Source organism: Virgisporangium ochraceum (assembly GCF_016863655.1).
Classification (GTDB): Bacteria; Actinomycetota; Actinomycetes; order Mycobacteriales; family Micromonosporaceae; genus Virgisporangium; species Virgisporangium ochraceum.
In genome coordinates, this window is sequence record NZ_BOPH01000027.1 from 56,582 (window position 1) to 106,771 (window position 50,190).

43 protein-coding genes (1 of these 43 running past the window's edge) are annotated in these 50,190 nt (G+C 73.4%); 19 read left to right on the top strand and 24 right to left on the bottom strand.

What is annotated here, in order from left to right; translation table 11 throughout:
• The 3 genes in view from Voc01_RS12375 to Voc01_RS12385 are tightly spaced (at most 47 nt apart) and all read right to left on the bottom strand, a layout consistent with a single transcriptional unit that may run on beyond the window.
• Nucleotides 1–330 carry the 5' portion of a hypothetical protein gene (locus tag Voc01_RS12375; protein ID WP_203927511.1) on the bottom strand. The gene continues 57 nt to the left of window position 1, outside the view, so only the first 330 of its 387 coding nucleotides appear in the window; the start codon lies at nucleotides 328–330; the stop codon falls past the left edge of the window.
• A complete protein-coding gene (locus Voc01_RS12380) occupies nucleotides 323–757 on the bottom strand; it encodes an uL11 family ribosomal protein (RefSeq protein ID WP_203927512.1) in 435 nt (144 codons plus the stop codon). The genes Voc01_RS12375 and Voc01_RS12380 overlap by 8 nt, the downstream gene beginning before the upstream one ends.
• Before the next feature lie 47 nt (nucleotides 758–804).
• Nucleotides 805–1,506: an IclR family transcriptional regulator gene (locus Voc01_RS12385; protein WP_203927513.1), complete on the bottom strand. Its 702-nt coding sequence runs from the start codon at nucleotides 1,504–1,506 to the stop codon at nucleotides 805–807.
• A 75-nt stretch (nucleotides 1,507–1,581) separates the two neighbouring features.
• Between Voc01_RS12385 and Voc01_RS12390 the strand changes: the two genes are divergently transcribed.
• Nucleotides 1,582–2,541: an MBL fold metallo-hydrolase gene (locus Voc01_RS12390; protein ID WP_203927514.1), complete on the top strand. Its 960-nt coding sequence runs from the start codon at nucleotides 1,582–1,584 to the stop codon at nucleotides 2,539–2,541.
• Between the two features lie 6 nt (nucleotides 2,542–2,547).
• Entirely contained in the window at nucleotides 2,548–4,026 is a 1,479-nt protein-coding gene (locus Voc01_RS12395; RefSeq protein ID WP_203927515.1) for an FAD-dependent monooxygenase, read from the top strand.
• A gap of 341 nt (nucleotides 4,027–4,367) precedes the next feature.
• Here the strand turns inward: Voc01_RS12395 and Voc01_RS12400 are convergent, their stop codons facing one another.
• The 3 genes from Voc01_RS12400 to Voc01_RS12410 form a co-directional block, all read right to left on the bottom strand.
• Complete coding sequence (locus Voc01_RS12400; RefSeq protein WP_239160133.1) at nucleotides 4,368–5,438, bottom strand: LacI family DNA-binding transcriptional regulator; 1,071 nt, start codon at nucleotides 5,436–5,438, stop codon at nucleotides 4,368–4,370.
• Nucleotides 5,435–8,296, bottom strand: a complete 2,862-nt coding sequence (locus Voc01_RS12405) for a glycoside hydrolase family 3 protein (protein WP_203927516.1) — start codon at nucleotides 8,294–8,296, stop codon at nucleotides 5,435–5,437. Before Voc01_RS12405 ends, Voc01_RS12400 begins: the two co-directional genes overlap by 4 nt.
• A gap of 250 nt (nucleotides 8,297–8,546) precedes the next feature.
• The gene (locus tag Voc01_RS12410; protein ID WP_203927517.1) at nucleotides 8,547–9,794 is read right to left on the bottom strand and encodes an ROK family transcriptional regulator; all 1,248 of its coding nucleotides are present in this window, start codon (nucleotides 9,792–9,794) and stop codon (nucleotides 8,547–8,549) included.
• Between the two features lie 200 nt (nucleotides 9,795–9,994).
• Here Voc01_RS12410 and Voc01_RS12415 point away from each other — a divergent pair, with 200 nt between their 5' ends.
• From Voc01_RS12415 to Voc01_RS12425, 3 genes are read left to right on the top strand one after another with little or no spacing between them, the layout of a single operon-like run.
• Nucleotides 9,995–11,674: an extracellular solute-binding protein gene (locus tag Voc01_RS12415; RefSeq protein WP_239160134.1), complete on the top strand. Its 1,680-nt coding sequence runs from the start codon at nucleotides 9,995–9,997 to the stop codon at nucleotides 11,672–11,674.
• Entirely contained in the window at nucleotides 11,671–12,711 is a 1,041-nt protein-coding gene (locus tag Voc01_RS12420) for an ABC transporter permease (RefSeq protein WP_203927518.1), read from the top strand. Before Voc01_RS12415 ends, Voc01_RS12420 begins: the two co-directional genes overlap by 4 nt.
• On the top strand, nucleotides 12,708–13,634 hold the full coding sequence (locus tag Voc01_RS12425) for a carbohydrate ABC transporter permease (RefSeq protein ID WP_203927519.1): 927 nt from the start codon (nucleotides 12,708–12,710) through the stop codon (nucleotides 13,632–13,634). The genes Voc01_RS12420 and Voc01_RS12425 overlap by 4 nt, the downstream gene beginning before the upstream one ends.
• Before the next feature lie 23 nt (nucleotides 13,635–13,657).
• On the opposite strand, the gene Voc01_RS12430 is transcribed toward Voc01_RS12425, so the two are convergent.
• Genes Voc01_RS12430 through Voc01_RS12440 form a run of 3 tightly spaced genes read right to left on the bottom strand, consistent with a single transcriptional unit; the run spans nucleotide 13,658 to nucleotide 19,657 of the window.
• Nucleotides 13,658–15,958 carry a TIM-barrel domain-containing protein gene (locus Voc01_RS12430; protein ID WP_203927520.1) on the bottom strand — a complete coding sequence of 767 codons (2,301 nt, stop codon included), beginning with the start codon at nucleotides 15,956–15,958 and terminating at the stop codon, nucleotides 13,658–13,660.
• Nucleotides 15,959–15,982: 24 nt separating this feature from the next.
• Nucleotides 15,983–18,271, bottom strand: a complete 2,289-nt coding sequence (locus Voc01_RS12435) for a glycosyl hydrolase family 95 catalytic domain-containing protein (RefSeq protein ID WP_203927521.1) — start codon at nucleotides 18,269–18,271, stop codon at nucleotides 15,983–15,985.
• Between the two features lie 48 nt (nucleotides 18,272–18,319).
• On the bottom strand, nucleotides 18,320–19,657 hold the full coding sequence (locus Voc01_RS12440; RefSeq protein ID WP_203927522.1) for an Hsp70 family protein: 1,338 nt from the start codon (nucleotides 19,655–19,657) through the stop codon (nucleotides 18,320–18,322).
• A gap of 59 nt (nucleotides 19,658–19,716) precedes the next feature.
• On the opposite strand from Voc01_RS12440, the gene Voc01_RS12445 reads away from it, so the two are divergent.
• Nucleotides 19,717–20,646 (top strand): MBL fold metallo-hydrolase, encoded by a 930-nt coding sequence (locus Voc01_RS12445; protein ID WP_203927523.1) that lies wholly within the window; start codon nucleotides 19,717–19,719, stop codon nucleotides 20,644–20,646.
• Here Voc01_RS12445 and Voc01_RS12450 read toward each other — a convergent pair.
• Together Voc01_RS12450 and fusA are read right to left on the bottom strand one after the other, a co-directional pair.
• Nucleotides 20,643–20,846, bottom strand: a complete 204-nt coding sequence (locus Voc01_RS12450; protein WP_203927524.1) for a hypothetical protein — start codon at nucleotides 20,844–20,846, stop codon at nucleotides 20,643–20,645. The two genes, Voc01_RS12445 and Voc01_RS12450, sit on opposite strands and share 4 nt — an antisense overlap.
• Before the next feature lie 350 nt (nucleotides 20,847–21,196).
• A complete protein-coding gene (gene fusA, locus Voc01_RS12455) occupies nucleotides 21,197–23,176 on the bottom strand; it encodes an elongation factor G (protein ID WP_239160135.1) in 1,980 nt (659 codons plus the stop codon).
• 321 nt (nucleotides 23,177–23,497) lie between these two features.
• On the opposite strand from fusA, the gene Voc01_RS12460 reads away from it, so the two are divergent.
• Together Voc01_RS12460 and Voc01_RS12465 are read left to right on the top strand one after the other, a co-directional pair.
• Complete coding sequence (locus tag Voc01_RS12460; RefSeq protein ID WP_203927525.1) at nucleotides 23,498–24,481, top strand: hypothetical protein; 984 nt, start codon at nucleotides 23,498–23,500, stop codon at nucleotides 24,479–24,481.
• Between the two features lie 3 nt (nucleotides 24,482–24,484).
• Nucleotides 24,485–25,243 carry an esterase/lipase family protein gene (locus Voc01_RS12465; RefSeq protein WP_239160136.1) on the top strand — a complete coding sequence of 253 codons (759 nt, stop codon included), beginning with the start codon at nucleotides 24,485–24,487 and terminating at the stop codon, nucleotides 25,241–25,243.
• Nucleotides 25,244–25,264: 21 nt separating this feature from the next.
• Here Voc01_RS12465 and Voc01_RS12470 read toward each other — a convergent pair whose 3' ends face one another.
• Genes Voc01_RS12470 through Voc01_RS12490 form a run of 5 tightly spaced genes read right to left on the bottom strand, consistent with a single transcriptional unit; the run spans nucleotide 25,265 to nucleotide 29,579 of the window.
• On the bottom strand, nucleotides 25,265–26,104 hold the full coding sequence (locus Voc01_RS12470; RefSeq protein WP_203927526.1) for an ABC transporter permease: 840 nt from the start codon (nucleotides 26,102–26,104) through the stop codon (nucleotides 25,265–25,267).
• Nucleotides 26,101–27,009 (bottom strand): ABC transporter ATP-binding protein, encoded by a 909-nt coding sequence (locus Voc01_RS12475; protein WP_203927527.1) that lies wholly within the window; start codon nucleotides 27,007–27,009, stop codon nucleotides 26,101–26,103. The genes Voc01_RS12470 and Voc01_RS12475 overlap by 4 nt, the downstream gene beginning before the upstream one ends.
• The gene (locus Voc01_RS12480; RefSeq protein WP_203927528.1) at nucleotides 27,006–28,211 is read right to left on the bottom strand and encodes a hypothetical protein; all 1,206 of its coding nucleotides are present in this window, start codon (nucleotides 28,209–28,211) and stop codon (nucleotides 27,006–27,008) included. The genes Voc01_RS12475 and Voc01_RS12480 overlap by 4 nt, the downstream gene beginning before the upstream one ends.
• A 40-nt stretch (nucleotides 28,212–28,251) precedes the next feature.
• Complete coding sequence (locus Voc01_RS12485; protein ID WP_203927529.1) at nucleotides 28,252–29,121, bottom strand: TIGR03619 family F420-dependent LLM class oxidoreductase; 870 nt, start codon at nucleotides 29,119–29,121, stop codon at nucleotides 28,252–28,254.
• Nucleotides 29,118–29,579, bottom strand: a complete 462-nt coding sequence (locus tag Voc01_RS12490; RefSeq protein WP_203927530.1) for a nucleoside deaminase — start codon at nucleotides 29,577–29,579, stop codon at nucleotides 29,118–29,120. The genes Voc01_RS12485 and Voc01_RS12490 overlap by 4 nt, the downstream gene beginning before the upstream one ends.
• 82 nt (nucleotides 29,580–29,661) lie before the next feature.
• Here Voc01_RS12490 and Voc01_RS12495 point away from each other — a divergent pair, with 82 nt between their 5' ends.
• Nucleotides 29,662–31,770, top strand: coding sequence for an MMPL family transporter (locus Voc01_RS12495; RefSeq protein WP_203927531.1), 2,109 nt, complete (start codon nucleotides 29,662–29,664; stop codon nucleotides 31,768–31,770).
• On the opposite strand, the gene Voc01_RS12500 is transcribed toward Voc01_RS12495, so the two are convergent.
• The gene (locus Voc01_RS12500; RefSeq protein WP_203927532.1) at nucleotides 31,752–32,132 is read right to left on the bottom strand and encodes a hypothetical protein; all 381 of its coding nucleotides are present in this window, start codon (nucleotides 32,130–32,132) and stop codon (nucleotides 31,752–31,754) included. The genes Voc01_RS12495 and Voc01_RS12500 overlap by 19 nt on opposite strands.
• Nucleotides 32,133–32,226: 94 nt before the next feature.
• Here Voc01_RS12500 and Voc01_RS12505 point away from each other — a divergent pair, with 94 nt between their 5' ends.
• The 3 genes from Voc01_RS12505 to Voc01_RS12515 are packed head-to-tail and all read left to right on the top strand — an operon-like array spanning nucleotide 32,227 to nucleotide 34,894.
• A complete protein-coding gene (locus tag Voc01_RS12505; RefSeq protein WP_203927533.1) occupies nucleotides 32,227–32,454 on the top strand; it encodes a hypothetical protein in 228 nt (75 codons plus the stop codon).
• Nucleotides 32,367–33,413, top strand: a complete 1,047-nt coding sequence (locus tag Voc01_RS12510; protein ID WP_203927534.1) for an MFS transporter — start codon at nucleotides 32,367–32,369, stop codon at nucleotides 33,411–33,413. Before Voc01_RS12505 ends, Voc01_RS12510 begins: the two co-directional genes overlap by 88 nt.
• On the top strand, nucleotides 33,410–34,894 hold the full coding sequence (locus Voc01_RS12515; protein ID WP_203927535.1) for a M20/M25/M40 family metallo-hydrolase: 1,485 nt from the start codon (nucleotides 33,410–33,412) through the stop codon (nucleotides 34,892–34,894). The genes Voc01_RS12510 and Voc01_RS12515 overlap by 4 nt, the downstream gene beginning before the upstream one ends.
• Here Voc01_RS12515 and Voc01_RS12520 read toward each other — a convergent pair.
• Nucleotides 34,839–36,755: a hypothetical protein gene (locus tag Voc01_RS12520; RefSeq protein ID WP_203927536.1), complete on the bottom strand. Its 1,917-nt coding sequence runs from the start codon at nucleotides 36,753–36,755 to the stop codon at nucleotides 34,839–34,841. The two genes, Voc01_RS12515 and Voc01_RS12520, sit on opposite strands and share 56 nt — an antisense overlap.
• A gap of 58 nt (nucleotides 36,756–36,813) precedes the next feature.
• On the opposite strand from Voc01_RS12520, the gene Voc01_RS12525 reads away from it, so the two are divergent.
• Nucleotides 36,814–38,010 (top strand): cytochrome P450, encoded by a 1,197-nt coding sequence (locus Voc01_RS12525; protein ID WP_203927555.1) that lies wholly within the window; start codon nucleotides 36,814–36,816, stop codon nucleotides 38,008–38,010.
• Here the strand turns inward: Voc01_RS12525 and Voc01_RS12530 are convergent.
• Both Voc01_RS12530 and Voc01_RS12535 read right to left on the bottom strand, forming a co-directional pair.
• Nucleotides 38,000–40,453 (bottom strand): glucosidase family protein, encoded by a 2,454-nt coding sequence (locus tag Voc01_RS12530; protein WP_203927537.1) that lies wholly within the window; start codon nucleotides 40,451–40,453, stop codon nucleotides 38,000–38,002. The two genes, Voc01_RS12525 and Voc01_RS12530, sit on opposite strands and share 11 nt — an antisense overlap.
• A gap of 125 nt (nucleotides 40,454–40,578) precedes the next feature.
• The gene (locus Voc01_RS12535) at nucleotides 40,579–40,989 is read right to left on the bottom strand and encodes a PPOX class F420-dependent oxidoreductase (RefSeq protein ID WP_203927538.1); all 411 of its coding nucleotides are present in this window, start codon (nucleotides 40,987–40,989) and stop codon (nucleotides 40,579–40,581) included.
• Nucleotides 40,990–41,039: 50 nt separating this feature from the next.
• Between Voc01_RS12535 and Voc01_RS12540 the strand changes: the two genes are divergently transcribed.
• The 4 genes from Voc01_RS12540 to Voc01_RS12555 all read left to right on the top strand — a co-directional run bounded on the left by Voc01_RS12540 (nucleotide 41,040) and on the right by Voc01_RS12555 (nucleotide 43,663).
• Nucleotides 41,040–41,345, top strand: coding sequence for a hypothetical protein (locus Voc01_RS12540; RefSeq protein ID WP_203927539.1), 306 nt, complete (start codon nucleotides 41,040–41,042; stop codon nucleotides 41,343–41,345).
• Complete coding sequence (locus Voc01_RS12545; RefSeq protein WP_203927540.1) at nucleotides 41,338–42,339, top strand: hypothetical protein; 1,002 nt, start codon at nucleotides 41,338–41,340, stop codon at nucleotides 42,337–42,339. Before Voc01_RS12540 ends, Voc01_RS12545 begins: the two co-directional genes overlap by 8 nt.
• A 74-nt stretch (nucleotides 42,340–42,413) precedes the next feature.
• Nucleotides 42,414–42,926 (top strand): hypothetical protein, encoded by a 513-nt coding sequence (locus Voc01_RS12550; RefSeq protein WP_203927541.1) that lies wholly within the window; start codon nucleotides 42,414–42,416, stop codon nucleotides 42,924–42,926.
• 14 nt (nucleotides 42,927–42,940) lie between these two features.
• Nucleotides 42,941–43,663, top strand: a complete 723-nt coding sequence (locus tag Voc01_RS12555; RefSeq protein ID WP_203927542.1) for a class F sortase — start codon at nucleotides 42,941–42,943, stop codon at nucleotides 43,661–43,663.
• Here Voc01_RS12555 and Voc01_RS12560 read toward each other — a convergent pair.
• The 4 genes from Voc01_RS12560 to Voc01_RS12575 all read right to left on the bottom strand — a co-directional run bounded on the left by Voc01_RS12560 (nucleotide 43,647) and on the right by Voc01_RS12575 (nucleotide 47,757).
• The gene (locus Voc01_RS12560; RefSeq protein WP_203927543.1) at nucleotides 43,647–44,423 is read right to left on the bottom strand and encodes an alpha/beta hydrolase; all 777 of its coding nucleotides are present in this window, start codon (nucleotides 44,421–44,423) and stop codon (nucleotides 43,647–43,649) included. The genes Voc01_RS12555 and Voc01_RS12560 overlap by 17 nt on opposite strands.
• A gap of 21 nt (nucleotides 44,424–44,444) precedes the next feature.
• Complete coding sequence (locus tag Voc01_RS12565) at nucleotides 44,445–46,430, bottom strand: FtsX-like permease family protein (protein WP_203927544.1); 1,986 nt, start codon at nucleotides 46,428–46,430, stop codon at nucleotides 44,445–44,447.
• Between the two features lie 116 nt (nucleotides 46,431–46,546).
• Nucleotides 46,547–47,215 carry an ABC transporter ATP-binding protein gene (locus Voc01_RS12570; protein WP_203927545.1) on the bottom strand — a complete coding sequence of 223 codons (669 nt, stop codon included), beginning with the start codon at nucleotides 47,213–47,215 and terminating at the stop codon, nucleotides 46,547–46,549.
• A complete protein-coding gene (locus Voc01_RS12575) occupies nucleotides 47,215–47,757 on the bottom strand; it encodes a PadR family transcriptional regulator (protein ID WP_203927546.1) in 543 nt (180 codons plus the stop codon). Before Voc01_RS12575 ends, Voc01_RS12570 begins: the two co-directional genes overlap by 1 nt.
• A gap of 135 nt (nucleotides 47,758–47,892) precedes the next feature.
• Between Voc01_RS12575 and Voc01_RS12580 the strand changes: the two genes are divergently transcribed.
• Together Voc01_RS12580 and Voc01_RS12585 are read left to right on the top strand one after the other, a co-directional pair.
• The gene (locus Voc01_RS12580; protein WP_203927547.1) at nucleotides 47,893–48,795 is read left to right on the top strand and encodes an ABC transporter ATP-binding protein; all 903 of its coding nucleotides are present in this window, start codon (nucleotides 47,893–47,895) and stop codon (nucleotides 48,793–48,795) included.
• A gap of 70 nt (nucleotides 48,796–48,865) precedes the next feature.
• Nucleotides 48,866–50,059 carry an ABC transporter permease gene (locus Voc01_RS12585; protein ID WP_203927548.1) on the top strand — a complete coding sequence of 398 codons (1,194 nt, stop codon included), beginning with the start codon at nucleotides 48,866–48,868 and terminating at the stop codon, nucleotides 50,057–50,059.
• The last annotated feature ends 131 nt before the right edge of the window (nucleotides 50,060–50,190 follow it).

Below are 50,190 nucleotides of genomic sequence, written 5' to 3' on the forward strand. Positions count from 1 at the left end.
GGCGCCGTTGGTGCGGTCGACGAACGTCCGCCCGCACCGGACGCACCGCTTCAGGCGGCGCCATCCGCCGGTCACCGCGACGAGCGCGAGCGCGGTCGCGGCCGCCGCGACCGGATCGGTGACCGCGATGCGCCAGCGCCCACCGACGGGCTCGACGCGCAGCACCGCGCCGGCCAGTACCGGGTTCAACCGGCCGGCCGCGGCGCGCTGGTCGGGAAGTCCCGCGCAGACGTCAGCGAAAACCGTTGCCAGCAAAGCCTCCGCGTCGTACAGCGCGGGGTCGAGGACGCGGTACGGCGCCACCACCCCGCGCCAGAGGCCGTCACTCATCCTCGATGAGGACGCCCATCGAGCGGGCGGTGCCGGCGATCTGCCGCATCGCCGCGTCGACGTCGTCGGTGTTCAGGTCGGGCAGCTTGCGCTCGGCGACCTCGCGCAGCTGGGCGCGGGACATCTTCGCCACCACCTGCGAGCCGGGCCGCGGCGAACCCGACGCCAGCCCGAGCACCTTGCGGATGAGGTACGCGGTCGGCGGGGTCTTGTAGCGCAGCGCGAACGACCGGTCCTCGAACACCGTGACCACGACGGGCACGATCTCGCCGCGCTGCGCCGCCGTTGCCGCGTCGTAGTCGAGCTTGAGCTGGCGCGTGTTGACGCCGGTGGGGCCGAGCATCTTGCCGATGTCGACCATCGCGGCGTTGCCCGCCTCGAGCTCGAGCGTGAGCTCACGGGACTTCTTCTTGGGAGCCGGTGCCATGCGGGCGACGCTAGGAACTCCCGCGACTGGAGGGTCAAGCTGGAGGGTCAAGCCAGCGCGGCCCGCACCGCCGCGGCGGTCTCGACCACGAGCGCGCCGAGCTCGGCGAGATCCGCCGTGTCGGCGAGGAAGACGACCGCCACCGACCCGACGACCCCGCCGTCCCAGCCGCCGCGGACCACGGGTGCCGCCACCGACTCCAGCCCGGCGATCACCTCACCACGCGAGGTCGCGTACCCGCGCTCGCGGGCGAGCGCCACCTCCGGCCGTTCGCCGGCCCGCTGCCGCGCGCCGGCGAGCAGCGCCAGCCCCGGCGCGCCGCGGTCGACCGGATGCCGGCTGCCCGGCCGGTAGGCCACGTGCGCCGGGCCGTGCGGCGGCTCGACGCTGGCGACGGTGACCGCGTCGTCGCCGTCGCGTACCGCGAGGAACGCGGTGGCCCGGGCGCGGGCGGCCAGCCGGGTGAGCTCGGGCAGGGCGGCGGCCTGCACCGGCCGGCTGACGCTCGCCGCCAGCACCGCGAGGCCGATCCCCGGCTCGTACCGCCCGTCGCCGGTGCGCCGCACCAGGCGGTGGTCCTCGAGCGTGCGCACCAGCCGGTACGCCACCGACCGGTGCAGGTCGACGCTGGCGGCGAGCACGCCGAGGTCGACCGGGCCGCCGGCGTCGGTGATCGCGGTGAGCAGCCGTAGCCCGCGGTCGAGCGTCTGGGAGTGCGGAACGGACTGATCCTTGCGCGGACGTGCCACGGGGCCCTCTCGTCGCATATAGTCCGGTCACCTGTGACGGAAATACTTTTCCGAATATAGAAACGGGTGATCGCCATGGTCAAGCCGTTCGCCTCGTCCGCCGATCTCGACGAGAAGGCCGAGACCCTGGAGGTGATCGGCGACGGCGTGTACGCCTTGACCGCCGAGGGCGACCCGAACGTGGGCGCGGTCGAGGGCGAGGACTTCGTGGTCGCGTTCGAGGCGCGCGCCACGCCGGTGATGGCGCGGCGCTGGCTGATGCGGCTGCGCGAGCACACGACGAAACCGGTGCGGTTCCTCGTGTTGAGCCACTACCACGCGGTGCGGGTGCTGGGCGCCGCCGCGTTCGGCGCCGACGTGATCGTCACCCACGAGCAGACCCGCGCGCTGATCGCCGAGCGCGGCATGGAGGACTGGGCGTCGGAGCGCGCGCGGATGCCGCGCCTGTTCACCGGCGAAGAGTCCATTCCCGGGCTCACCTGGCCCACGGTCACGTTCTCCGACCGCCTCACGATCGACCTCGGCGGCTCGCGCGGCGACCTGGTGCTGCGTTACTGCGGGCGCGGCCACACCGCCGGCGACATCGTCGCCTGGCTGCCGGGGCAACGGATCCTGTTCGCCGGCGACCTCGTCGAGGCGCAGGCGGCCCTCTACACCGGCGACGCGTTCCACCTCGACTGGTCGTCGTCCACATTGGACAGTGTGGCGGCGCTCGGCGCGGAGACGCTCGTCGGCGGGCGCGGCGCCGTCGCGCGCGGACGCGACGCGGTCGACGCGGCGATCGCGCAGACCCGCGCGTTCCTCACCGTGATGGTCGACCGCACGCGCGAGGTGCACGGCCGCGGCGGCACGCCACGCGAGGCGTTCCTGGCGGTGCACGCGGCCCTCGCGCCCACGTTCGGCAAGTGGCCGATCTTCGAGCACTGCCTGCCCTTCAACGTGCAACGGCTGTGGGACGAGTTGAGCGGCGTCGACTGGCCGCGGATCTGGACAGCGGACCGCGACCGTGAGGTCTGGGCCGCGATGCAGGGCTGACCGGCCGTGCCCGCGGTGATCGTCGTCGGAGCCGGCCCGGTCGGCCAGACGGCCGCGCTGCTGCTGGCCCGGTGGGGCGTGCCGGTGGTGGTGCTCGACGCCCGGCCGGCCCGCGACGTGGTCGGGTCGCGGGCGATCGTCCAGCAGCGCGACGTCATCGACATCTGGGACGCGGTCGGCGTCGGCCGGCGGATCGCCGACGAGGGCCTCACCTGGCGGACCGCCCGCACCTACCACCGCGGCCGCGAGCTGTTCGCCGTCGACTTCGTCGACAGTGGACGGTCACCGTTCCCGCCGTTCGCCAACGTGTCACAGGCCCGCACCGAGGAACTGCTCGACGAGCGGCTGGCGCGCACGCCGCTGGCCGAGGTGCGCTGGGGCCACCGGGTCGTCGGCCTCGAGCAGGACGACGAGGGTGTCACGGTCGTGTGCGAGACGCCGGCCGGCGAGCGGCTGCTGCGCGCGTCCCATGTACTGGCCTGCGCCGGCGCGCGGGCCGATACCCTCCGGCGCGACCTCGGCCTGACGTTCGACGGCGAGACGTTCGACGACCAGTTCCTCATCTGCGACCTCCGCACCGACCTTCCCGGGTGGGAGACCGAGCGGCGGTTCCACTTCGACCCGGTCTGGAACCCGGGCCGGCAGGTGCTCGTGCATCCCTGCCCGGGCGGCACGTTCCGCGTCGACTGGCAGGTGGCGCCGAGCTTCGACCTCGCCCGCGAGGAGGCGTGCGGCGGGCTCGACCGCCGGATCCGGCAGATCGTCGGCGACCGGCCGTACGAGCTGGTGTGGCGGTCGGTGTACCGGTTCAGCTCGCGGGTGGTGCCGCAGATGCGGGTCGGTCGGGTGCTGCTGGCCGGCGACTGCGCGCACCTCATGTCGCCGTTCGGCGCCCGCGGTCTCAACTCCGGCGTGCAGGACGCGGAGAACGCGGCGTGGAAGCTCGCGTACGTCCACCATGGATGGTCGCCGGAGTCGTTGCTGGACACCTACCACACCGAGCGGCACGCCGCGGCGCTGGAGAACCTCGCCGTCGCCGGTGCGACGATGCGGTTCCTGGTCCCCCGCACCGACGACGAGCGCCGGCACCGCCACGACGTGCTGAGCCGGGCCGCCACCGACCCGGCCGCGCGGGCGCTGGTCGACTCGGGCCGGCTCGCGGAGCCGTTCTGGTACACCGACTCGCCGTTGACCACCCCGAACCCGCGGTACCCGGTCACCGGCCGGCCGCCACGCGGACGGACGCATCCGCCGGCACCCGGCGTGCTGGTGCCCGACGTGCAGACGCGCGACGGCACCCGGGTGCGGGCCCTGGCCCGGCGCCCCACGTTCGACCCGGTCGTCGTCGACCACGCGGAGGTGCCGGCGGTGCCCGACGGGCAGGTGTGGGTCCTGCGGCCCGACGCCCACCTGGCCGCGGTCCTCGACGCCGCCGACACGGCCGCGATCGGTGCCGCGGCGCTGCGCGCGGTCGGAAACGTGTAGTCAAGCCTCCAAGAGCCCTTCTGGGGTCAGGGTCCGGGGCCGGACCGCGCAGCGCCGACGACCGGGCACGCAACGCGATCGTGCGGTGCCGCGTCAGCTGATGATCGAAAGTGGTGGCGACTTTCTGCTGTTTGGCCCGGGCCACAACAGCAGAAAAGCCCCACCACCACCTTCGATCATGGTTGGTTCTGGGCAGCGCCCACGACCGGGCGCGATCGTGCGGGGTCCCGATCACATGAAGATCGATGGCGGTGTCGACCATTCATCGGTGCCCGCAACTCCGGGCCACCGGACATTCGGACGCAGGAATCCCCCACGATGTCGGCGCCCGTCGCGCGGGGTCACACCCGCGCGGCGGGTGCCGTCATGGTGCTGTCGCGCGCGGTCAGCCGCGGCGCGAGCAGTGTCGACTGTGGAGGGTGCACGCCGCCGAGCTTGCACATCAACAGGTCCACCGCCCGGATGCCGACCTCCTCCGCGGGAATCTGCACCGAGGTCAGCGCCGGGACGGTGCGCTCGGCGATCTCCTCCGGGCAGATCGCCACCACCGACACGTCGTCGGGAACCCGCCGGCCGAGGTCACGCAGCGCGGCGAGCACGTGCTCGACGGCGGCCTCGTTGTGCACCACCAGACCGGTCACGCCGGGCTCGGTGGCGAGCAGTTCGGCGATGCGCCGCCGCACCGCGAGCGGGTTCTCCTCGCACGGGCCGGCCACCGCGTGCACGCCGTGCGCGGCGGCCGCGTCGAGGAACCCGGTGCGCGTGCGGTGCGCGAACCCGGTCCCCCGTTCGTAGACCGCCTGCGGCGCGCCCAGCAGCGCGACACCGCGGTGCCCGAGGCCGGCCAGGTGCGCCACGCACTCGGCACCGGCGCGGTGGAAGTCGAGGTCGACGCACGTGAGCCCGGCCGCCTCCGCCGGGAACCCGATGAGCACGCTGGGCCGGGCGAGGTCGCGCAGGAACGGCACCCGGCGGTCGTCGAGCTCGACGTCCATCAGCACCAGCCCGTCGACGAGCGCGCTCGCGGCCACCCGGCGCAGCCCGTCGGGGCCCTCGTCGGCGGTGACCAGCAGCACGTCGTGGTCGAACTGGCGGGCGGCGGTGACCACCGACACCGCGAAGCGCATCACCACCGGCAGGTGCATGCCGGCCCGCAACGGCAGCACGAGCGCGATGACGTTCGACCGGTTGCTCGCCAGCGCCCGCGCGCCGGCGTGCGGGTGGTAGCCCAGCTCCCGCACGCTGGCGAGCACGCGTTGGCGGGTGCTCGCCGAGATCGACCGCTTGCCACTGAGCACATAGGACACCGTGCTCGGCGCGACGTGCGCGTGCCGGGCCACCTCGGCGATGGTCACCGGGCCGGCCGGCGGGCGGCGCCGCGCGGGCGGGGCGATCGCCCCGTGGCCGTTCACCGGCCGTCCACGACGAGCGCCAGGTCTCGCAGCCGCGTGTCGGGCTCCTCGAACACCACGTAGAGATCGCGGCGGCCGCCGGCGCCGGGAACCGGCACCTCCACCGCGGTCCAGTCGTACGGGTCGCCGTCGCACGCGACCGCGACGGTCGCCAGCACCGGCCCGCCGAGCGGGTCGTCGAGCCGCAGCGTCACGGCGGCGGTGCCGGCGCCGACGCGCGTGACCGCGAGCCGGCACGACGCCGCGCCGTCCGGGAACAGCACGTCGTGGAACGCGATCCACCCGCCCGGCTCGGTGGCGGCGACCGCGTCGCCGGCCGCGGGCGCGGCGTCGACGAGCGTGACGCCGGCGTAGTCGTCGTGGTCGACCGCCCGGGTGGGCCGGGCCGGGTCGCGCGGCGGGATCGCGGTTCCCTCGACGAGGACCGACGTGCTCAGCTCCGGATCGGTGGCCGAACCGCCCACGAACACCTGGTGCGGCGACCGCTCCACGTGCCAGGCGCCGCGCGTCACGTCCCAGATCGCCAGCTCCTCCGCGCGGAGCGTGAGCCGCACGACGCGGCTCTCGCCCGGCGCGAGCTCGACCCGCTGGAACGCCCGCAGCCGCCGTAACGGCTGCTTGACCCGCGACCGGAACTGTCGCGTGTAGACCTGCACCACCTCGGCGCCCGCGCGGTCGCCGGTGTTCGTGACCTCGACGGAGACGGTCACCTCGCCGTCGGCGGGCATCGACCGCGACGACACCTCCAGCGACGAGTACGCGAACGTCGTGTAGCTCAGGCCGTGCCCGAACGCGAACAGCGGTGTGCCGCGGAAGTACTGGTACGTCGCGTCGGCGGCGATCACGTCGTAGTCGAGCAGGTCGGGAAGGTCGGCCACGGACCGGTACCAGGTCTGCGTGAGCCGCCCGCCGGGGTTCACCGCGCCGACGAGCACCTCGGCGAGCGCGGCGCCGTACTCCTGGCCGCCGTGCGCCGACCACAGGATCGCCGGCGCGCCGGCGGCCACGGCGTCGAGCGAGTACGGGTAGCTGCTGGAGATGACGAGCACCGTGCGCGGGTTGGCCTCCCGCACGGAGCGCACGAGCGCGGCCTGGTCGGCCGGCAGCGCGAGGTCGGCGCGGTCCTGGGTCTCGCGGCCGTTGACCATCGGGTGGTTGCCGACGACGACCACGGCGACGTCGGCCTCCCGGGCCGCCGCGGCGGCCGCCGCCCGGCCGTCGGTCACCAGCTCGACGGTGAACGGGGTGGCGTCGGAACGGGAGGCGTCGGCGCGCAGCACGCCGTCGGCGTCGACGCGCACGTACCGGTCGCTGGCGCGGTTGCGCAGCAGCGCCTGCCCGCCGCCGGTCTCCTCCAACGAGAACGTCTCGCGCACGATCCAGCCGCCGGGGCCCGTGCGGTCGTTGACGAGCGTCCCGTTGTCCTCGGCGCCGACGTGCCGGTTGTTGGCCACCGCCCGCAGCACGATGGCGTCGTCGCCCCAGTCGAACACGTCGAACCAGGTCGCCGCACCGGTCGCGGCGGCCTCGACCGCGAGCGGTTCGCCCTCACCGCGGTCGGACGCGACGACGCGGCCGGCCGCGGTGCGCAGCGCGACCCGGTCGACACTCTCGTGGAACGTCACCGAGCCGGCGCCGAGCAGCTCGCTGAGACCGGCCCGCGGCGTGACCGCGTACGGCAGAGTGCCGCTGTACCAGTCGACGAGCAGCGTGTCGGCGAGCGGGCCGAGCACGGCGACGCGGCGCAACGCGTGCGGGTCCAGGGGCAGCAGGCCGTCGTTGCGCAGCAGCACCATCGACTGGCACGCCGCCTCGCGGGCGAGGTTCTGGTGCGCGGCGCAGTTGATGACCTCGGCGGTCACCGCGGTGTACGGGTTCCGCTCGGGCGGGTCGAACTCGCCGAGCCGGAACCGCACCGACAGCACCCGCCGCACCGCGGTGTCCACATCGGACATCGCGAGCTCGCCGCGGTCGAGCGCGTCGGCGAGCAGGCCCACGGTGCGGGCCGAGTCGCTGTCGTGCTCGGTCATGCTGTCGACGCCGGCCCGTACCGCGGCGGCGAAGCCGGCGACGTGGTCGGCCCGGTAGTGCTGCGACCCGGCGATGTTCGACACGCCCCCGGCGTCGCCGACGACAAGCAGGTCGGGTGCGGCGGCCCGCAGCTCGTCGTCGATGAGGGGGCTCAGGTGCGCGGGCCGCCCGTTGACCAGGTTGTACGAGGCCATGACCGCGACCGCCGCGCCGGCGGCGAGCGGGATGCGGAACGCGGGCAGCTCGTACTCGTGCAGCACCCGCGGGCCGAGCGTGCTCGAGGTGATGTCGCGGTCGGTCTCGTTGTTGTAGCCGAGGAAGTGCTTGAGCGTCGGTGCGGTGCACAGGTACCGGGGGTGGTCGCCGCGCAGGCCGGCGGCGTAGGCGGTGGCGACGACGCCGGTGAGCCACGGGTCCTCGGCGTAGCCCTCCTCGTTGCGGCCCCACCGCGGGTCGCGCAGCGGGTTGACCACGGGCGCCCACACGTTGAGGCCGGCGCGCTCGGGGTCCTTGTGGTGGAAGCCGCGCACCTCGGCACCGACCGCGGCGCCGACCCGCTCGACGAGGTCGGGGTTCCACGTGCTGGCCAGCCCCAGCGCCTGCGGGAACACCGTGGCCGGTCCGAGCCAGGCCAGCCCGTGCAGCGCCTCGGTACCGGTGCGGAACGACCCGATGCCCAGCCGGGGCACGGCCGCCTGGTACTGGTGCAGCAGAGCGAGCTTCTCGGCGACGGTGAGCCGGCCCAGCAGGTCGTCGATACGGGCCGACAGCGGCCGGGCGGGCTCGCGGAACAGCTCGTCTGGGGGTCGCTCGCTCTGCTCGATCACGAGAGTGCCTCTCGGCCGGGTCCCTGTCGAAGCGCTTCGAACGGGCTCCGACGTTCGGGGCCGTCAGGAAAGCGCTTGCCTCGAACGGACGGAGATTGCCCTTCGAAGCGCTTCGACAACGGACTGCAAGGTTTCGATGGTGCTCTGGCGGTGATGTGGGGGTGGTCCGCGGCGCGTGTTTCGGGGGTGTTGCCGCTGGGATTCGAGGCTCGCATTGGGAGCGCTCCCAGTCAAGCCCTTCTATCGGCCGTTACCCTCCGGCGGGTCGCGGTAGGAGACCTCCGTCGAGATCGTCGAGCAGCCGCGCGGCGCCACCGATGGCCGCCGCGTCGGCACCGAGGGCCGAGGCGACCAGCCGGCACCCGCCCGCGCCGGGCGCCACCGAGCCCGCCGCCAGCTCCTCCTCCGCGGCCGGCAGCAGCCAGGGCGCGAGCGCCACGTAGTGCCCGCCGAGCGCGACCACCTCGGGGTTCAGCAGGTTCACGGTGGACGCGAGAGCGCGGCCCACGTGGCGGCCGGCGCGGTTGAGGACGTCGAGCGTCGTGCGGTCGGCCCGGCGGGCGCGGCGCACCACCTCCTCGACCTCCGCGGCCAGGTCGGGCACGGCGGCGTCGTCGGGCTGCGGCCGCACGTGCCGCACGATCGCGGCGGCACCGGCCACCGCCTCCAGGCAACCGCGTCGGCCGCACGGGCACGCCGGCCCGTCGGGCTCCACCGTGATGTGCCCGATCTCGCCGCTGTAGCCGAGACCGCCGCGCACCAGCCGGCCGTCGAGGATGATGCCGGCGCCCACCCCGGCCGCGTTCGTGACGTGGATGAGGTTCGCCGTGGCCGCGTGCGCGCCGAACCGGAACTCGGCGAGCACCGCGAGGTTGGCGTCGTTCTCCACGACCACGTCGTAGCCGGGCTTGCGCAGCGCCCGGACCAGCTCGCCCCGCAGGTCGACGTCGTGCCAGCCGAGGTCGCTCGCCAGCCGGACGGTGCCGTCGGCGTCGACCAGGCCGGGCACCCCGACGGTCAGCTTGAGAACCTGGCGCCCGGCGGCCGTGAGCCGGTTGACCGCGCGACCCACGACGGTGGTGACCGCGCTGGTCAACCGACCGGGGCTGGTGGTGGCGACGCCGTTCTGGGCGCCGCCGGGGGTCACCGCGCGGCGCCACGACAGCAGCTGCTCACCGGCGAGGTCGAGCGCGACCGCGGTGACCTGGTCGGTCGCGACCGTCACGCCGAGACCCGCGTAGGCGGTGCCGTCGAGCACCAGCATGGTGGCCGGCCGGCCGATGCGGTGCTCGGTGAGCCCCGACTCGCGCACGAGCCGCCGCTCGATGAGGTCGGCGACGAGGCTCGACACCGTCGCCTTGTTCAGACCGGTGGCCGCCGCGATGTCGGCCCGCGAGCACGGCGCGTGCCGGCGGACATGACGCAGGACGACGGCGAGGTTCGTGGCCCGCACGTCGGCGAAGTCAGCGGGCTGCGGCCCGTGCTGCGCAGTGATCACTTGTGGCCCGTCTGTCCTTGCTGGTTCCCGGCCCGATCATCATGCCTCATCGGGCCCGCTGTCCGGGCCGGCCGACCGGTCCCTTGTATTGAGCGGAAAGTTTCGTCTAGTTTGTTTAATTGCTAGACGAACTAACTGTAGGGCACACCGTAACCAGTGGACAGCCCATTCTCGCAACCAGATATCGAAGGGAGTGCGCCGTGACACCACCCGTCGCGGGCGCGTCAACCAACCGCCGGAACTTCCTCAGCCTCATCGGCCTGGGCGCAGCCGCCATGGCCGGTGGTGGAGTCCTCGCCGGATGCGGCGAGGGCGGCGGAGGCGGGTCCGGTAGCGCCACCGATACCGACAAGCTGAGCGGCGTGCTGCCCAAGCAGCAGAACATCGCGCTCGACATCAAGCCCGACATCACCAGCACCCGGCCGGTCGCCGACGGCTACACGACGTTCCCGTCGACGTTCAAGAAGGTCATCACCGAGAAGCCCGGCAAGAGCGGGCAGAAGATCTCCGCGATGACCCCCGCGTGGGGACCCGCGCCGCCCGGCCTCGGGTCCAACGCCTACTACGACGCGATCAACTCCGAGCTCGGCGTCCAGGTCGACTTCAGCATCCAGGACGGGAACACCTACGCCGACAAGCTCGGCGCGATGCTCGCGTCCCGCGACGTACCCGACCTGCTGTGCATCCCGGGCTGGGAGGTGGAGAAGCTCCCCCGCTTCACCGACGCGGTCAAGTCGCTGTTCGAGGACCTCACCGACCACCTCTCGGGCGACAAGGTGTCGGCGTACCCGATGCTCGCGAGCTTCCCGACCGCCGCCTGGCGTGAGGCGGTCTGGAACGAGCGGCTGATGGCGGTGCCGAACCCCACCGACGGCCCGTACCCGTGGGTGCTGCTGGCCCGCAAGGACCTGCTTGACGCGGCCGGCCAGCAGATGCCGAAGAGCGGCGACGAGCTGTACGAGCTCGGCAAGAAGATGACCGACCCGAACAAGGGTGTCTGGGCCTTCGACGACATCTTCCAGATGGTGCAGATGCTGTTCAAGGCACCCGGCTCCAAGCAGGGCTGGGGGCGGGTCGACGGCAAGGTCGTGCACAAGTACGAGACGCCGCAGTTCAAGCAGGCCGCCGAGTTCATGTCCAAGCTGTACAAGGACAACCTGATCCACCCGGACGTCGTGGCGTCGAAGGGCGCCGACAAGAAGACGCTGTTCGCCAGCGGCAAGATCGTCATGATCCAGGACGGCATGGGCGCCTGGCAGCCGCTGCAGGCGCAGTACCAGAAGGTCACGTCGACGCTCAACGTCCAGCCGGTACCCAACTTCTCCGCCACCGGCGGCGACCCGCTGGTCTGGATGGTCGACGACCCGATCTCGTACACGTTCATCAAGAAGGGCCTCGGCAAGGAGCGCGTGCAGGAGCTGCTGCGCGTCATCAACTGGTGCTCGGCGCCGTTCGGCACGCAGGAGTTCCTGATGCGCGAGTACGGCGTCGAGGGCAAGCACTGGAAGAAGGGTGCCGGCGGCGCGCCCGCCAAGGAGGACATCTCGTTCAAGGAGATCCAGAACCAGTACTTCTTCATCAGCGGCCGCAACCCCGTGGTGCAGCCGTACCCGGACACGCCGAACTACGTCAAGGACATGCTCGGCTACTCCAACGCGCACGTGAAGTACCTGGAGAAGGACCCGTGGGACGGGCTCAAGCTGGAGTTCCCGGCCCAGTTCAAGGCGAACAAGGTGCCCACCGAGGACAAGTTCACCGACGTCGTGCGCGGCCGGCGGCCGCTCGGCGACATCGACACCATCGTGTCGGAGTGGCGTGCCAACGGCGGTGACGAGGCACGCGACTTCCTGGCCAAGGCGCTGTCAGACGCCGGTCGATGACCACACGCGAAACCATCGGGGCACCCGGCCCGGACGCCGACCGGGTGCCCCCGCCCGCCGCCACGCGCGCGACCCGGCCGCCGGAGCCGACGCTCGTACCGCGGCGGAAGATGCCCCTGCGGGCGCGGCTGCGGCGCGACTGGCCGTTGCTGCTGATGTGCGCGCCGGCGATGCTGCTGCTCCTGGTCTTCCACTACCTGCCGACGCTCGGCAACGTGGTCGCGTTCCAGGACTACAACCCGTACGCCGGCGACTCGCCCCTGCAGGCGTTCCTGCACAGCACGTGGATCGGGTTCGGCAACTTCGAGACCCTGTTCAACACCGAGGGCTTCTGGCAGGCGCTGCAGAACACGCTGACGATCACGGCGTTCCAGCTCGTGTTCTTCTTCCCGCTGCCGATCGCCCTGGCGCTGCTGCTCAACAGCCTCGTCTCGACGAAGCTGCGGGCGTTCATCCAGAGCATCGTCTACCTGCCGCACTTCTTCAGCTGGGTGCTGGTCGTGACGTTCTTCGTGCAGATGTTCGGCGGGGCCGGGCTGCTCGCCGACGCCTTCCGTGACGCGGGCCTGACCCCGTGGAACGTCATGACCAACCCCGACACGTTCATCGTGCTGGTCACCGCGGAGGCGGTGTGGAAGGACGTGGGCTGGGGCACGATCGTATTCCTGGCGGCACTGTCCACCGTGGACCAGAACCAGTACGAGGCCGCGGCCGTCGACGGCGCGGGCCGGTGGCGGCGGCTGTGGCACATCACGTTGCCGGCGCTGCGCCCGGTGATCGTGCTGCTGCTGATCCTCCGGCTCGGCGACGCGCTCACCGTGGGCTTCGAGCAGTTCATCCTGCAGCGCGACGCGGTGGGCCGGCAGGCCGCGGAGGTGCTCGACACGTTCGTCTACTACCAGGCGATCGTCAACCAGCAGTTCGGCATCGGTGCGGCGGCCGGGCTGTTCAAGGCCGCCGTGGGACTGACGCTGGTGCTGCTCGCGAACAAGGTGGCGCACATGCTCGGCGAACAGGGGGTGTACTCCAAGCAATGACGGTGCAGACGATCGACCCGGTCCGCCGGCAGCGGCGGCCGGACCGGGCGGCGTGGGAGGAGCCGGAGAGCGCCGTCGGGCGCACGGCCAAGACCATCGTGCTCACGCTCGTGGTGCTCTCGGTGGCCTTTCCCCTGTGGACGGTGGCGGTCACCAGCATCTCGTCGCGGAAGACCATCAATGAGACCGGCGGGATGGTGGTGATCCCGCGCGACCTCGACCTGTCGGCGTACATCACCATCTTCTCGGGTGGCCAGGTGACCAACGCGGTCTGGGTCAGCACGCTGGTCTCCGTGGTGGGCGCGGCGTTCAGCCTGACGCTCACCGTGATGGCCGCGTACGGCCTGTCGCGTCCCAACTCGGTGGCGCACCGGACCATCCTCTTCTACTTCCTGCTGACGTTCCTCATCTACCCGGGCATGGTGCCGAGCTACCTGGTCGTCACCGCGTTCGGGCTGAAGGACAACATCTGGGCACTGGTGCTGCCGAGCGCGATCAGCGCGTTCAACCTCGTGGTGGTCCGCGCGTTCTTCATGAACGTGCCGCAGGAGCTGCTCGACAGCGCGCGGCTCGACGGCGCCAGCGAGTGGGGCATCCTGTGGCGCATCGTGCTGCCGCTGTCGAAGGCGGTCATCGCGGTGGTCGGGCTGTTCTACGCGGTGACCTACTGGAACGCGTTCTTCACCGCGCTGCTCTACATCGACGACAACGACAAGTGGCCGGTGCAGCGGCTGCTGCAGAGCTACATCCTGGCCGGGCAGAGCCCCAACGTGTCCGGCAGCACGGTCGGCGCCTCGATGCCACCGACCCTGGCCATCAAGATGGCGGTCGTCGTCATCACGGTGGCGCCGATCGTGGCCGTGTACCCGTTCGTGCAGCGGCACTTCGTGAAGGGCGTGATCGTCGGCGCGGTGAAGGGCTGAACCCTTCACCGCGCGCGTGACAACTACACAGGCACCCCGTTGAGCGTTATCCGGGTGGGGGTAAGACGGCCCGGCACCGGTGCGACCGTGACCCGGCGCACCTGTGCCGGGCCGGTCACGTCGACGGCCAGGGTGTCACCGGAGCGGACGGCGACCACCGACGAGTCGCCGTCCACGTCCCGCAGGACGGTCCGACCGTCCCCACCGCCCCAGCTGACCACGGTGAGGTCCGTGAACGGACCGTCGCCCACCGCGTCACCCGGTTCGGTGACCAGGATCAGCGCGCCGTCCCGCACGAACAGCGGGATCCGGTCGACGGGCTGGCTCACCCGGACGTACCGCCCACCGGTGACGGCCTCGCCGGTCCAGTAGTCGAGCCACGTGCCACCGGGCAGGTACACCTCGCGCTCGCCGGACGGGTCGACCATCGGCGCCACCAGGAGGTCCGCCCCGAGGCGGTACTCGAGGTCGGCGGTCCAGGCCGCCGGGTCGTCGGGCGAGTCGACCAGGAGCGCCCTGAGCATCGGGACGCCCGTGCGCGCCGACTCCACAGCGGCCGAGTACAGGTACGGCATCAGCGTGTAGCGCATCCGCAGCGCCTCGGTGGCGTGCCGCTCGGCGTCGGCCGGGAAGTCCCACGGCAACCGGCTCGTGGTGCCGTGCAGGCGGACCAGCGGCGACAGCGCGCCGAACTGGCTCCACCGCACGTAGAGGTCGGGCGTGGGCGTCCCGTTGAAGCCGCCCGCGTCGTGGCTCCAGAACGGGACCCCGGAGACGCCGTGCGACAGCCCTCCGCGCAGGGTGCTCGCCATGCCGGGGTAGGAGGCGTTCACGTCGCCGCTCCACTGCGCCGAGTGGCGCTGTCCGCCGAGGAACGACGACCGGGCCCACACCATGCCGTGGCCGGCCACCTCGCGCGTCACCTTCGACACGATGTCGTTGAACAGCAACGTGTACACGTTGTGCAGCTCGACGCCGCGCATCCCGTTGTGCGCGACAGCGTCGGCCGGCACGCCCTCGGCGAAGTCCGTCTTGAACACCGCCACGCCCTGACGCAGCAGCGCCCGCAGGTCGTTCGCGAACCACTCGACGGCGGCCGGGTTGGTGAGGTCGATGATGCCGCAGGCCGGGTACGAGCCGTGCCACACGTCGGCGACGTAGACGCTGCCGTCGGCCTTCTTCAGGAAGTGGTCGCGGTTCGCCTCGAACGCGGGGGCGAGGTGGCTGACGTACGGGTTGATCCAGAGGCAGACGCGGAAGCCCTGTTCCTTCAGGCTCGCGAGCATCCCCTCGGGGTCGGGGAACGTGCTCGCGTCCCACCGGAGGTCCGACCAGTGGCCGTCGACCTGCCAGTAGCAGTCGAGGTGCAGCACGTCGCACGGGATGCCGCGGCGGCGGATGTTCTCCGCGCGGGCCATGACGTGCTCCTGCGTGTCGACGAAGAAGCCCGACGAGATCCAGGTGCCGAACGCCCACTTCGGCGGCAGCAGCGGCGCGGTGGTGAGCGCGTTGTACCGCTTCAGGATGTCGGCGGGTGCCGGTCCAGCGATCACGTAGTAGTCGAGGAGGTCGTCGGGTACCAGGATCTGCACGCAGCTGTGCGTCGACTGGCCCATGTCGAACTCCACCGGCATGCCGCTGTCGACGAGCACCCCGTAGCCCCGGTTGGACAGGTACAGCGGCACCACCTTGTGCGAGCGGTCGCTCTCGCTGCCGAACGCGTCGAAGTTCCACATCAGCGCGCGCTGGCCGCGCTTGTCGAGCCGGGTGAACTTCTCGCCGAGGCCGACGAACCGTTCCAGCGCAGGCGCCACGAAGCTCTCGTGGTAGGCCGCCACCTCGCCGCCGGCCAGCGACCGGCCGAACGGCAGCGTGCGCACCCGGCCGCTGATGTCGCGCTCGCCGCGGTCCTGCTCCAGCAGCACCGTGCCCGCCGCGTCGACGAACCGCAGGTGCCACGGATCGAGGGTGATCTCCGCGGTGACGGCGCCGGCGCCGATGCGGACGGTCCCGTCGGTGACCTCCACCGTCGCGGCGAAGGCGGCCGGCCGCACGAGCGCGATCGCCGCCGCGCTGCGGCTGCGGGCGTCGGGCTCGGCCGACAGGCGCACCCGCAGAACGCCGTCGCCGGCGGCGCCGACCCGCACGACCAGCGACGAGCCGTCGGACGTGGTGCCCTTGAAGGTGGCGCCACCGACGTCCGTGCCGAGCACCTCGGCCCGGGTCAGGACGGACGGTCCGGCGTCACCCGGCCCGCGCACGGGCAGGTCGGGCGGGTCGGCCACGAACGTCTCGAAAGGGACCAGGGGCGGGCGAAATGGCATGCTTTAGTTTTTCTTCTAACCGAACTAACTGTCAACGGCGCCCCGACCTTCGAGACGCAGCAGCCCCAGCGGGCCGGCGAGGCGCACCGGCCGGCCGGCCATGACCGACAGCAGCTCCGGCTCGCCGTCGGCCACCGACACCAGGAGATCCTGGTCGATCCGCGACTCGATGACGGCCTCGTACCGGCCGGCCGTCCAGGAGAGCCGGCGCACGGTGACCGCGCTGCGGGCGGCGAGCCCCCGCGCCGAACCGGTGTGCCACGCGGCGGGCAGCGCCGGCAGCAGGTCGAGCCGTCCGGGCCGCGGCGACCGCCCCGCCGCGGTGCGGTCGACCGGCCGCGGGTGCGTGGGTCGCCGGGGTGGCTCCGCGAGCACGCGTTGCGTCGAGCGCACCAGCATCGCCGCCACCACCGCCGGGAAGCCGCCCGCGATGTCGACGTTGAAGACGGTGCCGCGGTTGTGGGTCGGCACCAGGCTCGGCCGCCAGTACCGGGAGGCCATGAGCGTCAACGTCTCGGCCGCCTCGTCGGCCAGGCCCAGCGCGGCCGCCGCGAGCCCCACCTGCGCCAGCCCGAACGCCATCTCCCCCGACCGGTCGCCGCGCCAGAACTCCAGCCGCCGCCGGACGGCGAGCGCGGCCGCCGCCCGCAGCCGCGGATCGTCCACAATGGCCGGATCCGGCTCGTACCACAGTGGATAGAGATGCGAGGCGTGCCGGTGACCGTGGTTGTCGACGTACCCGGGCGCGGCCCACTCGCTCAGCTCGCCACCGTTGCCGGTCCGGTACGGCGGCAGCGCACGGAGGAGCTCGCGCCAGGCCGGCGCCGCCGGGTCGTCGACCCCGAGCTCCGCGGTCGCGGCGAGCAGGTTGCGGAGCAGGTCCCGCACGACCGCGAGGTCCATCGTCGCGTTGGCGCAGGCCTGGGAGCCGGTGTTCGCCGGCGCGTTCTCCGGCGAGTACGAGGGCACGAACGCCGCGGTCGGGTCGTCGGCCCGCACGAAGCCGAGGTGGAACTCGGCCGCCTCGCGCATGAACGGCAGCGCCCGCGTCGCGAGGAACTCCCGGTCACCGGTGTAGCACCAGTGGTCGTAGTACAGCCGGGCCAGCCAGCCGGCGCCGGCGGTCCAGAACGTCTGGCACCACACCGGTCCGAAGTGGTTCTGCAGGCCGTGCGTCGACAGGTGCACCGGCGCCAGCAGGCCCGGCAGCCCGTACAGCCGCTCGGCGTTGCGGCGGAAGTGCGGCAGCACCCGCTCGACGAGGTCGAACAGCGGCGGCATCAACTCGGCGCACCCGGTGGGGTGCAGGGCGGCGACGGCCGCCGGCAGGTTGCCGTCGACCGTGTACCCGCTCGACCAGGGCGGCTCGTAGGTTCCGCTCCACACCCCCTGCAGCACGGGCGGAAGCTCACCGGTGCTGCTGATCACCGCGTACCGGCCGGCGTCGAACAACCGCCGCACCGTGTCGGGGCCGGGCGGCGCGGCGAGGAGGTCCTCGGTCTGCCGGTCCCGCACCGGTCCCAGGTCCAGATGCACGCGGTGGTACAGGTCGCGGTGCAGCGCGGCGTGCGCGCGCAGGAGGTCCGTCCAATGGGGAGGGACGTCGTCGAGGGTCGCCGCTCCGCCGACCACCGTGCGCAGCAGCACCAGATCGGGACCGGACAGCCGGCACACCACCGTGTAGCCGCCCGGCCCGCCCGCCGGTGGGTCGGGGAACGTGGCCGTCAGCGTGATGCGGTCACCCCGCCGGCGCACGACGGTGTCGACCGGCCGCGGTGGGCGTCCCCTGAGGGGTGACAGCGCGACCGCCCACCGCGCCGGACCGTGCAGGCGCAGCGCGACCACGTCGTGCGCCCGCGAGACGAACGCCGAGACACCGGCCGGGCCGGCGTCGGTGTGCCAGCGCTGCGTCACCACGCCGGTGCTGAAGTCGGTGGACCGCGTGTAGCCGCGCCCCGGCACGCTCGGCTCCGGGGTGCACGTGAGCGTCGCGGCGCCGACGAACGGGTCGATGCCCCTCGTCGACGCGTAGCCGGGCTCCGCCTCGGCGGCGGCGCGCGTCACGAGGTCGGCGGCGTCCTGTGGCCGGCCCGACCGGATGAGCCCGCGGATCGTGGGAACGAGCGGCGCGGTGTGGGGCGGGTCGAGCGGCGGCAGCACCGGCAGGAAGAGGCGCTCGTGCGACACGGTGACGAGCACCCGCGACGGACCGCCGTAGCAGAGGGCGCCCTGGCGCCCGTTGCCCACGATCAGCGCCTCTTCCCAGTCGTCCGTCGCGGTGCGGGACGACAGCCCGTCGACAGGGACCGTCACCCGCCCTACTTTGGCGGGACTTCAAACGAACTGCAAGGATCCGATCGATTACCGGAACAGGTCGAGGACGAAGGTCCGGGCCGGTTCGTTGACGGCCATGACGATGGTGACCGGCAGCGCGATCAGCACCAGCTGGCGCACGGTGCGCCCGACCCAGCGGAACGACCGCGTACGGACGGGTGCGGCCGGCGCTCCGGCGTCGTCGCCATCGTCGTCGTCGTCCTCCGGCATCGACGGGGCGCCGGCGCCGCGGATGTGCACCGCGCCCTCGATCCGTACGCCCGGGCCGATCACCACGGACGCCGGTCGATCCACGGGCGGTACGTCCGGCCGCCGTTCGGGTCGGCTCGGCGCCGCCCGCTGTGGCGCCGGCCCGATGACCGCGCCGTACGCGACGGGCAGTTCGGGCTGCTCCGGCACGACCGGCACCACCCCGAACCGGGCGTGCAGCCGGCTCGCCACCAGCGGAAGCCGGCTCGTCCCGCCGACGAGCAGGACCTGGTCGGGGCGCACCCGGCACCCGGCCAGCACCCGGGCGGTCTCGTCGACGGCCCGCTCGACGAGCGGCGCGGCCACGTGGTGCAGCTCGTCGCGGGTCAGGTGGACCGAGCGGCCGTCGGGCAGCCGCACCGGCGCGACCGTGGTGCGCGACAGCATCTCCTTGGCCGCGCGCACCTCCGTCCACAGTGGCCGGCGGTCTCCGGCGCCAGCGGGCGACACGTGGTCGGCGAGGGCCGCGTCGATGTCGGCGCCGCCAAGGTCGTCGAGGCCGCCCGCGCCGAGCACTGAAAAGGCTGGTTTGTCACCGAGGGAGGTGGCGGGAGGCCCCGACGGGTCGGCCCGCACCACGGTGACGTCGAGCGTGCCGCCGCCGAAGTCGAACACCACGAGCAGCCGCCCGGGATCGAGCCGCTGCCCGAGCACCGCGGCGCAGTACCAGCCGGCGGCGACCGGTTCGTCGACGACGGTCACCGCGCCGAGGCCGGCGGTGGCGGCGGCCCGCCGCAGGACGTCGCGCCGCGCCGCACCCCACCGGACCGGCGCCGTGAGGACGACCTGCCCCGGCGCGCCTCCCGCGAGGGCCGCCTCGGCCGCCACCCGCCGCAGCACGCCCGCCAGGAGGTCCGACACCGGTACCGCGCGGTCGCCGAGCCACACCGCGCCGTCGTCGACGCGGCGCTTCGGGAACGGCTCGAAGCTCGCCGGGTTGTCGGCCATCAGACGCTCGGCGTCGCGACCGGCGTGGATCGCACCGCGACCGTCGACGAACACCGCCGACGGCAGGATCGGCGACCCGTCGAACAGCAGCGCACGGGGTGCGACGCCCGGCCTGGACACCACCGCGACGGTGTTGCAGGTACCCAGGTCCACGGCGAGCCTGTACATGGTCGCCTCCCTCGGCGACAGATCTACTGTTTCCGCCCCAGGAGGGTACTCTCCTGCGCGTGAACCGGTATCCCGAGCGGCTCGAGCGCGGCCACCCGTTCCGGCAGTGGAAGACCTGGCCGATTCCGGGCACCGGGCTGACACTCACCGGCTACTCGCGGTCGAACGACAAGACGTTCTTCCACCTGCCCGAGCTGCGCTGCTCCATCGACGCCGGGCTGGCCGAGGGCTGGCAGCCGGAGACGGTGCTGCTCACCCACTGCCACGCCGACCACTCCTTCGACCTCGCGTACCTGGCCGCCCGCGCCGGCGGGGTCGACATCCACATGCCCGCGTCGTCGGTGCCCGCGGCACGCGCGTTCATCGAGGCCTCGTTCGCGTTCAACAACGCGGCTCCGTTCGACAGCACGCTGGCCACCGGCATGCGGCTGCACGGCATGGTCGACGGCGACGAGTTCGCGGTCGGCCGGCGCGGATCGCACACCGTGCGCGTGGTCGCCTGTCACCACAAGGTCCCGTGCGTCGGGTACTGCTTCTCCACCCACCGCCGGGTGCTGCTGCCGGAGTTCGAGGAGTTGCGTCCCACGCTGGCGCCGGCCGAGTTCGGCAAGATCCTGGCCGGCCGGCGCAAGGCCGGCGAACCGGTCGACCACGAGGTGCGCACGCCGTTGTTCGCGTTCCTCGGCGACACCCACCCGAGCGTGTTCGACGACAACCCGTGGCTCTTCGACTACCCGGTGATCATCACCGAGTGCACCTACCTCGACGACGAGCAGCTCGAGCGCGCCGACCGGGTGGGCCACACCGTGTGGAGCCGGCTACGCCCGATCGTCGAGGCGCACCCGCAGAACCACTTCGTGCTGACCCACTTCAGCCTCCGCCACTCCGACGCCGACGTGGTGGCGTTCTTCGACAAGGAGAACCTGCCGAACGTGACGGTGTGGGCGCACCCGCAGAGCCAGCTGCCCGAGCAGCACCAGAAGACCTAGCCGCCCATCGCGCGCACCGCGCCGACCACCGCGCAGGCCGCGACGAACCCCCAGATCAGCAGCCGGGGGAACGAGCCGCGCCAGTGCGCCTTCGACGCGGTCTTCACGAACGCCCGCGCGCCCTTCAGATCGCGGCGCGACCGCAGGAACCGCTGCAGCATCATGCCGAACCCGACACCGATGACGAGTGTCAGAAGCATCCCGGCCGACATGGCGACCAGCCCCTTTCGGTGGCGGGCCCGCACGGTGCCGCCCACCGGCGCGGGGCGCGCCGGAAGGCTTCACCCCGCAGACCACGGCAGGTGGAAGCCGCTTTCGCGCCCCGGCCGGGCATTCCGGCTCGCCGCGCCCCGTTTCCAGGGACGGCCTACGGTTGCGGGTCACCGTCGCCTCTTTCGGCGACAAATCAGCTGCTGCCAGCCGGACTCGGACCGGCTTCCCCCGCCCGGGGTGATGGCGGTGCTTCTCGATGGTCCGCATACGGTAGCGGGCCTCACGTCGGTGCCGCCAGGGGTGTCACCCGTTGCGGGTCACACCCCTGGCGGTCCACTCACGCCGCCTTCCGCTCCGGAGCCGGCTGGTAGCCGACCGGCCGGGTGGTGAACGTGCCCCGCCCGTTCGTGCGGCTGCGCAGCCGCGTGGCGTAGCCGAACAGCTCGGCCAGCGGCACGGTCGCGGTGACGACCATCGTGCCGCCCCGGGTCACCGAGTCGGTCACCCGGCCGCGACGGGCGGCCAGGTCACCGAGAACGCCGCCCACCGCGTCCGCCGGTACCGTGGCCGTGACCTCGACCACCGGTTCCAGAACGACCACGGCGCAGGCCCTGAGCGCCTCGCGCAGCGCCAGCCGGCCCGCGGTGCGGAAGGCCAGCTCCGACGAGTCCTTCACGTGCGTCGCGCCGTCGGTGAGCGTGACGCGCACACCCACCACCGGGTTGCCGGCGAGCGGACCGTCGGCGAGCGCGTCGCGGCAACCGGCCTCGACCGCCCGCACGTACTCCTTCGGCACCCGGCCACCGACCACAGTGGACGCGAACGCGAAGTCGCCGTCGTCGGGCTGCACGTCGATGACCACGTGCGCCCACTGCCCGGACCCGCCGTCCTGCTTGGCGTGCCGGTAGGTGAACCCGGTGACCCCGCGCACCACCGTCTCCCGGTAGGAGACCTGCGGCCGTCCTGTGTGGACGGTCAGCCCGTCGGTCTGGCGCAGCTTCTCCACCGCGACCTCCAGGTGCAGCTCCCCCAGGCCGGACAGCAGCGTCTGCCCGGTCTCGGAGTCGGTGCGCACGGCGAGCGACGGGTCCTCCTCGACGAGCCGCGACAATGCGGTGGCGAGCCGGTCACTGTTGTTCGCCTCGACCGCGATCGACACGACGGGGTCGGCGGTACGCGGCGGTTCCAGCACCACCGGCGCGTCGGGCGCGCACAGCGTCGCGCCCGGCTTCGCCGCCTTGGGTCCCACCACGGCGACGATGTCGCCGGCGACCGCGCGCTCGACCTCGATGTGCCGGTCGGCCTGCACCCGGAGGATCCGGGCCACCCGCTCGGTGCGGCCGGCCGTGGCGTCCATGACCTGGCTCCCCTTCGTGATGGTTCCCGAGTACACGCGCAGGACGGTGAGGCGGCCGGTGGCGGTCGCGTTCACCTTGAACACCAGGGCGGCGAACGGTTCCGCCGGGTCGGCCGTGCGGCCGGCGACGGGTGGACGGTCGAGCGGCGACGGAAGGTACGCCACCACCGCGTCGAGCAACGGTTCGATGCCGCGTCCCTTGAACGCCGCTCCACAGAGGACGATGACGCCGGTGCCGTCGACAGTGACGGCGCGCAGCGCCTTCCGGAGCGTCGGCGTGCCGACCGTGCCGGTGGAGACGAACTCCTCCAGCGCGTCGGCGTCGAGCTCGGCGACGGCCTCGTCGAGTTGGTGCCTGCGCCCGTGCGCCGACGACGGCACGTCGACCTCGCGCATCACGTCGTCGACCCACTCGTAGGCGCGCATCGCGACCAGGTCGACGACCCCGGTGAACGACTCCTCCGACCCGATCGGCTGCTGCACGACGAGCGGGCGCACGCCGAGCTTGTCCCGGATGGAGGCGACGGCCGCGTCGAGGTCGGCGCCGGCCCGGTCGAGCTTGTTGACGAACGCGATCCGCGGGACGCCGTACCGGTCGGCCTGCCGCCACACCGACTCGCTCTGCGGCTCCACGCCCGCGACACCGTCGAACACGGTGACCGCGCCGTCGAGGACGCGCAGGGACCGCTCGACCTCGTCGGAGAAGTCGACGTGGCCGGGCGTGTCGATCAGGTTGATGCGGTGGCCGTCCCAGTGGCAGGTGATCGCCGCCGAGAAGATGGTGATCCCACGCTTGCGCTCCTGCGGGTCGAAGTCGGTCACGGTGTTGCCGTCGTGCACCTCGCCCTTCTTGTAGGTGGCGCCGGTGGCGAACAGGATCCGTTCGGTGGTGGTCGTCTTGCCGGCGTCGACGTGGGCCAGGATGCCGATGTTGCGGACGCGGGCCAGGTTGGTGCGCACGATGCTGCGCCTTTCGGAATCGCTTGTGGGCTGCGGACAGCGCGATTCCCCGGACGGCGGACGCTCAGCCCACCGTCACGGGCAGCCGGTGCCGGCCACGCCAGCCAGCAACGGACCTGCCGGAAACACCAGAATCACCCGGGACGTCACCCGGGCACGCGTACGGGAAGCGGTGCGCATGGCAGGCTCCCCTCGCTCGGTGTCGGTGCGATCTTCCGAAAGATACCCGGGCCCGTCAACCCCGTTTTCTCCGCCTGTGGAAAAGGTGCCCGTCGTCCACAGGGGACAGACGGCAGCGTCTCGGGGACGGATCCTCTCCGGGTGTGGAAGAACCTCGCGACGGCCCAGGCCGGCATCCTCACCGTCCGGCAGGCCACGGCCGGCGGGCTGACACCGGCGGCCGTCCGCGCCCGAACGGCAGGCGGCCGCTGGCAGCGGGTGCACTACGGGGTGCTGGCCACCTTCAGCGGCCCACTGCCGAGAGCCGCCCGGCTGTGGGCCGCGGTACTGGCGTGTGGGGCCGACGCGGTGCTGAGCCACGAGACCGCCGCTGAACTGTTCGGGCTTACCGCCCGGGCCGACGACCGCGTCCACGTGACCGTGCCGCACGGCCGGCGGGTGTCGGCCCACCGCGGGGTGGTGATCCACCGGCGGGTCGACATGGCCGGTGTCCGGCACCCGGCGTTGGCACCGCCGCGGACCCGCGTAGAACACACCGTGCTCGACCTCGCCGCGGCGAGCCGTCACCTCGACGTCGCGATCGGCTGGCTGGCACATGCGGTGGGCACCCGGCTGACGACCCCCGAACGGATCCGGACGGCGGTCGGCGGCCGCTCCCGGATGCGCTGGAAACGTCATCTCCTCGCCGCGCTCGATGATGTGGCCGCCGGATGTCACTCGCTGCTCGAACTGCACTACCTCCGTCGGGTGGAACGGGCGCACCGGCTGCCCACCGGACAGCGCCAGCGGGCGCGCGGCCGCTGGTACGACGATGTCACCTACCCGGCATACGGGGTCTGCGTGGAGGTCGACGGGCGACTGGCCCACCCGGACGACCGGGCGTTCCGGGACCGCCGCAGAGACAATGCCGCCGCGCTCACCGGCGCACGGGTGCTCCGCTACGGGTACTCCGACGTCACCACCCGGCCCTGCACGGTGGCCACCGAGGTCGCCGCCCTGCTGGCCGCGACCGGCTGGCCCGGAACCCCGAGGCGCTGCGGGCCTCGATGCACCCTCGCTCCGGGGAGACAAACTGCTGCGAACACCGCGGTTTCGCTCCCGGAACCGGGCGGGGAGATACGGTGAAACGTGTCTCCTCGTCGTCGGTTGCTGGTCGGAGTGGTCGCCGCTCTGGTGCTGGTGCTCGCCATCGCGGGTGGAGTGGCGCTCCTCCTCGAACGGGACGGTGCGGAGCCCGCCGACCAGGCGACGCCCGGCGCCGTGCTGCTCGTGCCCGGGTACGGGGGCAACACACGCAGCCTGGCGCAGCTCGCCGAGCGGATCAGGGCCACCGGCCGCACCGCCACGGTCGTCGCGCCGCCCGGGGACGGGACGGGCGACCTGCGGGAACAGGCCCGGAACCTCAGGGATGCCGTCGACCGGGCGAAGGACGACGGGGCTCCGTCGGTGGACATCGTCGGGTACTCGGCGGGCGGGGTGGTCACCTGGTTGTTCCTCGAGGAGTACGAGGGGGTGGCGAGCACGCGGCGGGTCGTCACCCTGGGGTCGCCCCTGCACGGGGCGAAGCTCGCCGCCGCCGGGGCGGCCTTCGGCGGCGCCGCCTGCCCGGCCGCGTGCCGGCAGCTCGCACCGGGCAGCGACGTGCTCGACGACGTCGACGAGGCACCGGTGCCGTGGCTCAGCATCTGGACCGAGAACGACGAGACGGTGCAGCCGCCCGACTCGGCCCGCTTCGACGGCGCCACCAACGTGTCGATGCAGAGCATCTGCCCCGGTGTCACCATCTCGCACTCGCAGCTCCCGGTGGATCCGCAGGTCACCGCGCTGGTGCTGAAGGCGATCGGCACCGAGCCGGTCACGGCACCGACGAGCTGTGAAACCGCCTGAGGCCGCCGGGGCGCACGGGCATCAGGACGTGATGTCGCGGGTCTTGAAGTTGGCCCACGCGCATCCGAGCAGCACGGCCACGTACACGAGCTGCAGCAGCGCCCCGCGCTCGATGTCCCGCCACAGGATCGGGTCGCGGAAGAAGTCGATCCAGGCCAGCCAGTAGCGGGTGGGCAGGTACGGCTTCACCGACTCGGCCGCGTCGAGGGTCACCAGCACCTGGCTGGTCACCAGCACCGACAGGGCACCCATCGCAGCGCCGAGGGCCGAGTCGGTCAGCGTCGACAGGAACAGCGCGATCGACGCCACCCCCAGCATCGACAGCGTGATGTAGCCGATCGTGCCCAGCATCCGCGCCACCAGCTCCGTCGGGCTGATCACGCCGCCGGACAGCGAGGTCACGTCGGGCGGCAGCACCACCACGCCACCCGTGGTCGCCGGACCGGTGCCGAGCAGCAGCACGCCCGTGATGTACGAGGTGAGCACCACCATCGCGATCGCGAACAGCACGAACGCCACCATCGCGACCAGCTTCGCCACCAGCAGCCGGGTGCGGCCCACCGGCCGGATCAGCAGGTAACGCAGCGTCCCACCGGTCGCCTCGCCGGCGACGGCGTCGCCGGCCAGCACCGCCACCGCGACCGGCAGGAACACCGGCAGCACCAGCGCCATCGCCGCGGCCGGGTACAGCGCGCCGTTGCCGAGCACCGCGGCGAGGAACGCGCCACCCTGGCCGGGCGGCGGCGGGATCCGCGTCGTCGCCAGGAAGATCGCCACGATCAACGGCAGCAGGCACAGCAGCGCGACGATCACATACATCCGGGGACGCCGGAAAAGCTTCGACAATTCGACATATATCATGAAGAATCAACCCGATCCGACGACGAGGACGTCGCCTCCAGCACCACGTCCTCCAGCGTCCGCAGCGACGGGCCGAACGAGGTCACCGGGATGTCCTTCGACACCAGCAACGCGTTCAGCTCCGCCGGATCGTCGTGCCGCACCAGCACGACCCCGTCGGACACCGACACCACCCGCCCGTCGAGCAGAGACGTCACCTGCTCGGACGCGGGAGTGGTCACCGACACGAGGCCCGTCGGAGCGCGCAGCGAGGACAGCTGGTCCTGCAGGACGAGCCGCCCGCGGTCCATCACGCCCACCCGCGTACAGAACTGCTCCACCTCCGCGAGCAGGTGGCTCGACAGGAACACCGTCGTGCCGGCCTCGTTGAGCTCGGTCATCAGGTCACGGATCTCCCGGATGCCGCGCGGGTCGAGGCCGTTCGTGGGCTCGTCCAGGATCAACAGGCGGGGTGACCGCAACAGCGCGGCCGCCAGCCCCAGGCGCTGCCGCATCCCCAGCGAGTACGCCTTGACCGGCCGCCGGTCGATGCCGCCCAGCCCCACCCGCTCCAGCGCCTCCCCCACCCGGGCCCTCCGGGTGCGCCGGGAGCCGCCGGGACCGGCGGCGTCGAAGAGCATCAGGTTGGACCGGCCGGACAGGTGCGGGTACGCCGCCGGCGCCTCCACCATCGCGCCGATCTCGGCGAGCACCTCGTGGGCGCGCCGCGGCACGGGCTTCCCCAGCACGGTGATCGACCCGCTCGTGGCGTACGCGAGGGCGAGCAGCATCCGGACCAGGGTGGTCTTGCCCGACCCGTTCGGCCCGAGCAGCCCGTACCGGTCACCTTCCCGCACGTCCAGGCTGACACCGTCGACGGCCGTGACCTTGCCGTAGCGCTTGACCAGGTCCTCCGTGACGATCATTGGGTGGCCGCCAGCGCCTCGCCGAACCGTTGCATGTGCACCCCGTCGACCATCCCCGCCAGCAGAAACGTCCGGTTCTCCGAATGGATGTGCACGATCATCACCGACAGCAGCGGCGCGGCGATCAGCACCGCCGCCACGTCGGGCAGGTCGATCCGCGTCCCCCAGCCGCGGGCGGCCCGCAGCACGTCGTTGCCGAGCCGCCGGTTCAACGCGACGACGGCGATGCGGGTCAGCCCCTCGCCGTAGGCCACCCCGGGCGTGAACCGGACGACCACCCGCTGGTCCGACGCGTCGGGCTCCTCCCACCGGGTCAGGCCGCCGATCACGTCGGGCAGGGTGTTCCGGTCGCGGTCGCGGCCGAAGATGTCCAGCGTGTCGCCGGCGTCGACGTTCGCCACCGACAGCCCGTCGCGCTGCTGCGGTGGGGTGAGCACCGCCGCCGACGGCGTCGCCATCCGCAGGTCGAGGAAGCGGGTCACCAGGATCGGCCGTTCGGCGTTGCGGGCGGTGACCTCGATCTGCAGCGGCAGCCCGGTGCCGGGGTCGGCCCAGATGTCGATGTGCCCGATCGTGCTCTGCGGCGCGCTCGTGGTGACGCGCAGGCCGGCGGCGTCGACGCCGGCGACGCGCCGGCCGGGCAGCGCGGTGACCGGGTCGCCCTCGGCCAGGTCGAGCAGGCGGCGGGCCAGGTCGGGCGGCATCAGGTCGGCGCCGCGCGGCAGCCGGGCCGTCGACTCGCCGACCACGTAGGTGAACCTGTTCTCCGGCCCGGTGCCGTCGTACATGATCACGCCGACCCGGCCCAGCTCCACGACCGACAGCTGGTTGGCACCGTAGTCCCAGCTCACCAGCTCATCGGGAGTGCGGTAGACGCCCCGCTCCTGCCCGGTCTCGACCACGTCGACCCGCCACCGGTCGCGCGCGGCGTACCAGGCCCTCAGCCGCGTGTTGCCGCTGACCAGCGCCGCGACCTGCCCGAACCGCGGCAGCTCAGGCAGCCCGAGGGTGCCGACGCTCTCCGCGTAGCCCTCGTACGGCCGGTTCGCCGAGCGCTGCACGAGATCGCGCAGCTCAGACGGGTCCAGTCGCACGTTCTTCGACGGCCACGCGGCGACCGCGACCGGCAGCGCGCACAGCAGCGCGACGCACGCCGCCACCACCGCCCACCGCCGGCGCGCCTCGCGCCGGACCACCGTCATGGACAACCCCTCATCCGACCAACCATGACACGTGCCCCGGCTACCGGACGTGGTCGGCGATCTCCGCGAGGGCCTTCCAGTCGTCGGCGAGCGGCTTCTCGTCGCGCGGGTGGTCGGGGTTCGGGTCGAGGATGACGTAGTCGCAGCCGAGGTCGACGAGCTCGCGGATGTCGGCCGCGACCTGCGCGACGGTGCCCTCGCCGGGCTGCGTGCGGGTGCCGAGCCGGGCCCGCAGGCGCGGCGCCAGCGCGGGCACCGGGCGGCCCTGCTCGTCGGCGGCCTTCCGCAGCGCCGGGACGCCCACGTCGCGCAGCCAGGCCGGCGCGGCGTTGATCGGGTGCCACGCGGCGCCGAAGCGCACCGCCCGCCGGATCGCCGCCGGTGCCGACCCGCCCACCCACACCGGCAGCCGCTGCGGGCGCGGGCCCGTGTGAACGTCGCGGTAGGTGGCGAACTCGCCGTCGTGGGAGACCACGTCGTCGGTGAAGGCCGCCGTCACGGCGGCGAGGTACTCGTCGGTCACCCTTCCACGCTTCGCGAACGGGACCCCCAGAGCGGCGTACTCCGGCTCCGACCAGCCGACACCGACTCCCAGCACGAACCGGCCGCCCGAGAACCGGTCGATGTTCGCGGCCATCCGGGCCGTGAGCAGCGGATGCCGGTACGGCAGGACCGTGACGCTGGTGCCCAGCAGCAGCGTGGTGGTGGCGCCGGCCAGCCAGGCGATCGTGGCGAACGGGTCGTAGAACGGGGTCGGGTAGATCTCGTTCACGTCGGGCGTGGGCGCGATGTGGTCGGAGATCATCGCGATCCCGAACCCGTTGTCCTCGGCGAAGCGGGCCCAGCCGAGCAGGTTCTCCGGCGTGGCCAGCGGCCCGAAGTTGCGGACGTTCACCCCGAGCACGGTCACGGCCTGTACCTCGCGAACGGCTCGCCGGCGCCCTCGGTCTCGACGTGCACGATCTGCTCCGGTGCCAACGCGCGCATGCTCGCCTGCATGCGCCCGGCGAGGTCGGTCGGATCGGGTGGCGCCGGGTAGCCGAGGTCGGGCACCAGCTCCTTGGGCGCGGCGTACACGATCCGGTCGACCCCGGAGATCGCCGCCACGCTGTGGCACACCGCGCACGGCTCGCAGCTCGACACCACCGTGGCCCCGCCCAGGTGCAGCGTGCCCAGCGCCCGGCACGCCGCCCGGATCGCCGCGACCTCGGCGTGCGCGCTCGGGTCGTGGTCACGCAGGGCCGTGTTGACGCCCGAGGCGATCACCACCCCCCGCTGCACGACCAGCGCACCGAACGGCAGCTGACCCGCGTCGGCGTTCTCCGCGGCCAGCCTGACCGCCTCCCTTAGGAGCTCACCCTCGTTCATGGGGAGCCAGCCTAATGTGAGCGCCGTCGCGTATTTCGACGTTGCCGCCGCGCGGCCTTCGGCGCCGCGCGATCATCCGGGGATGTTCGCGTGGTGGGGACGGGCGGTCGTCCGGTGGCGGTGGGCCGTGCTCGCCGCGGGTGCCGTGGTGGCGGTGATCGGCGCCCTCTGGGGGCTGGGCGTGTTCGGCCAGCTCACCGGCGGCGGCTTCGAAGACCCGGCCAGCGAGTCGACGATCGCCCGCGACCGGGTGGCGACGGAGATCGGCAACCAGGATGTCGACATCCTGGTCCTCTACACCAGCCCGACCGCGACGGTCGACGAACCGGCGCTGCGCGACCCGGTGACCGCCGCCGCCGACAGGATCCGCGCCCACCCCGACGTCGCCGCGGTGACCAGCTGGTACGACGCCCCCTCGCCGGCACTGGTCTCGACCGACCGGAAGGCCACGTACATTCTCGTGCGGCTCACGGCCGACGACGAGGACACCAAGGTCGCGGCGCTCGACCGGGTGCGGCCCGCGCTCGCGGCGGCCGCGCCCGTCCGCACGCAGGTCGGCGGCAACGTGCCGTTCCTCGACGTGGCCAACGAGCAGACCTCGAAGGACCTCGCCCGCGCCGAGACGCTGTCGTTGCCGGTGCTGCTGGTGCTGCTCATCGTGATCTTCGGCGGGCTGGTGGCCGCGGCGACGCCGCTGCTCATCGGCGGGCTGGCCATCCTCGGCGCGTTCATCGCGGTCAGGGTGCTGAACACGGTGACCGACGTGTCGGTGTTCGCGGTCAACGTGATCACGCTGATCGGGCTCGGCCTGGCGATCGACTACGCGCTGTTCGTGGTGAGCCGGTTCCGCGAGGAGCTGTCGGCCGGCCACGACGTCCCGTCCGCGATCGAGCGGACCATGGCCACCGCCGGGCGCACCGTGCTCGTCTCGGGCATCACCGTGGCGCTGGCCCTGGCCAGCCTGCTGATCTTCCCGCAGGTGTTCATGCGGTCGATCGGGTTCGGTGGCACGTTCGCGGTGCTCGTCGCGATGCTCGCCGCGCTCACGGTGCTGCCCGCGCTGCTGGCCGTGCTCGGTCCGCGGATCAACGCGCTGCGGGTGCGCCGGTCGCGGCCGAAGGAGACCTCGGGGGACGGGGCGTGGGCGCGGATCGCGCACAGCGTGATGCGCCGGCCGGTGCTGTACGCGCTCGGCGTGGTGACCGTGCTGGTGCTGCTCGCGCTGCCGTTCCTGCGGGTGCAGTGGGGCGGCTTCGACGAGCGGGTGCTGCCGTCGGGCACCGAGCCCCGCGCGGTGGCCGAGCGCATCCGCACCGAGTTCCCGGCCGGCTCGGTCGGGCCGATCGACGTGCTGGTGTCGGGCGGCGGGCAGGCCGCCGCGCGGGAGGTCGCCCAGCGGGTGCAGGCCCTGCCCGGGGTGACCGGCGTGCAGGTGACCGCCGGCAACGAGCGGTCCAGCCTGCTCAGCGTCACCTACCCGGGCGAGCCGACGAGCGCCGACGCCCAGCGCCTGGTGCGGGAGATCCGCGCGCTGCCCGACCCGGCCGGCGGCGAGATCCTGGTGGGCGGGCGACCTGCCGCCGACGTCGACATGCTCGACAGCCTCGGCAGCCGGCTGCCGTGGATGGCGTTGATCATGGCGCTGTCGACGCTGGTGCTGCTGTTCTTCGCGTTCGGGTCGATCCTGCTGCCGGTCAAGGCCGTGCTGATGAACCTGGTGTCGATCGGCGCGTCGTTCGGTGTGATCGTGTGGATCTTCCAGGACGGGCACCTGTCGTCGTTCCTCGGCTTCACCCCGACCGGGTTCATCGAGCCGAGCAACCCGATCATCATGCTGGCGGCGCTGTTCGGGCTGGCCACCGACTACGAGGTGTTCCTGCTCTCGCGGGTGCGCGAGGCGTGGGACCGCACCGGCGACAACACCGCCGCGGTGGCCTCCGGCGTGCAGCACACCGGGCGCATCATCACCGCGGCGGCGCTGCTGCTCGTGATCGTGGTGGCCGGGTTCGCGACCGGCGGCATCGTGTTCATCAAGCTGATCGGCATCGGCATGATCGTGGCGATCGTGGTCGACGCCACGCTCGTCCGGCTGCTCCTGGTGCCGGCGACGATGCGCCTGCTCGGCCACTGGAACTGGTGGGCGCCCGGTCCGCTCGGCCGGGTCTACAGCCGCTACGCGCTGCGCGACTGAGGCCGCCGCAGGTTCACCACGGCCACGACCGCGAAGACCATCAGCGCAACCAGGGTGCCGGTCGCGGCGAAGTCGGGGGCGAGGAACCCGCTCACCACCAGCCAGCCGACCTGCGCCACCAGGCCGGCGACGAGCACCCACCGCGCGGCCCGCCGCACGCCGGGGAGCCGGGCGAGGACCGCGAGCACCACCAGGCCGACGGCGAACCCGATCACGACGATCGACATGTCGCGCAGCATGTCGACCCGGTCGGCCCAGGCCGCGTCCGAGACCTCCGCGTGGTAGTCGGCCTGCCGGCGCAGCGTCGCCGCGTGGGCAAGCGCGGACGGCACCGGCAGCAGGACGGACAGGCGTGGATCCATGACAGCAGGATGACCATCACGCGCAACGTCAGCCCTCGGCGTACTACGCGTTCGGCGAACCAATGGTCCCGTTTCTCCGCTTACGGTCGGAGCCGTGACCCCGCTGCGACGCAACCGCGACTTCCTGCTCCTGTGGGGCGGGCAGGCCGCGGCGTCGCTCGGCGGCAACGTGGCCGCGGTCGCCCATCCGTTCCTGGCGCTGCTCGCCACCGGCTCGGCCGCCGGCGCCGCGCGGTGGCGTTCGCGGGCCTCGCCACCGGGACGGTGCTGCGCCTGCCCGGTGGCGTGCTCGCCGACCGGTGGCCGCTGCGCCCGCTGCTGATCGGGTCGGAGACGGTGCGGGCCGTCGTCACCGGCTCGCTCGTCGTCGCCGTGCTCGTCGGGCGCCTCACGTTCGCGCACCTGCTGGTCGCCGCGATGGTCAGCGCGGCGTGCGCCGTGTGCGCCGACCCGGCGCAGACGGTCGCGGTGCGGCAGGTGGTGCCGGCCGGGCAGCTGCCGCACGCGCTGGCCCAGAACGAGGCGCGCGGGCACGTCGCCGGCCTCGGCGGGCAGCCGCTGGGTGGCTGGCTGTACGGGCTCGGCGCGGTGGTGCCGCTCGCCGCGCACGCGGTGTCCTCCGCGGTCAGTGCGTGGACCGTCGTGTTCGTCCGCCGTCTCCCCGCGGGCGGCCGGGGTGTACGGCACCCGGTGTGGTCCGACCTGCGCGGCGGACTGCGGTTCGTGTGGCGCAGCCGGTTCCTGCGGAGCACGCTCGCCGTCGCCGCCGCGTTCCAGTTCGTGTTCGCCGGCCTCGGGCTGCTCATCGTCGCGGGTGCCGCCGCCGACGGGACGCCGGCCGTGCACGTGGGAACGGCTCTCGCGCTCGCCGGGGTGGGCGGCCTGCTCGGCGCGTGGGCGACGCCGTTCGTGCAGCGGCGGATCCCGTTCGCCGCGCTGGTGTCGGGGTTCGGGTGGACGGGCGCCGGCTGCCTCGCGCTCATGGCGGTGCTGCCGCACGTCTACGCGGCGGGCGCGCTGCTCGCGGTCGTCTACGCCGTGGCGACCCCGGCCAACGCGATGCTCGTCGCCGCGCAGATGGCCGCGACGCCGGAGCACCTGCAGGGCCGCGTCGTCAGCGCGGCGATGCTGGTGGCCGGCTGCGTGGCGCCGCTGGGACCGCTCGCCGCCGGCGCCCTGTTCGACCGGGTCGGCCGGCCGGCGACGGTCGCGGCCTTCGCCGTCCTCACCGCGCTCGTCGCGGTGGCTACCCACCTGCGACCGCCTACCGTGGACCCATGACGGTGCTCGATCACGTACGGCGCTACCGGCGGGCCGAGGGCTGGCGCGGGCTCACCGAGTTCGCCGGCCTGCTCGCCCTCGACAACCAGACGCACGACGTCCCGGCGCTGCGGCGCAACGCCGACCTCGTCGCCGAGCTGTTCACCGCGCGCGGCGCGACGATGGAGATCCTCGAGCTCGAGGGCGCCGCGCCGCTGGTCACCGGCCAGCTGGGTACCGACCCCCGCAAGCCGACCATCGGGGTGTACGTGCACTACGACGGGCAGCCGGCGGGCCCGGCCGGCTGGCACACGCCGCCGTTCGAGCCGACCCTCAAGGCCGGCGACCGCACGATCCCGCTTCCGGGAGCCGGCGACCCGGTCGACGACGACTGGCGCCTGTTCGCCCGCGGCTCCGCCGACGACAAGGCGCCCCTGGCCGCGCTGCTCGTGGCCGTCGACGCGCTGCGGGCCGGCGGCGCGGAGCAGGCCGTGAACCTGGTGTTCTGCTTCGAGGGCGAGGAGGAGTCGGGCTCGCCGCACCTGCGCGACTACCTCGAGCGCTACCGCGACCGGCTGCGCGCCGACACGTGGCTGATCTGTGACGGCCCCGTGCACCACACCGGTGCCCCGCAGGTGGTGCTCGGGGTCCGCGGCTACTGCGGCGTCGAGCTCACCGTCTACGGCCCCGGCCACGAGCTCCACAGTGGACACTACGGGAACTGGGCGCCGAACCCGGCCCTGCGCCTGGCCCAGCTCCTGGCCTCCTGCAAGGGACCCGACGGCCGGGTGACGATCGACGGCTTCTACGACTCCACCCGTCCCCCGTCGGCGGCCGAGCTCGCGGCGCTCGCCGACCTGCCGCCGGTCGAGGAGGCGCTGCTCGGGCAGCTGGGTTTCGCCGCGGCGGAGGTGCCCGGCAGCCGGCTGGTCGACCGGCTGATGTGGCCGTCGTTCAACGTGAAGGGGCTGGCCGCGGCCGACGTCGGCGCCGCCGCCCGCAACGTGGTGCCGGCCTCGGCGACCGCGTCGGTCGACATCCGGCTCGCCGCCGGGAACGACGCCGGGCACATGATCGGGCTGGTGCGCGCGCACCTGGAACGGCAGGGCTACCTCGTGCTCGACCGCGACCCCACCGACGACGAGCGCCGCACGCACCCGCTGCTCGCCCGCCTCGACGGCGAGATCGGCTACCCGGCGATGCGCACCTCGCTCGACGAACCCGTCGTCGCCCACCTCGCCGACGCGGCGACACGCGCCGGCGGCCGGCAGGCGCTGGTGATGCCGACGCTCGGCGGCTCGGTGCCGCTGTCCTACCTGGCCGAGATCCTGCGCGCGCCCACGGTGGTGCTGCCGATCGCCAACCACGACAACAACCAGCACGCGGCGAACGAGAACCTGCGGCTGGGCAACCTGTGGTACGGCGTCGACCTGTTCGCCGCGCTGCTCACGGCCGAACCACCTCGAACCGCAGGCCCGGGCGGGCCTGCCGGACCCGCTTGACGAGCTCCTCGGCATCCGGCGCGGCGACGACGATCCGCACGACCCCGTCGGCCTGCGCGAGGCTCTCGGCCAGCGACGCGGGTTCGAGGTCGAACCCTTGCGGCCGGTACAGCACGCCGTCGGTGAGCCCCGAGGTGCGCTGCAGCATCGACAGGTTCAGCGTGAGCGTGTACGTCGTGTAGAGGTCGCCGGTCAGGACGACGGTGGCGACCCCGGGCTCGGCGGGGAACGCGGCGTCGAGCGCGCGCAGCCGCTCGGCCGTCGGCCGGTTGCCGCGCGCCGCCTCCCCGGAGTGCCACATCCGGTTCAGCGTCTCGGTGCGGCCCGGCCGGTACGGCACGTCGTCGGTCACCACGCCGCCGAGGCCCGCGACCGCGACCGCGACGAGCGCCGCCGGCAGGAGGTCCGCGAGCGGCGCCCGCCGGGGGCGCGGCAGCAGCACCGCCACGGCCGCGAGGCCCACGAGCAGCGTGACGAACACCGCGTGCAGCCCCTTCTCCAGGTAGTAGCCGGCCTGGTTCCCGGTGACCGCCCGGTACCCGAGCAGCGCAGCGGGCAGCGCGAGCACCGCCGCGAGGGTCCAGACGTACGACCGCCAGACGGCCAGCCGCCGCCCGGCACGGGTGACCACCGCGGCCGCCACGAGCGCCGCCAGCGCGAGCAGCAGCCCGCGGCTCACCCCCAGCACCCCGCCCGGCGCGCCGATCAGCGTGCCGTGCCCGCCGAACAGCGCGCCCAGCGCCAGCGGCACCAGCGCGGCCGCGCCGGCCACGCCGCACACGGTCACCACGAAGGCCCTGATGGGACGCAGCGTGCGCCACCGGCGCAGCCCCCACGCGACGGCCGCCAGCCCCGCCGACGGGAGCAGCAGCTCGTACGCGAACCCGATGCCGGCGACCAGCGCGCACACCAGCACCACGTGCTCGCGCACACCCCCCGTGCGCCGCGCGAGCACGGCCACGAGCACGACGAGCAGCGTCAGCCCCAGCAGCTGGCTGACGAACCCGAGAATGGCCAGCACCGGCAGGTCCCCGTACACGAGCTGGACTCCGAGGAACGCCAGCACGGGCAGCCGGCGCCAACCGCCGAGCAGCGGACCGCCGACCCACTGAACCGCCCACAGCAGCGCCACCGCGAACACGCCGTACGTGCCGAGCAGGAACCACACGTGGTGGTCGACGACCCCGGCCATGTCGCCGGTGCCGGTGGACGAGCGGACGAACCCGTCGAGCAGGCCCGCGGTGAGGTGCCAGCCCGACGGGTAGAACCGCAGCGCGTCGAACAGCTCGGGCACCTCGTCGGGCGCGTACCCCCAGGCGTAGCCGCCGGTACGGCGCAGCGTGTCGAGGATCGAGACGTGCCGCGCGTTGTCGTCGGCGCCGAGCAGCATCGCCAGCCGGCCCGTGGAGTCGGCGCGCAGGTACGGCAGCGCCACGTAGGCGAGCGCCGCCGCGGCGGTCGCGACCGTGAGCGCGTCGGCGACCGTGGGACGGGGCAGCCGCGGCGCCCGCCCCGACGCGATGCTCACGCCGCCGAGCACCGTGAGCGCCGCACCGGCGACGGGCACCGGGTCCAGCCCGAACGGCCACGCGGTGAACAGCATGCCGGCGACCGCGCAGCAGCCGAGCAGCAGCGCGGTGGCGAGCACGAGCCGGTCGAGCAGCGTCCGACCGCCGCGCAGCAGACCGGCGGTGAGGGCCAGCACGAGCGGCGGCAGCAGCCAGTCGACCCCGAGGAGGTGGGTGGCCGTCGGGATCAGCCAGGCCGCGGCGAGCCAGGCGACGACCTGCCGCGGGTCGACCCCGGTGACGCGCCGCCGGGGCGCCGCGGTCCCGCGCACGTCGGGTTGGGTGATGCCCATGGGTGGTCCAACGGCCGGGGGTGCCACCCGGTTGCGCGGGTAGGCTCGACGCGTGTCGATGATCGTCCAGACCGACGAGGTCCTGACGCTGCTGGCCGAGCTCACCACGATGGTCGGCCGGGAGGACCCGTACCCGCGGTTCGACCGGCTGCGGCGCATCGGGCCGGTGCTGCGGGCCGACGACGGCGCGCTCGTGGTGACCCACCACGCCGACTGCGCCGCGATGGTGCGCGACCCGCGCCTGGGCCACATGCCGCCGGAGATGCTGGCGTTCCTCGGGTTCCCCGACTGGGAGGAGCACCCCGCGCTGCGGATGCTGTTCACCAGCATGCTCACGGCCGACCCGCCCCGGCACACCCGGCTGCGCCGGCTGGTGAGCTCGACGTTCACGGCGCGGCGGGTGGCGGCCCTGCGGCCGGCGATCGGGGCGATGGTCGACGACCTGCTCGACGGGCTCGCCTCCGGCAAGGCCGATCTCGTCGACGCGTTCGCGTTCCCGCTGCCGGTCAACGTGATCGGTGAGCTGCTCGGTGTCCCGGTGGCCGACCGGGCGCAGTTCAAGACCCTCGTGCGCGACTGGACCCGGATCCTGGAGGTCGTCGACGGCGACGTGCTGCGCACCGCCGACCCGGCCGCCGCGACGATCATGCGGTACCTCTCCGAGCTGGCCGACGAGCGCCGCCGCGCGCCGGGCGACGACCTGCTCAGCGCGCTGGTCGCCGTCGACGGGCTCACCGACGACGAGGTCGTCACGATGGCCGCGCTGCTGTTCGCGGCCGGGTTCGAGACCACCACCAACCTGCTCGCCAACAGCGTCGTCGCGTTGCTGCGCCACCCGTCCCAGCTGGCGCGCCTGCGCGACGAGCCGGAGCTGGCGGAGCCGGCGGTCGAGGAGCTGCTGCGCTGGGACTCCCCCGTGCAGATCGTCAGCCGGCTCGTGAACGAGCCGGTCGAGCTCGGCGGGGTGACGATCCCCGGCGGCGAACGCGTGGTCGCCTACCTCGGCGCCGGGAACCACGACCCCCTGCGGTTCCCCGACGCGTCCTCACTGGTGCTCGACCGCGCCGACAACGCGCCGCTGTCGTTCGGCGGCGGCATCCACTACTGCCTCGGCGCACCGCTGGCCCGGCTGGAGGCGCAGGTCGCCCTGCCGGCCCTGGTGCGCCGGTTCCCCGACCTCGCCCTCGACTGCGACCCGGTGCGACGCGACAGCCTCAGCATCCGCGGCTACCTGGCGGTTCCTGTCACCACCTGACCTCGAGCACGTGCCGGCCCTTCGTGGTGGCCACGCGCACCTCGGTGCCGCGGTTGGTGTCCACCGTGGAGTGGCGCACCGGCCGGCCGTCGAGCCGGACGTCCACAGTGGACACGCCGGGCGGGAGGACCGCTCCGAGCGCCACCTCGGCCCGCACCCGCACGTCGACCGCGACACGCACCGTGCGCCCGTTCCGCGACACCGCCACGTCGGCCGAGCCGCGGCCGAGCCGGATGTCCCGCGCCGACACGGTGGTGCGGCTGTCGGGGACGATCGCCAGCCGGCCCCGGCCGAGGTCCGGGTCGACGCCGAGGTACTGGCGCACGACCGGCCACAGCACCCCGTACGCGCCCCACGCCTGCAGCACGCTCGACCGGGTCAGGAAGCCCTGGTCGATGTTGGCCACGAAGTCGGGTGACGGCGCGATCTCCGGCATCGCGCCCGGTAGCTCCCAGACCGCCGGATCGAGCTGGATGCGCGCGTTGCCGGTGGTGTACCGGCGCTGCGCGTCGAGCCGGCCGTAGTTGCCCTCCGCCACGGCCATCACCGCGGTGTTGAGCGAGAACGTCGAGCGCTCCGCGGGCACGGTCGACACCACCGGGTCGCAGACCGGGCCGGGGTTGCCGGCGGGCGCCGACGTCGGCCCGGTTCCGGTGTGGAACAGGCCGAACTCGCCCGTATAGCAGGCCTTCTCGCGCTGGTCGAGGGCCTTCGTGGCGGTGTCCTTCGTGGACAGTCCGGTCTCCATGGGCGTCACGCCGGTCCAGTGCCGCTGGAACGTGCCGTACGAGTCGGCGTACGAGACGCCCCGCGGGAACCACCATTCGCGCTCGAACCGTCGCGCGCGCTCGTCGGCTTCCCGGGTCGCCCACTGTCTGGTCGCGTCGTCCTTCCGGGAGGCCGCGAGGTCGGCCAGGTCGCGCAGGCCGCGGATCGTGTAGACGGCGACGTCGAGCTTCTCCTCGGCCATCCCCGGCCGCTCGACGTTGCCCAGCCCTTCCGGCCAGCCGTCGCGGTCGGCGTCGAGCGCCAGGACGTACCGCATCGCCCGGACACTGAAGTCGTACATCTCGTCGCGGAACCGGTCGTCGCCCGACCAGCGCCACAGCAGCGCGACCGCGCTCGGGAACTTCGCCGACTCGTCGGTGTTGCCCGCGTCGTCGTTGGCGCCGAAGTACACCTGCCCGTCGGGGGTGACCTCGTGCACCACCTTGCCGGAGCGGGCGTTCACGAGGTCGCTGATGTCCCTGAGCGCGCGCAGGTGGTCCATCGCCGGCTCGAACTGTCCCGCGGCCACGGCCGCGAACGCGGTGTACTCGCCGTCGGTCGCGAAGATCCAGGGGTAGTCGGGCCACCCCGCGCCGAACCACCGCGCCCTCGGCACGGTGCCGACCGGCGGCGGGTTCTCCCGGCCCTCGTGGCTCGCGAACACGTCGAGGTCCCGGGCCTGCTGCACGGAGTCGGCGAGGTTCTGCTTCGACCACGCGACGCTGCGGGCGAGCAACGGGTCACAGGGGATGGCCACGGTCGTGTACGCGGCGACGGCCCGGCGCGACGCGATCTTGTCGCGCAGCGCCTTCGCCGGGTCGCGCAGCGCGGTCGCGAGGTCGGCCGCGGCGGGACCCGCACCGCCGTCGCCGCCGGCGACCGCGAACCACACGGTGTGGCCGTTCGCCGGAACGTCCACCGTGTACGTCAGCTCGCCGCCGGTGCCGCGGCCGAACGGACCGTCGTCGCAGCGCGGCGGCGCGGGATCCTCCTCGGGGCAGACGACGGCCGGTTCCCGCGGCCCGCGCATGCCGGCGCCGAGCCGGTGCCCGTCGGGGCGCCGGGTCGAGCCGACGAGCGCGGCGTAGCCGCCGTCGCGGAAGACGAGGTTGCGGCCGTCGAAGGCGCCCGTGTCTGGCCGGTTGGTGTCGCCGGCGCCCGGGGTGGTCCAGCCCCACGGGTACGCGGGGAGCAGTTCGGAGTGGGCCTGCACGGTGAGCGTCACGGTGCGCGCCGGTCCCGTGAACCGCAGCCCGATCAGCGCGGCCCGCGTGCCGTCGGGCGCGAAGTCGGTGCGCTCGACGCCCTGGGGGAACGCCATGCGCGTGTACCCGGCGCCGTTGGTGAACCTCGTCGCCGTCAGCCACTGACCGTCGACGGCGAACCAGATGCCGTCGAGCAGCTTCACCGGCGGCGTCCAGAAGCCGCCCATCTCCCCGCGGATGTGCCACCCGGTGGCCGGGTAGCTCCCGTCGGCCGCGCCGACCTGGTACATCCGGTCACCGGAGACGACCGTCCGCCGGTCGGCGAGCCGCGTGGTCTCCGACAGCTCCGGCACCACCGACGGCACCACCGACCCTGCCCCGCCGGGCGCGGCCCGGACCGCGCCCGGCATCAGCCCCGTCACGGTCGCGGTGATCGTGAGCACGGCCAGGAATCGGCGGGCTGGACCCATGACAGCTCCTCGGCGGACCGGCCGGCAACAGCTGATCCGTCGCCGAGGGGCGACGCCGACCGCCGCACCCAGATTGATCCCGCTCGAAGCGTCCCGCAACTCGTGGCGGGCGCCGGCCCGGTACCTCAGCCCTGGTACTTCGGGCCGGCCCTGGTGATCGTCACGCGGACCATGACCCGCTTCTCGCGGACCATCGCCGAGCGGTAGTCGTCCCAGTCGGGGTGCTCGCCGCTGATGCCGCGGTAGTAGTCGACCAGCAGGTCGAGGGCGTCGGGCAGCGGCACCACCTCGGCCGCACCCTCCACCAGCGCCCACTCGCCGTAGAACGAGTCGGGCATCACGCACAGCACAGCCCGCGGATCGCGGCGCAGGTTGCGGGTCTTGACCGCGGTCTCCCGGGTGCTGACCAGCACCCGGCCCTCCGGATCGACCCCGACCGTCACCGGCGACAGCTGCGCCCGCCCGTCGGCGTGGTACGTGCCGAGGACGGCCCGGTGGTTGGTACGCAGGAACTCCTGGGCAGCGGCGATATCCATGCCCCGAACCTAACGTTTGCGCGGGCCGGCGGTGGGGGCAGTCTCAGGACATGACCGGCCAGGCCGACGTCAGGTGGATCTGGATGGCCGTGGCGCTCGTCGTGGTCGCGGTGCCGGTGCTCACCGTGCTGTTCAACCGCGAGATCAGGGCCCTCCAGCAGCGGGTGGCCCAGCTGGAACGCCGCCCGGACCCGCCGGCGGCGCGACCCCGGCCGGACGCGCCCGCCGCCCAGCCGGAGACGCCCGCGGCGCAGCCACGGCCCGAGCTGCTGGACGTGCTGCGCACCCTCAGCGCGCTGCGCCCGGCCGAGCCGGAGTTCGTCGAGGAGTACTACGTCGAGGCCGACCGTGACTGACGACGGCGCCGTCCGCTACGCGGTGAACGTCGACCTGGTCTGGGTGCCCGATCCGCGGCTGCCCGACCGGCACGGCCGGCTGCTCCTGCGCCGCACCGTGCACCCGCGCTGGCCCGGCGTCGAGGCCGCGCCGGTCACCGGGTTCTGGATCTCCGCGCCCGGGTCCGAGGACGCGGTGCTGCTGGCGACCGACCGGCCACCGGCACAGCCGTGGAGCAGGATCGTGCTCGGCCAGCCGATGACGACCGTCGCCGCGCCGGTCCCGCTGCGGCCACCGACCGACGGTGACCGGCGCGACCTGCGCACCCTGCTCGGCCGCCCCGCACCGGCGGACCAGCCGCCCGCGCACACGACCCGGCCGCTGGTCGACCTCGACGTCACCGTGCGGGTCGCCGACGACGCGCCGGCGATCGAGCGGGCGCGGATCGCCCGGGCCGCCGCCGACGTGCTGACCGTGTCGCTGCGGCCGGCGGTCGAGGGCGCGCTCGCCGCGTTGCGGAAGATCGCCGGGCATCCGGGGACGCCCGCACCGGCCGGCGGACACGAGCGGTCCTCGCGGCGCAGCCACTGGTACCGGGAGGCGGAGCTGACCCGCGCCGTCTTCGCCGACCTCGAGCTCAGGGACGCGCTCGGCGAGGACGACGACGTGACCGTCGCGCGCTACCGCGGCGCCGACCGGCTTCCGGACCCGCTGCCGGTGCGCGCGGCCGGCGCGTTCGGCCGGTTCCTGCGCGGTCTGATGATCGTCTCCGCCTCCGACGGCACCGACCTCCTGACCCGCTCGCCCGCCGGCGCGGCCCTGCTGCGCGACGCCGCGACCGCCCGCGCCCTGGCCGGCGCGCTCGCGCCCACGACGGCCGACCACGATGTCGTCACCCTTCAGGGTCTGCTGCGTGCGGTCGCCGACGACCTGCCGACGGACTGGAAGGACGGCCGTGACCTGGAGCTTGATCCGGTCGGCGAGGTCGTGGCGGTGCGTGTCGACCGTCGGTAAGGAGGGTGTGTCTTCGCGGTCGGATGGGTACCCTGCGTGGCACGACCAGCGTCGATGCCGATGGGAGGCAAGCCGTGAGTGAGCGAGCCGCCCACCGTGGCCCGTCCAACATCAACCGAGCGGCGGCGGTGGCCGCCTCTGTCGTGTTGATCTTCCTGGTGCTCCTCCTCGCCGCGTACTGCGCCACCGCCGACGACGACGACACCGGCGGCGGACCGGCCCCCGGACCGACCGGCACGGCGTCCGTCTCCGGTTCCGCGCCGCCGGCGTCCGGCGGCGCGTCGGCGGGCGGTGGGACCTCCACCGGGGCGCCCGGCGGTGGCACCGCCTCCCCCGGCCCGGGCGGAGGCACCGCGACCGGCACAGCGGCGCCCGGCAACCCGAACAACCCCGACAACGGCAACGGCGGTGGCGGGAACGGCACCTCCGCGCCCGAGGCCGGCTCCACCCCGAGCGGGGCGCCGCGCACCGGCGGTGGCAGCGGCGAGGGCGTCCGCAGCCCGCTGCTGCTCGGTGGCGGCATCGTGCTGCTGCTGGCCGCGGCGGTGCTGCTGCTCGTGCGGATCTGGCCGTCGGTGCGGGTCTAGGAACGCAGACACCGATGACCCGCCGCCGGATCCTGCTCGACGCGCTCACCGTCGTGCTCGCGGTCGCCGGGGTCACGCTGGTGGTGATCGGCGGTGGCCCGCCGGCCGCCCGCGAACGCGGGTCGGCCACCGTGGCGGAGGCGGCGACACCCGGCGGCACCGGGCCGCCGGCCTCCTCCGGCGACGCCGCCCCTCCACCGCCACCCGGGCCGCCGGCGCCGGCCGCCGCGGCACCGACGGCCTCGACGTTCGACGGGGTCGGCCCGGCACCCCTCGGCCGGTCGGCACCCGTGCGGCTGACGATCCCGGCGATCGGGGTCGACACCCCGCTCCTCCCGCTCGGCCTGCACGCCGACGGCACGATCGAGGTGCCGCCGGTCGCCGGTGACGCGCCGGCGGGCTGGTACCGCAACCTCGCCTCGCCCGGCGAGGTCGGTCCGGCGGTGGTGCTCGGTCACGTCGACTCGGCCCGCGACGGGCCGGCCGTGTTCTTCCGGCTGCGCGAGCTGCGGGCCGGCGACCAGATCGCGGTCCACCGCCAGGACGGCCGCACGGCGGTCTTCACCGTCGACCGCGTGGCCGCGTACGCGAAGGCGGCGTTCCCCACCGGCGAGGTGTACGGCGGGCTCGACCACTCGGCGCTGCGGCTGGTGACCTGCGGCGGCGAGTTCGACCGCTACCGCCGCGAGTACAAGGGCAACGTGGTCGCGTTCGCCACACTCACATCGACGGCGTGAGACCGGGCAGCCAGTCGAGGACGGTGCGGATCTCGTCGTCCCAGAACTGCCACTCGTGCTCGCCGGGCCGGAAGTCGACGGTGAGCGGCACCCCGGCCTTCTCCGCCGCGGCGGCGAGGCGCTCGTTCGCCGCGAACAGGTAGTCCTCGGTGCCGCAGCTGAGGTGCAGGGCCGGCAGCGTCGCCGGGTCGGCGGCGGCCAGCAGCGCGAACAGGTCGTCCTCCGGCGGCACCGGCCCGTCGTAGACCCGCTCGAACAGCGACGCCCGGTCACTGTCCGAGCGGGCCAGGTCGACCGCGTCGACAGCACCCGACATGCTCGCCGCCGCCGCGAACCGCTCCGGCTGGCGCAGGGCCCACTTGAACGCGCCGTACCCGCCCATCGACAGGCCGGCGACGTAGGTGTCCTCGCGGCGGGTCGAGACCCGGAAGAACTGGCTCACCAGGTCAGGTAGCTCCTCGCTGAGGAACGTCCAGAAGCGGCCGCCGTGCCGCTCGTCGGCGTAGAAGCTGCGGTGCACGGCCGGCATCACCACGGCCAGCCCCAGCGGAGCCGCGTACCGCTCGATCGACGTGCGACGCTGCCAGATCGTGTGGTCGTCAGACAGCCCGTGCAGCAGGTACAGCACCGGGGCGCCGTGCTCACCGGCGGGCGCCCCGGTCATGCCGATCTGCGTGCGGGTCCGCTGCGGCAGGAGCACGGTCATCGACGTGCTCAGCTCGAGCGTCTCCGAGAAGAAGTCACAGTGGATCAGCGCCATCCCCCGAGGCTAGCCTCCCGCTCACTCGTACCGGACGGCGTCGAAGCGGGTGGCCCGGTCCATCAGCGGCAGCGTCACCAGGCACACGGCCAGGGCCACCAGCACCGCCGCCGCCACGCTGGCGAAGAACGCCGGCCGCGGCATCGTGAACCCGGGGTCGCCCAGGTACGCGCCCAGCAGCGCCACCGCCATCGCGACGAGCACCGTCAGCACCAGGGGCACGGCCGTCTCCAGCATGGCGATGCGGCGCAGGTCCGCCAGCCGCACCCCCGACGCGCGGAGCAACGCGAACGGGCGCCGCCGCTCCATCAGGCCGGCGACCAGCGCCACGGTGAGGCTGCACGCCGCGACCAGCAGCACGAACGCCATCATCAGCCACACGCCGCTCTCGACGCCGCCGAGCCGGCCGGCGTCGGACCCGCTGCGGTCGTCGTCGACGCGCGCGAGCGAGGACGGAGCGACCACCGCGGCCAGGGTACGGACGCGTTCCTGCGCGGCGGCCGACCCGTCGGTGGGCACGAAGACCGTGTGCACGGGCAGGTCGGGCGTGGGGGTGGTGAACCCCGTCGGGCCGCCCAGCTCGGTCAGATCCAGGTCGGAGACGGCCGGGAACGGGCAGCTCAGCCTGGTCACCCGGGCGAGGTCCGCACACCCGACGGCGAGCCGGCCGCCGGAGCCGGCGCGGGCGACGACGGCGCCCGGCGCGAGGAGCGGGCCGAGCGCGGCCTCGGATGCGCCGCGGACCTGCACCGCGACGACGCCGTCGCCGAGCACGGAGCGGTCGGGCGGGTCGGCCGCGGCCGCGCCGGCGACCGTGGCGACGAACACCGCGACCGCGACGCCGCCGACGGCGCGGAACGCCGAGTACGGGTCGGCGGCGATGCGCCGGGCGGCCACGAGCGTCGGCATGCGGCGGCTGAGCCGGGCGAGCGCGCGGCTGGCCCACATGCACACCCACGGGCCGGCGACGACCAGCCCGGCGATCACGGCGAGCGGCGAGTACAGGTTCAGCGCGTTGCGCAGCGACGACGGGTCCAGGTCGGCGGCGACCGCGACAGCCAGGATCCCCGATCCCAGGAGCAGCAGGCGCAGCGGACCGGGCGGGGTGCGCCGCGTGCGCCGGCCGACGCCCAGCGGCGTGACCTGTGCCCGGTGCAGCGACACCAGCGTCGTCAGCACGGCGATCACGGGCAGCCCGAGCAGCACCAGCGCGACCTGCCACCCGGGAACCGCGACGTCGGCGGGGGCGAACGGCGTGCCGGAGTGCAGGCCGGTGTCGGCGTCGAACGTCACGCGCGCGACGACCACCGGCCGCACCGCGAGGAACGCCAGCCAGCCGACGACGGCGCCGACGACCGCGGCGCCGGCAGTCTCGCAGGCGGCCAGCACGCCGGTCTGCAGGCGGGTGGCGCCGGCGAGCCGGATCGCGGCGAACCGCTGCTCGCGCCGGGCCGCACCGACCCGGGTGACCATCGAGATGAAAACCACGACCGGTCCGACCAGCAGGATCACGATGGTCAGGATCGCGATGCGCAGCACCACGGCCAGGTCGATCTCGGCGCCCGGTTGCTCGATGCCGCGGATCTCCATCGTTCCCGGCACGGCGCGCAGGTCGTCGGGCGCGCGGCCGACGACCGCCACCAGCTCGTCGGGCGTGGTCAGCCCGGCCGGCCCGATCTCACCGGCGATCCGGCCGGGGAACCGGTCGCCGAGCTCGGCGGCGGGCTCCGTGCGCATCAGCCGGGCCAGCGCCGGCGACGCGAACACCTCGCCGGCCGCGGGCAGACGCGTCATCCCGGGCGGCACCGGCGGTCGCGGCCCGAGCGCGGCCACGTGCACGCGCGTGATCTGCCGGCCCTCCCACCGGTCGGTGGCGGGCAGCCACAACGCGGGGTCGGGCGCCGTCGCCGCGCTCGCGGCCGTCGTCCGATGCCACGCGAGGCGGTCGATCCGCCCCTGCATCGCCGGCATCGCGGCAAGAGCGAACAACAGCAGTGTGACGCCCACCGCACAGCCGGTCGCCACGAGTCCCGTACGGGCCGCGGCCTCCCGGCCGCCCGCTAGCGCGAGACGTGTGCCGAAGCGGACGGTCCCGAACCGGACGGTGGCCCCGCCGCGGCCGGTCACGGGACACCGGCCGGCTGCACGAGAACCCCGTCGCGCACGGTGATCCGGCGGTCGGCGAACGCGGCGACCCGCGGCTCGTGGGTCACCACCACCACGCCCGCGTTCTCCGCCTTCGCGACGTCAACGAGCAGCTCCATCACCTCGTCGCCGGCGACGGAGTCGAGCGATCCGGTCGGCTCGTCGGCGAACACCAGCCGCGGACCGGCGATCAGCGCGCGGGCGATCGCGACCCGCTGGGCCTGCCCGCCCGACAGCTCACCGGGCAGCCGGTGACCGAGCCCGGCCAGCCCCAGCCGCGGCAGCCACCCGTCGGCGGCGGCGATGGCCGCGGTGCGCCGCCGACCGGCGAGCAGCAGCGGCAACGCGACGTTCTCCACGACTGGCAGCTCCGGGACGAGCTGGCCGAACTGGAACACGAACCCGAACGCGCCACGGCGCAGCCGGCTGCGGTCCCGGTCGGGAAGCCGGTCGACGCGCCGGCCGTCGAAGGACACCTCGCCCTCCTCCGGGGTGAGGATGCCGGCCAGGCAGTGCAGCAGCGTCGACTTGCCCGAGCCGCTCGGACCCATCACGGCGAGCACCTCGCCGGCACCGACCTCGACGTCGACGCCGCGCAGTGCGGGCGTCACACCGAAGCTCTTCCGGAGGCCGCGCGCGACCAGCATCACAGCTCCCTGATCTCGTCGGCTCTGATTTCCTGGGAGAGCGCCTCCAGGCGGCCCGCCGCGTGGTCGATCCAGCGCAGGTCGGCCTCGATGTGGAACAGCTGGTAGTCGGCCCGCAGGCTGTCCTGCAACGAGCTGCCGCGCCGGGCGGCGGTGAGCTCGCGCATCGCCGACAGGTGCAGGTCGCGCTGCGCGTCGAGGAACGCGTGGGCCGGCCGGCCGCTGAGCAGCGCCAGCACCACCTTCGTGAACAGCACCGCCTGCAGGTGCGGCTGCGGGGCCTCCGGTTCGGCCAGCCACTGTTCCAGGTCGGTCGCCCCCTCCGAGGTGATCGCGTACCGCTTGCGGTCGGGACCCGCACCCGCCTCGACGCCCACGATCTCGACGAGGCCGTCGCGTTGCAGCTGGGCGAGCGTGCGGTAGACCTGCCCGAACCGCAGCGGCCGGACCCCGCCGAAGCGCTTGTCGTAGGACTGCTTGAGGTCGTATCCATGGCGGTCGGCCTCCTCGAGGAGGCCGAGCAGTGCGTACGAGACCGTCATGCCGGCCGACTATACCCGGCGGGTATACCCGGTGGGTAGAGCCTTCGAGGGCAGGAACTTCTCGTCCTCAAGCCGGAGCCGCTTCGTCCTCATTGCGGAGGAGATGGGCCGGTGGCCGTGGATAGCCTGCCCCTGATGGCAACGCTCGAGATCTCACACCTGTCGAAACGCTTCGGCGACGTGGTCGCCCTGGACGACATGACCTTCGACGTCCGTGCCGGCGAGCTCTTCGGGTTCGTCGGCAGCAACGGCGCGGGTAAGACCACCACGATGCGCGTCGCGCTCGGCGTGCTCGAACCCGACGCGGGCGAGGTGCGGTGGGACGGCCACCCGCTGACCCTGGAGACCCGCCGCCAGATCGGGTACATGCCCGAGGAGCGCGGCCTGTACCCGCGCATGAAGGTCCGCGACCAGCTCGTCTACCTGGCCCGGCTGCACGGCATGTCGAAGAGCGACGCGTCGACGTCGGCCGACCGGTGGCTCGACCGCCTCGGCGTGACCGCCCGCCGCGACGACGAGGTGCAGAAGCTGAGCCTGGGCAACCAGCAACGCGTGCAGCTCGCCGCGTCGCTGGTGCACGACCCGCGGATCCTCGTGCTCGACGAGCCGTTCTCCGGGCTCGACCCGGTGGCCGTCGACGTGATGAGCCAGGTGATGCGCGAGAAGGCCGCCGAGGGGATCCCGGTGGTGTTCTCGTCGCACCAGCTCGATCTCGTGGAGCGGCTGTGCGACCGGGTCGGGATCGTCCGCAGTGGACAGATGGTGGCCGTCGGCCGGGTCGACGAGCTGCGGGCGGCCGGCCCGCGCCGGCTCGTGGTCGAGGCGCCCACGGCCGGGCCGGGATGGGCCGACGGGCTGCCCGGGGTGCGCGTCCTCGGGTCCGGCAACGGGAGGACGGAGCTGGAGCTCGCCGACGGCGCCGACGACCAGGCGGTGCTGCGCGCCGCGCTGGGCGCGGGGCCCGTGCGCCGGTTCGGCGACCGCCGTCCGACGTTGACAGAGCTTTTCCGTGACGTGGTGAGCGAGGGAACCCCATGAGCGAGCGTCAGCGAGCGAACCATCGACTCAGTGCCCGCGAACGCATCGCGGAACGAAGTGGAGCGATCGCGTGAGCGCCCCGGTGGGTTCGGGTGGTGCCGTACGGCTGGTGGCCGAGCGCGAGATCCGGACGCGGGTCGCCTCCAAGGCCTTCAAAATCACCAGCATCGCGACGGTGGTCGTGGTGGTCGGCTTCGTGATCGTCGCGAAGCTCGTCAGCGGCAGCGACTCCGCCCAGAAGGTCGGCTTCGCGCCGTCGGCGGCGGCGCTCGCGCCGGCGTTCGAGGCCGTCGCCGTCGCGGTCGACGCGGAGGTGACCACCAGCGAGGTCGACGAGGCGACCGGCGAGACGCGGGTACGCGAGGGCGACCTCGACGCGTACGTCACCGGCACGCCGGCCGACCTCCAGGTGGTGGTCAAGGAGGACCTGCCCGAGGACCTGCGCAACGCGTTCACCGTGCTCGTGCGTCAGATCACCCTGAACGAGGAGATCGCGCGCGCCGGCGGTGACCCGGCGGCGGTGGGCACGGCCGTCGAGGCGGCCTCGTTCGACCTGCGCACGCTGGAGCCGCCGCGCGACCACCAGGGCCCCCGGATCCTGCTGGGCATGATCGTCGGCGTTCTCGTGTACATCTCGATCCTCATGTACGGCAGCACCGTCACGCAGGGCGTCGTCGAGGAGAAGGCCAACCGCATCGTCGAGCTGCTGCTGACGTCGATCAAGCCGTGGCAGCTGCTGCTCGGCAAGGTGCTCGGCATCGGGGCGGTGGCCCTGGCCCAGATGGTGCTGACGTTCGGCGCGGGGATCGCGGCCGGTTTCCTGACCGACGCCTACACGTTCCCGTCGTCGATCGCGAGCGGCGTGGCCGTGTGGGCCGTGGTCTGGTTCCTCATCGGGTACCTGATGTACGCGTTCGTGTTCGCGGCGCTCGGCGCGCTCGTCTCGCGCCAGGAGGACGTCGGCGGCGCTACCGCGCCGGCCGTCATGCTGATCATCCTGCCGTACCTCGCCGGGGTGTCGATCCTGCCGTCGGAGCCCGACAACGGCCTCATGGCGCTGCTGTCGATGTTCCCGTTGTTCGCGCCGATGCTGATGCCGATGCGCATCGCCCTCGACGTGGCCGCCGGGTGGGAGATCGCGGTGTCGCTGGGCGTGTCGGTGCTGACGATCGCGGCGCTGGCCTGGTTCTCCGCGCGCATCTACCGCAACGCGGTGCTGCGCACGGGCGCGAAGGTCAAGCTCTTCAGCGCCCTCAAGGGCTAGCGGTCGGGTCGCAGGTTCGCGCGCAGTCGTGGATCGGGCAAGCCGACACTTCGGCCCGGACGGACCCCCGCCGCCACTGTCCGTCACCGCAAATCCGCCTACCAGGTATGTACCGGCCGCCTTGATCGTCG

What these genes read in the sequence shown, in the direction of transcription:
- Voc01_RS12380 (WP_203927512.1), bottom strand. Translation starts at nt 757, where the DNA reads ATGGCACCGGCTCCCAAGAAGAAGTCCCGTGAGCTCACGCTCGAGCTC.
- Voc01_RS12390 (WP_203927514.1), top strand. Translation starts at nt 1,582, where the DNA reads ATGGTCAAGCCGTTCGCCTCGTCCGCCGATCTCGACGAGAAGGCCGAG.
- Voc01_RS12420 (WP_203927518.1), top strand. Translation starts at nt 11,671, where the DNA reads ATGACCACACGCGAAACCATCGGGGCACCCGGCCCGGACGCCGACCGG.
- Voc01_RS12425 (WP_203927519.1), top strand. Translation starts at nt 12,708, where the DNA reads ATGACGGTGCAGACGATCGACCCGGTCCGCCGGCAGCGGCGGCCGGAC.
- Voc01_RS12430 (WP_203927520.1), bottom strand. Translation starts at nt 15,958, where the DNA reads ATGCCATTTCGCCCGCCCCTGGTCCCTTTCGAGACGTTCGTGGCCGAC.
- Voc01_RS12440 (WP_203927522.1), bottom strand. Translation starts at nt 19,657, where the DNA reads ATGTACAGGCTCGCCGTGGACCTGGGTACCTGCAACACCGTCGCGGTG.
- Voc01_RS12450 (WP_203927524.1), bottom strand. Translation starts at nt 20,846, where the DNA reads ATGCTTCTGACACTCGTCATCGGTGTCGGGTTCGGCATGATGCTGCAG.
- Voc01_RS12470 (WP_203927526.1), bottom strand. Translation starts at nt 26,104, where the DNA reads ATGATATATGTCGAATTGTCGAAGCTTTTCCGGCGTCCCCGGATGTAT.
- Voc01_RS12475 (WP_203927527.1), bottom strand. Translation starts at nt 27,009, where the DNA reads ATGATCGTCACGGAGGACCTGGTCAAGCGCTACGGCAAGGTCACGGCC.
- Voc01_RS12480 (WP_203927528.1), bottom strand. Translation starts at nt 28,211, where the DNA reads ATGACGGTGGTCCGGCGCGAGGCGCGCCGGCGGTGGGCGGTGGTGGCG.
- Voc01_RS12490 (WP_203927530.1), bottom strand. Translation starts at nt 29,579, where the DNA reads ATGAACGAGGGTGAGCTCCTAAGGGAGGCGGTCAGGCTGGCCGCGGAG.
- Voc01_RS12495 (WP_203927531.1), top strand. Translation starts at nt 29,662, where the DNA reads ATGTTCGCGTGGTGGGGACGGGCGGTCGTCCGGTGGCGGTGGGCCGTG.
- Voc01_RS12500 (WP_203927532.1), bottom strand. Translation starts at nt 32,132, where the DNA reads ATGGATCCACGCCTGTCCGTCCTGCTGCCGGTGCCGTCCGCGCTTGCC.
- Voc01_RS12515 (WP_203927535.1), top strand. Translation starts at nt 33,410, where the DNA reads ATGACGGTGCTCGATCACGTACGGCGCTACCGGCGGGCCGAGGGCTGG.
- Voc01_RS12520 (WP_203927536.1), bottom strand. Translation starts at nt 36,755, where the DNA reads ATGGGCATCACCCAACCCGACGTGCGCGGGACCGCGGCGCCCCGGCGG.
- Voc01_RS12525 (WP_203927555.1), top strand. Translation starts at nt 36,814, where the DNA reads ATGATCGTCCAGACCGACGAGGTCCTGACGCTGCTGGCCGAGCTCACC.
- Voc01_RS12530 (WP_203927537.1), bottom strand. Translation starts at nt 40,453, where the DNA reads ATGGGTCCAGCCCGCCGATTCCTGGCCGTGCTCACGATCACCGCGACC.
- Voc01_RS12535 (WP_203927538.1), bottom strand. Translation starts at nt 40,989, where the DNA reads ATGGATATCGCCGCTGCCCAGGAGTTCCTGCGTACCAACCACCGGGCC.
- Voc01_RS12540 (WP_203927539.1), top strand. Translation starts at nt 41,040, where the DNA reads ATGACCGGCCAGGCCGACGTCAGGTGGATCTGGATGGCCGTGGCGCTC.
- Voc01_RS12555 (WP_203927542.1), top strand. Translation starts at nt 42,941, where the DNA reads ATGACCCGCCGCCGGATCCTGCTCGACGCGCTCACCGTCGTGCTCGCG.
- Voc01_RS12560 (WP_203927543.1), bottom strand. Translation starts at nt 44,423, where the DNA reads ATGGCGCTGATCCACTGTGACTTCTTCTCGGAGACGCTCGAGCTGAGC.
- Voc01_RS12570 (WP_203927545.1), bottom strand. Translation starts at nt 47,215, where the DNA reads ATGCTGGTCGCGCGCGGCCTCCGGAAGAGCTTCGGTGTGACGCCCGCA.
- Voc01_RS12575 (WP_203927546.1), bottom strand. Translation starts at nt 47,757, where the DNA reads ATGACGGTCTCGTACGCACTGCTCGGCCTCCTCGAGGAGGCCGACCGC.
- Voc01_RS12580 (WP_203927547.1), top strand. Translation starts at nt 47,893, where the DNA reads ATGGCAACGCTCGAGATCTCACACCTGTCGAAACGCTTCGGCGACGTG.